41 protein-coding genes are annotated in these 45,026 nt (G+C 61.0%); 18 read left to right on the top strand and 23 right to left on the bottom strand.

All coding sequences use genetic code 11. The features are described from left to right. Positions 1–153, top strand: a 153-nt coding sequence (locus GY791_17985) for an IS630 family transposase (protein MCP4330320.1), incomplete at its 5' end; no start/stop codon positions are given. Between the two features lie 135 nt (positions 154–288). Here the strand turns inward: GY791_17985 and GY791_17980 are convergent. From GY791_17980 to uraH, 9 genes are all read right to left on the bottom strand, one after another. Continuing rightward, positions 289–1,377 (bottom strand): BMP family ABC transporter substrate-binding protein, encoded by a 1,089-nt coding sequence (locus tag GY791_17980; protein ID MCP4330319.1) that lies wholly within the window; start codon positions 1,375–1,377, stop codon positions 289–291. A 70-nt stretch (positions 1,378–1,447) separates the two neighbouring features. Further along, positions 1,448–2,377: an ABC transporter permease gene (locus GY791_17975; GenBank protein MCP4330318.1), complete on the bottom strand. Its 930-nt coding sequence runs from the start codon at positions 2,375–2,377 to the stop codon at positions 1,448–1,450. 3 nt (positions 2,378–2,380) lie between these two features. Further along, positions 2,381–3,412, bottom strand: a complete 1,032-nt coding sequence (locus tag GY791_17970) for an ABC transporter permease (protein ID MCP4330317.1) — start codon at positions 3,410–3,412, stop codon at positions 2,381–2,383. Between the two features lie 31 nt (positions 3,413–3,443). Further along, the gene (locus GY791_17965; protein ID MCP4330316.1) at positions 3,444–5,009 is read right to left on the bottom strand and encodes an ABC transporter ATP-binding protein; all 1,566 of its coding nucleotides are present in this window, start codon (positions 5,007–5,009) and stop codon (positions 3,444–3,446) included. Between the two features lie 31 nt (positions 5,010–5,040). Then, positions 5,041–5,493 (bottom strand): nucleoside deaminase, encoded by a 453-nt coding sequence (locus tag GY791_17960; GenBank protein ID MCP4330315.1) that lies wholly within the window; start codon positions 5,491–5,493, stop codon positions 5,041–5,043. A gap of 14 nt (positions 5,494–5,507) precedes the next feature. After that, complete coding sequence (gene xdhC, locus GY791_17955) at positions 5,508–6,581, bottom strand: xanthine dehydrogenase accessory protein XdhC (GenBank protein MCP4330314.1); 1,074 nt, start codon at positions 6,579–6,581, stop codon at positions 5,508–5,510. Next, positions 6,578–8,926 (bottom strand): xanthine dehydrogenase molybdopterin binding subunit, encoded by a 2,349-nt coding sequence (xdhB, locus tag GY791_17950; GenBank protein ID MCP4330313.1) that lies wholly within the window; start codon positions 8,924–8,926, stop codon positions 6,578–6,580. The genes xdhC and xdhB overlap by 4 nt, the downstream gene beginning before the upstream one ends. A 3-nt stretch (positions 8,927–8,929) precedes the next feature. After that, entirely contained in the window at positions 8,930–10,414 is a 1,485-nt protein-coding gene (gene xdhA, locus GY791_17945; GenBank protein MCP4330312.1) for a xanthine dehydrogenase small subunit, read from the bottom strand. Positions 10,415–10,420: 6 nt separating this feature from the next. After that, positions 10,421–10,774 (bottom strand): hydroxyisourate hydrolase, encoded by a 354-nt coding sequence (gene uraH / locus GY791_17940; protein ID MCP4330311.1) that lies wholly within the window; start codon positions 10,772–10,774, stop codon positions 10,421–10,423. A gap of 188 nt (positions 10,775–10,962) precedes the next feature. Here uraH and GY791_17935 point away from each other — a divergent pair, with 188 nt between their 5' ends. From GY791_17935 to GY791_17920, 4 genes are read left to right on the top strand one after another with little or no spacing between them, the layout of a single operon-like run. Beyond that, positions 10,963–11,688, top strand: a complete 726-nt coding sequence (locus tag GY791_17935; GenBank protein ID MCP4330310.1) for a GntR family transcriptional regulator — start codon at positions 10,963–10,965, stop codon at positions 11,686–11,688. 17 nt (positions 11,689–11,705) lie between these two features. Beyond that, on the top strand, positions 11,706–12,905 hold the full coding sequence (locus GY791_17930; protein ID MCP4330309.1) for a urate hydroxylase PuuD: 1,200 nt from the start codon (positions 11,706–11,708) through the stop codon (positions 12,903–12,905). Positions 12,906–12,911: 6 nt separating this feature from the next. After that, positions 12,912–13,829, top strand: coding sequence for an allantoinase PuuE (gene puuE / locus GY791_17925; GenBank protein ID MCP4330308.1), 918 nt, complete (start codon positions 12,912–12,914; stop codon positions 13,827–13,829). A 4-nt stretch (positions 13,830–13,833) separates the two neighbouring features. Next, positions 13,834–15,075 carry a M20/M25/M40 family metallo-hydrolase gene (locus GY791_17920; protein ID MCP4330307.1) on the top strand — a complete coding sequence of 414 codons (1,242 nt, stop codon included), beginning with the start codon at positions 13,834–13,836 and terminating at the stop codon, positions 15,073–15,075. A 48-nt stretch (positions 15,076–15,123) separates the two neighbouring features. On the opposite strand, the gene GY791_17915 is transcribed toward GY791_17920, so the two are convergent. Beyond that, on the bottom strand, positions 15,124–16,410 hold the full coding sequence (locus GY791_17915) for a DUF2029 domain-containing protein (protein ID MCP4330306.1): 1,287 nt from the start codon (positions 16,408–16,410) through the stop codon (positions 15,124–15,126). Positions 16,411–16,544: 134 nt separating this feature from the next. On the opposite strand from GY791_17915, the gene GY791_17910 reads away from it, so the two are divergent. Together GY791_17910 and GY791_17905 are read left to right on the top strand one after the other, a co-directional pair. Further along, a complete protein-coding gene (locus GY791_17910) occupies positions 16,545–18,143 on the top strand; it encodes an acyl--CoA ligase (protein MCP4330305.1) in 1,599 nt (532 codons plus the stop codon). Positions 18,144–18,251: 108 nt separating this feature from the next. Then, positions 18,252–18,629, top strand: coding sequence for a hypothetical protein (locus tag GY791_17905; protein MCP4330304.1), 378 nt, complete (start codon positions 18,252–18,254; stop codon positions 18,627–18,629). A gap of 28 nt (positions 18,630–18,657) precedes the next feature. Here GY791_17905 and GY791_17900 read toward each other — a convergent pair whose 3' ends face one another. The 8 genes from GY791_17900 to GY791_17865 all read right to left on the bottom strand — a co-directional run bounded on the left by GY791_17900 (position 18,658) and on the right by GY791_17865 (position 26,763). Continuing rightward, positions 18,658–18,855 carry a DUF2783 domain-containing protein gene (locus tag GY791_17900; protein ID MCP4330303.1) on the bottom strand — a complete coding sequence of 66 codons (198 nt, stop codon included), beginning with the start codon at positions 18,853–18,855 and terminating at the stop codon, positions 18,658–18,660. Further along, positions 18,845–20,530: an FAD-dependent oxidoreductase gene (locus GY791_17895; protein ID MCP4330302.1), complete on the bottom strand. Its 1,686-nt coding sequence runs from the start codon at positions 20,528–20,530 to the stop codon at positions 18,845–18,847. Before GY791_17895 ends, GY791_17900 begins: the two co-directional genes overlap by 11 nt. Before the next feature lie 12 nt (positions 20,531–20,542). Beyond that, positions 20,543–21,850, bottom strand: a complete 1,308-nt coding sequence (gene paaF / locus GY791_17890; protein ID MCP4330301.1) for a phenylacetate--CoA ligase — start codon at positions 21,848–21,850, stop codon at positions 20,543–20,545. A 22-nt stretch (positions 21,851–21,872) separates the two neighbouring features. Then, positions 21,873–23,078 (bottom strand): 3-oxoadipyl-CoA thiolase, encoded by a 1,206-nt coding sequence (gene pcaF, locus GY791_17885; GenBank protein ID MCP4330300.1) that lies wholly within the window; start codon positions 23,076–23,078, stop codon positions 21,873–21,875. Further along, on the bottom strand, positions 23,075–23,527 hold the full coding sequence (paaI, locus tag GY791_17880; GenBank protein MCP4330299.1) for a hydroxyphenylacetyl-CoA thioesterase PaaI: 453 nt from the start codon (positions 23,525–23,527) through the stop codon (positions 23,075–23,077). The genes pcaF and paaI overlap by 4 nt, the downstream gene beginning before the upstream one ends. After that, positions 23,514–25,004 carry a 3-hydroxyacyl-CoA dehydrogenase gene (locus GY791_17875; protein MCP4330298.1) on the bottom strand — a complete coding sequence of 497 codons (1,491 nt, stop codon included), beginning with the start codon at positions 25,002–25,004 and terminating at the stop codon, positions 23,514–23,516. The genes paaI and GY791_17875 overlap by 14 nt, the downstream gene beginning before the upstream one ends. A gap of 50 nt (positions 25,005–25,054) precedes the next feature. Then, the gene (locus tag GY791_17870) at positions 25,055–25,846 is read right to left on the bottom strand and encodes a 2-(1,2-epoxy-1,2-dihydrophenyl)acetyl-CoA isomerase (protein ID MCP4330297.1); all 792 of its coding nucleotides are present in this window, start codon (positions 25,844–25,846) and stop codon (positions 25,055–25,057) included. A gap of 140 nt (positions 25,847–25,986) precedes the next feature. After that, on the bottom strand, positions 25,987–26,763 hold the full coding sequence (locus GY791_17865; GenBank protein MCP4330296.1) for a phenylacetic acid catabolic: 777 nt from the start codon (positions 26,761–26,763) through the stop codon (positions 25,987–25,989). Positions 26,764–26,923: 160 nt separating this feature from the next. Here GY791_17865 and GY791_17860 point away from each other — a divergent pair, with 160 nt between their 5' ends. The 4 genes from GY791_17860 (at position 26,924) to GY791_17845 (ending at position 30,982) form a co-directional block, all read left to right on the top strand. Continuing rightward, the gene (locus GY791_17860; protein ID MCP4330295.1) at positions 26,924–27,373 is read left to right on the top strand and encodes a flavodoxin/nitric oxide synthase; all 450 of its coding nucleotides are present in this window, start codon (positions 26,924–26,926) and stop codon (positions 27,371–27,373) included. A gap of 81 nt (positions 27,374–27,454) precedes the next feature. Beyond that, positions 27,455–29,125: a phenylacetic acid degradation protein PaaN gene (gene paaN / locus GY791_17855; GenBank protein ID MCP4330294.1), complete on the top strand. Its 1,671-nt coding sequence runs from the start codon at positions 27,455–27,457 to the stop codon at positions 29,123–29,125. A 105-nt stretch (positions 29,126–29,230) separates the two neighbouring features. After that, the gene (locus GY791_17850; GenBank protein MCP4330293.1) at positions 29,231–30,253 is read left to right on the top strand and encodes a cation transporter; all 1,023 of its coding nucleotides are present in this window, start codon (positions 29,231–29,233) and stop codon (positions 30,251–30,253) included. 492 nt (positions 30,254–30,745) lie between these two features. Beyond that, positions 30,746–30,982, top strand: coding sequence for a sulfurtransferase TusA family protein (locus tag GY791_17845; GenBank protein MCP4330292.1), 237 nt, complete (start codon positions 30,746–30,748; stop codon positions 30,980–30,982). 41 nt (positions 30,983–31,023) lie between these two features. On the opposite strand, the gene GY791_17840 is transcribed toward GY791_17845, so the two are convergent. The 4 genes from GY791_17840 to GY791_17825 all read right to left on the bottom strand — a co-directional run bounded on the left by GY791_17840 (position 31,024) and on the right by GY791_17825 (position 37,588). Beyond that, entirely contained in the window at positions 31,024–32,151 is a 1,128-nt protein-coding gene (locus GY791_17840) for an FAD-binding oxidoreductase (protein ID MCP4330291.1), read from the bottom strand. Between the two features lie 5 nt (positions 32,152–32,156). After that, positions 32,157–35,336 (bottom strand): efflux RND transporter permease subunit, encoded by a 3,180-nt coding sequence (locus tag GY791_17835; protein MCP4330290.1) that lies wholly within the window; start codon positions 35,334–35,336, stop codon positions 32,157–32,159. Then, a complete protein-coding gene (locus tag GY791_17830) occupies positions 35,336–36,448 on the bottom strand; it encodes an efflux RND transporter periplasmic adaptor subunit (protein ID MCP4330289.1) in 1,113 nt (370 codons plus the stop codon). The genes GY791_17835 and GY791_17830 overlap by 1 nt, the downstream gene beginning before the upstream one ends. 102 nt (positions 36,449–36,550) lie before the next feature. Beyond that, positions 36,551–37,588 carry a hypothetical protein gene (locus GY791_17825; GenBank protein MCP4330288.1) on the bottom strand — a complete coding sequence of 346 codons (1,038 nt, stop codon included), beginning with the start codon at positions 37,586–37,588 and terminating at the stop codon, positions 36,551–36,553. 196 nt (positions 37,589–37,784) lie between these two features. On the opposite strand from GY791_17825, the gene GY791_17820 reads away from it, so the two are divergent. The 7 genes from GY791_17820 (at position 37,785) to GY791_17790 (ending at position 44,445) form a co-directional block, all read left to right on the top strand. Next, the gene (locus tag GY791_17820; protein ID MCP4330287.1) at positions 37,785–38,711 is read left to right on the top strand and encodes a histone deacetylase family protein; all 927 of its coding nucleotides are present in this window, start codon (positions 37,785–37,787) and stop codon (positions 38,709–38,711) included. A gap of 24 nt (positions 38,712–38,735) precedes the next feature. Beyond that, positions 38,736–38,987: an exodeoxyribonuclease VII small subunit gene (locus GY791_17815; GenBank protein ID MCP4330286.1), complete on the top strand. Its 252-nt coding sequence runs from the start codon at positions 38,736–38,738 to the stop codon at positions 38,985–38,987. After that, positions 38,984–39,883, top strand: coding sequence for a polyprenyl synthetase family protein (locus GY791_17810; protein MCP4330285.1), 900 nt, complete (start codon positions 38,984–38,986; stop codon positions 39,881–39,883). Before GY791_17815 ends, GY791_17810 begins: the two co-directional genes overlap by 4 nt. 16 nt (positions 39,884–39,899) lie before the next feature. Beyond that, positions 39,900–41,816, top strand: a complete 1,917-nt coding sequence (gene dxs / locus GY791_17805) for a 1-deoxy-D-xylulose-5-phosphate synthase (GenBank protein MCP4330284.1) — start codon at positions 39,900–39,902, stop codon at positions 41,814–41,816. Positions 41,817–41,960: 144 nt separating this feature from the next. Then, positions 41,961–42,704 carry a TlyA family RNA methyltransferase gene (locus GY791_17800; protein ID MCP4330283.1) on the top strand — a complete coding sequence of 248 codons (744 nt, stop codon included), beginning with the start codon at positions 41,961–41,963 and terminating at the stop codon, positions 42,702–42,704. Further along, the gene (locus GY791_17795; GenBank protein ID MCP4330282.1) at positions 42,697–43,980 is read left to right on the top strand and encodes a class I SAM-dependent RNA methyltransferase; all 1,284 of its coding nucleotides are present in this window, start codon (positions 42,697–42,699) and stop codon (positions 43,978–43,980) included. Before GY791_17800 ends, GY791_17795 begins: the two co-directional genes overlap by 8 nt. Before the next feature lie 36 nt (positions 43,981–44,016). Further along, positions 44,017–44,445 carry a DUF2846 domain-containing protein gene (locus GY791_17790; GenBank protein MCP4330281.1) on the top strand — a complete coding sequence of 143 codons (429 nt, stop codon included), beginning with the start codon at positions 44,017–44,019 and terminating at the stop codon, positions 44,443–44,445. A 456-nt stretch (positions 44,446–44,901) separates the two neighbouring features. On the opposite strand, the gene GY791_17785 is transcribed toward GY791_17790, so the two are convergent. Continuing rightward, positions 44,902–45,026, bottom strand: a 125-nt coding sequence (locus tag GY791_17785) for an IS630 family transposase (protein MCP4330280.1), incomplete at its 5' end; no start/stop codon positions are given.

Here is a 45,026-nt window from a genome sequence, read left to right as displayed (position 1 = left end):
TGGCAGTTCATGCGCGACAACTGGCTGTCCAACCGCGTCTTCAACTCATACGACGACATCGTCGACCACTGCTGTGACGCCTGGAACAAGCTCATCGATCAGCCCTGGAAAATCATGTCGATCGGACACAGGCAATGGGCATATAGGTCATGATCAACGGGATTTGGTATAAATCGCTTTCGAATTTCGCGGCACCGGTCCGATGGGGCCAAACCGAAATTCCCGGCGCAAGAAAAACCCCCGCGGGCGGGCCCGCGGGGGTTGATTGCTACGATATAGGTGACGCGATTAGTTCGGCAACTCGCCGACGACGCCTTCGACGTACCAATCGAAGCCGAGCATGTCGCCGTCGCTCATCACTTCGCCTTCGGCGATGCGGACCGTGCCCGCCTGGTCCTTGACCGGACCGGCGAAGGGATGGAGTTCGCCGCTGGCGATCGCCGCCTCGCGTTCGGCGACGACTTTCTTGGTCTCGTCGGAGACCCCCGGTCCGAAGGGCGCGAGCTTGATCATGCCTTCCTTGATGCCGCCCCAGGTATCGGTCGATTCCCAGGTCCCGTCCATGACCGCGTTCGCCTCGCTGATGTAGAAATCGCCCCAATGGTGGGTGGTCGCGGTGAGGTGGGCGTTGGGGCCGTATTTGGACATGTCCGAATGGTAACCGATGGCGTGAACGCCACGGTCTTCCGCGGCCTGAACCGGCGCCGTCGAATCGGTATGCTGGGTAACGATGTCGGCGCCCTGGGCGATCAGGGTTTCGGCCGCCTCGCGTTCCTTGCCGGGGTCGTACCACGAGGACACCCAGACCACGTTGACGTCGGCGTCGGGATTGACGCTGCGCAGACCGCGGGTGAACGCGTTGATGCCGCGCACGACCTCCGGAATCGGGAAGGCCGCGATATAGCCGATCTTGTTCGACTTGGTCGTCAGCCCAGCGAGGACGCCGGTCAGGTAGCGGCCCTCATAGAACCGCGCCAGATAGGTGCTGACATTCTTGCCCCGCTTGTAGCCGGTGGCGTGATCGAACGCGACCTTGGGGAACATCCTGGCGACTTTGACCGTCGGGTTCATGTAGCCGAACGAGGTGGTGAATATGAGCTCGTGCCCATCGGCGGCGAAATCTCGAATGACGCGCTCGGCATCGGCGCCTTCGGGAACGCTTTCGACGAATGTGGTCGTTATCTTGTCGCCGAGCTCGGCCTCGAGCTGCTTGCGGCCGAGGTCATGCTGATAGGTCCACCCGGCGTCACCGACGGGGCTGACATAGACGAAGCCGATCTTCAGCGGCTCCTCGGCGGCATAAGCGCCGGACGCCGTCAGCGCCGTGGCCGCCATGGCGGCAAGGGCAATGCGCTTAAATCCTGAGACAATGGTCATATTCGGTCCTTCCCTGTTACTGTCGTTGTCTTGTTCGTTTCCATTGTAAGTCCGTTTGCGTTGATCTCGGTTACGCCGTCGGATGGAACGGCCGCCCGAGGGACGCCGGCGCGTTGAGGCGAATCTTGGTCGCGTCGCGCGAGATTATGACCAGAACGAGGACCGTCGCAAGATAGGGCAGCATCGCCATCAGATGCGACGAAATGGCATAGCCCAGGGCCTGGACGTGGAGCCCGGAGATGGTGATGAATCCGAAGAGATAGGCGCCGGCGAGAACCCTTCCCGGGCGCCAAGTGGCGAATACGACGAGGGCGAGCGCGATCCAGCCGCGCCCGGCGGTCATATTTTCCGCCCATTGAGGCGTATAGACGAGGGACAGGTAGGCGCCGGCGATTCCGGACATGGCGCCGCCGAACATCACCGCGAGGTAGCGGATCTTGAGCACCGAATAGCCGATCGCGTGGGCCGCGTCATGGGATTCGCCGACCGCCCGCAGGATGAGGCCGGCGCGCGTGCGATAGAGGAACCAGGAGACCACGACGAACAACAGAATCGATCCATAGATCATGATGTCGTGATTGAACAACAGCGGGCCAAGGACTGGAATTTCACTGAGTACGGGGATCGCGATCGGGTCGAGGCCATCGATCGGGGTGCCGATATAGGCCAGCCCGACGAATGCGCTGAGGCCGATGCCGAAGATGGTCAGCGCGAGCCCGGTGGCGACCTGGTTGGTCATCAGCGACAACGTCAAGACGCCGAAGATCAGCGAGATCGCGACACCGGCGACCATCGCCGCCAGAATTCCGATATAGGGATTGCCGGTCAGCACGGTGAAGATGAACCCGGTCACGGCGCCGATCAGCATCATGCCTTCGATGCCGAGATTGAGGACGCCCGATTTCTCGGTCACCAATTCACCGATCGCGGCGAAGACCAGCGGTGTGCCGGCGCGGATCGTGGCGATCAAGATGGCTAGCAACGTGTCGAATCCGTCCATGACCTAGGCCTCCTTGGTCGCGCGGCCAATGCGGATCCGGTAGCGGATCAGTACGTCGGAACCGAGCACGAAGAACAAAAGCATACCCTGGAACACACCGGTCACGGCGAGCGGCAGGTTGAGGTCCATCTGCAGCGATTCGCCGCCGAGATACATCAACGACATCAACAGGCTGGCGAGCAGCACGCCGAACGGGTGAAGGCGGCCGAGGAAGGCGACGATGATCGCCGCGAAGCCATAGCCTGGAGAAACGATCGGCTGCAATTGTCCGATTGTTCCGGCGACCTCCGAGATGCCGGCGATCCCGGCGAGCGCGCCGCTGATCAGGAAGCTCAGCATGACGACGCGTTTCTTGCTATAGCCGGCATAGGCGGCGGCCGCGGGGGCTTGGCCGACGACGCCGACCTGGAAACCGGTAAACGTCCGGCTCATGAAAATCCAGACCACGACGACCGCGATCAAGGCGAGGACGACGCCGCCATGGAAGCGGGTGTTCTCGACCAGTACCGGCATCAGGCCGAAATCGCTGAACAGCCGGGTTTCGGGGAAGTTGTAGCCGTCGGGATCCATCCATGGCCCGTGAACGAGGTAGCCCAGGAACTGGATCGAGACGTAGGTCAGCATCAGGCTGGTCAGAATCTCGTTGGCGTTGAACCGGTTCTTCAGGAAGGCGGGGATCGCACCCCAAGCCATGCCGCCGAGGCCACCGGCGATGACCATCAATGGCAGCAGCCACGGTCCCTCGTCGCCGTAGAAGGCCAGCGCGACACCACCGCCGCAGATCGCGCCGATCGTGAGCTGGCCCTCGGCGCCGATGTTCCACACATTGCCACGGAAGCCGATCGACAAGCCGATGGCGCAGAGCAAGAGCGGCGTCGCCTTGATCGCCCATTCACCGACCCCGAAGAGATCGGTCAGCGGTTCGATGAAGAAGGTGTAGAGCGCCAGTCCGGGATCGGTTCCCAACGCGCTGAACAGGATGATGCCGGCGACGACGGTGAGCGCCGCGGCGATCACCGGCGAAAGGTACTGCATCCATTTCGAGGATTGGGGGCGGGGCTCGAGTCTAAGCAGCACGGGTCGAGCCCTCCGTTTCGTCGGCGGCAAATTGTCCGCTCATCCACAGTCCGACCTCTTCGACATTGGTATCCATGGTTCGTTTCGCCGGCGATAATCGTCCCTCGGCGATGACTGCGATGCGATCGCAGATCTCGAACAATTCGTCGAGATCCTCGGACACGACGAGCACCGACGTGCCTTCCATGGCGAGGTCGACGACCGCCTGGTGGATGGTCGTCGCGGCACCGACATCGACGCCCCAGGTCGGATGCGCCAGCACCAAAAGGTCGGGCTTGAACATGACCTCGCGGCCGATAATGAACTTCTGCAGATTGCCGCCGGAGAGGCTCTTCGCCTCTGCTTCGATTCCGGCCGAGCGGACGTCGAAGCGCTGCCGCACCTCGGTGGCATAGGTGTCGACCTTCTCGAATCGCACGAACCCGCTATGGACGAGGCCATGCAGGTACCCGGTCAAGAGCGCGTTATCCGCCAGTGACATCTCCGGCACAGCGCCGCGGCCGAGGCGTTCCTCGGGAACGAAGGCGAGGCCGAGGCGGCGCCGTCCGGTCGGTCCCATCTGGGCGACGTCATTGCCGTTGAGCCGAATCATGTCGCCGCGCGGGGAGATCACTTCGCCATTGATGGCGGCGAAAAGCTCCTTCTGGCCGTTGCCGGCGACGCCGGCTATACCAAAGATCTCGCCCTTGCGGACATCGATCTGGATGTTCTTGAGGTCGGTGCCATGCGGATCCGGAGATTCCAGGGACAGGCCGTTGAGGTTGAGGCAGATTTCTTCACTGTGAACCGGTTCCGTCCGGTGACAAACCGGCAGCTCGCTGCCGATCATCATCTCCGCCAGGCTTTTCGGCGTCTCGTTCCGCGGCGTGCAATGGGCCGTGACCTTGCCGCCGCGTAGCACCGTTGCGCCGTCGCAGAGCGCCTGGATCTCATCGAGCTTGTGGCTGATATACAGAATGCTGCAGCCCTCGGAGGCCAGCCGGCGCAAGGTTTCGAATAGCTTCTCCACTTCCTGCGGCGTCAGCACCGATGTCGGCTCGTCCATGATCAGGAGCTTGGGGTGCTGGACCAGACAGCGGATGATCTCGACCCGCTGGCGTTCGCCGACCGAGAGGGCATGAATGTGGCGATGCGGGTTTATCGGCAGCCCATAGCGCTCGGAGATTTCTTGAATCTCGCTGGTGAGTTTCTTGAGGTCATGGTCCGAGTCGAGGCCGAGCGAGATATTCTCCGCGACAGTCAGCGTTTCGAACAAATTGAAGTGCTGGAAGACCATGCCGATGCCCAGCGCGCGCGCTTCGCTCGGGCTGTGGATGTCGACGTGCCGACCCTGCCATTTGATTTCACCGCGGTCCGCCTTGACGACGCCGTAGATGATCTTGACCAGGGTGCTCTTGCCGGCGCCGTTCTCGCCGAGCAAGGCGTGGACTTCACCGGGCATGATGACGAGATCGATGTCGTCGTTGGCAAGCGTTCTCGGATATTGCTTGGTTATGCCCGTTAGCTGCAGCTGCGGGATCTCGTTTCCCGCGGGTGGCGCTGTCGTATCGCTCATGTCCAGCCTTTCTTCCCGGTCCGAGTCCGCATCAATACTGGACCTTGTCGGGTTTCTTCTCCCACACATCGAAGGCGACGATGGCCTCTTCCTCGAGCAAGCGCACGGTCGGCAGGCTGCGGTCGTCGATCGCCAACGCGACCTCCGTGTAGAGAAACTCGTCGTCGAATCCGATCCGGGCCGCGTCCTGGCGTGCGTTGCCGTAATACATGCTGCGCAGACGCGCCCAATAAATCGCGCTCAGGCACATCGGGCAGGGCTCGCAGCTGGTGTAGATATCGCAATCGGTCAGCGCGAATGTGCCAAGCTTGCTGCAAGCCTCCCGGATGGCCGAGACCTCCGCATGCGCCGTCGGATCGTTCTCCGATGTGACCTTGTTCCATCCGTAAGCGATGATCTCGCCGTCGCGGACGATGACGGCGCCAAATGGGCCGCCCTTGTTTTCCTCCATCATCCGGTGCGACAGCGCAATCGCCTCGCGCATGAAATCATGATGGCTCATGCCGAGGCCTCCTTGACAGCGTCGGCCTCGGAGGCTTGTCCGCACAATTGTAGAATCTCGGCCGCCACCGCAATGGCGATTTCGGCGGGATGTTTGCCGTCGATACCGGCGATGCCGATCGGGCAGGTCAGCCGCTGGACGGTTTCCGGCGGCATTCCCCGGTGCGCCAGTCGCTTGATGAACTGGGCGCGTTTCGTTTTCGACCCGATCAGGCCGCAGAAACGAAAATCACCCCGCCTCAAAACCTTCTCGACAATTTCGTAGTCGAGCGCGTGGCTGTGGGTCATCACCAGGACAATGGCGCCGGGCGGCAAGGACTCGACTTCATCGACCGGCGTTTCGGAAAGGCGAACATCGACGTTGGCCGGGACGTCATGGGGGAACTGTTCCGCGCGGCCGTCGATCCATGTGATCCGAAAGTCGGGGAGGGGGCCAAGGGCGTGAACGATCCCCTTGCCGACGTGTCCGGCGCCAAAAAGCATCACTTCAGTGCCGGCACGCCGGACGATGTCGATGAACACGGGTATCGTGCCGCCGTTATCGCCGATTTCCAGGTCAATCAGACGAGAAGTGTGATTATCGCTATCGGTATCCGCGACGAGGCCCAACGCGCGCCGATCCAAGAGATCGTCGCCGAGCGAACCAGTCTCCCCGCGGGATGTCAGGACCAGCTTGCGGCCGGTATCGGCGCGGGTCACGATCACCGGCGACCGGCGATCATTCAGTTCCGCCGCCACCGGCGTCAACCAGGCTTCCACCTGACGCAGCGACAAGCGCTCGAACAGGATGGTCGCATTGCCGCCGCAACACTGACCCAAGCTGGGCCCGAGTGCGAAATCGTGAAGCAGCGTCTCCGGGCGGTCGTTGTCGCCGAGCAGTTCGCGGGCCAGCTCCAGCGCGCGATATTCGAGATGTCCGCCGCCGATCGTCCCAAGCGGACCGCGGCCGCCGACAATCATTTTCGCGCCGGCTTCGCGCGGCGTCGACCCCTTTGCCCGCGCGACCGTGACCAGAACGACCGGTTCGTTCCGTTCGGCGGCGTCGCCCAAGTCGGAGACCCAACCGGTCATTCCGCGGCCTCCGCGGCAGGGCGGGACAAGCGATGGCGCAATTCGTCGACAGATCGAAGGACCTCTTCCGGTGTTGCCGGGGCGTTGAGGGCCGGGCTCAATTGGTGCTCGCCGACCGCGGAGACCGCATCCTTGATCGCATGGAACACCGATATCCCGAGCATGAACGGCGGTTCGCCGACGGCCTTGGACCAGTGGATGACCTTTTCCTTGTTTCGTCCGCTTTCGAGAAGGCGCACATGAAACTCGGCGGGGATGTCGCTGGCCACGGGAATCTTATAGGTCGACGGTGCGTGCGTCGCCAATCCGCCGTCTGGATTCCAATGAAGTTCTTCCATGGTGAGCCATCCCATGCCCTGCACGAACGCGCCTTCGACCTGCCCGATATCGATCGCCGGGTTCAAGGATCGTCCGCAGTCGTGCAAGATATCTGCGCGCAGGAGTTTGTACTCACCGGTCAGCGTGTCGATCAAAACCTCGGAAACGGCCGCGCCATAGGCGAAATAGTAAAACGGCCTGCCGCGCGCCTTTTCCCGGTCGTAGTGGATTTTGGGTGTGGTGTAGAACCCGGTCGCGGAGAGCGACACCCGGCCCAGGTAAGCCAGTTGAATAAGCTCGTTGAAGGGGATCCGCCGACGGCCGATCTCGACGTGATTGTCGTGAAACCGAATCTTGCTGCGGTCGACCTTGAAGTGTTCGGCGGCAAAGGCGATTAGCCGGCGCTTGATCTTGTTGGCCGCGACAAAGGCGGCGGCCCCATTCATGTCGGTGCCGGAGGATGCCGCGGTGGCCGAGGTATTCGGCACCTTGCTTGTGTTGGTGGCGGTGATCTTGATCCGGTCCAGATCAATTTGGAATTCCTCGGCGACGACCTGGGCGACCTTGACGAAAAGACCCTGTCCCATCTCGGTTCCACCGTGGTTGAGGTGGACACTGCCGTCCGTGTAGACGTGGATCAACGCGCCGGCTTGGTTGAGGAATGTCGTGGTGAAGGATATGCCGAACTTGATCGGCGTGAGGGCGATGCCCTTCTTCAACACGGCGCTGGTCGCATTGAACGCCGCGACCTCCTGGCGTCGATTGAAATAGTCGGAAGATTTTTCGAGGTCCGGAACCAGCTTGTGGAGGACGAAGTCCTCGACCGTCATGTGATAGTGGGTGACGTTACGTTCCGATTCGCCATAGAAATTGTGCTTGCGGACCTTCAAGGGGTCCTTGCCGAGGTGCCGTGCCACTTCGTCGATGATGTGCTCCATCGCCAGCATGCCCTGGGCACCGCCGAATCCTCGAAATGCCGTATTCGATACGGTGTGGGTCTTGCAGCGATGCGATGTGACCGTGATATTCGGCAGGTAGTACGCATTGGCGCAGTGGAACATGGCTCGGTCATTGATCGCGCCCGACAACTCCGCCGACATGCCGCAGCGCGAGGCGAGTTCGATCTCGATGCCATTGATCGCGCCGACATCGTCGAAGCCAACCTCAAAATCGACGATGAAGTCATGGCGCTTTCCGGTGATGATCATGTCGTCGTCGCGGTCGAGGCGGACCTTCGCCGGCCGGCCGGTCTTTCGTGCGAACAAGGCGGCGAGCGCGGCGAATTGGGCGCCTTGCGTTTCCTTGCCGCCGAACCCGCCGCCCATGCGGCGGACCTCGACGGTGATCGCATTGCTGTCGCAGCCGAGGACGTGTGAAACGCCTTGCTGGATCTCGGAGGGATGCTGCGTCGAGCAATATATGACGAGGTCGCCGTCCTCGCCCGGCACCGCCAGGCTGATCTGTCCCTCGAGGTAGAAGTGATCCTGCCCGCCCATCTTGAAGCGGCCGTCGATCTTGTGGCGCGCCTTGTCGAGCGCTTTGCGCGAATTTCCCCGCCGCATGACGTGCGGCGGCAGAACGTAGAAGTCGGCGGCCAGGGCCTCTTCGACAGTCAGGATCGGGTCCAGGACTTCGTAGTCGATCTTGCCCAAGCGCGCGGCGCGGCGCGCCTGCTCCATGGTTTCCGCGGCCACCGCGAATATCGCCTGGCCTTTGAACTCGACAAGCTCGTTCACCAGGACCGGATCGCCGTCGAAGACTGGGCCGACGTCGTTTTTGCCGGGAATATCGGCGGCGGTCAGCACGGCGACGACGCCGGGCGCTTTTCTGACGCGGCCGAGATCGATCGCGCGGATTTTGGCGTGGGGGTGGTCGCTCATACCGATGGCGACGTTCAACATGAGCGGCGGCTCGGGGATATCATCGATATAAATCGCCTCGCCGCTCACATGTTTGTGGGCGCTGTCATGAGCCACCGATTGATGAACTCTGGTGAGCAGGCGCGTCTTTTTCGATTTTTTTGCCATGGTCTATGTCCCATATGCCACGACGCGGGTCTCGGCGGCACCGTCCGTGGTCTCGAGATAGAATTTGTAGAGCAGGTTCTTCGCGACCGTGAGGCGGTAATCGCGGGAAGCGCGCATGTCGGTCAAGGGCTCATAATCCGATTCCATGGCGGCCATCCCGCCAGAGACCGTCGACAGCGACCAGACGCGGCCCTTTATTGCCGCTTCGGCCGCCGTTGCTCGTTTCGGGGTCGCCGCCATGCCGCCGAAACAAATGCGGATGTCCCGCACCCGGCCGCCCTCGAGACGGACGGCAAACGCGCCGCAGGCAGCGGAAATGTCCTGGTCGAAACGCTTCGAGATCTTGTAGGCGCGAAACACGGTGTCCGGCCGCGACCGCGGCAACACGATCTTCTCGATGAATTCGCCGCGCCGCAATTGGGTCTTTCGGTAGCCGACGAAAAACGCCCCGAGATCCAGCGTGCGTCGCTTGGCGCCCTTGCGGAGAATGACCTTGGCGTCGAGGGCGATCAGCAACGGGCTAGAATCGCCGATCGGAGAGGCATTGCCGATATTGCCGACCATGGTTCCTGCGTTCCGAACCTGTACCGAGCCAAGGCGGCGCAGGACTTCGCCGAAGTCATCGTACTCGCGACTGATGGCGTCGAGGGCGTCGCTATAGGTCGCGGCGGCCCCGATTTCGATCGAATCGCCGCCAACCTCCACCGAGGCCAGATCGCGGGCACCGCCGGTGTAAATCAATGTATCGAGATCCTTATGATCCTTGGTCGCGATCAGCCCGACGTCGGTACCGCCGGCGAGCAGGCAAGCATCGGGATTTCGGGCGAATATTTCGGCCACGCCGTCAGAGGAAATCGGCGCGAAGTATCGGCGATTACCGGATTTTAGCAATAGCGTATCGGACCGCTGCAAGGATTTGAGCAGCTTTACGGTCCGCTTTTCCGCCGCCGAGAAATGATCCTTCTTGCCATAGCCATGCATGTTCGCGGCGGCCTCGACGATCGGCCGGTATCCCGTGCATCGGCAGAGATTTCCGGCGAGGCAATCATTGATCTGCTGACGCGTCGGCGACGGATTGTGCTTGTAGAGGGCAAACATCGACATGACGAAGCCCGGGGTGCAGAAGCCGCATTGCGAACCGTGCAAGTCGACCAGGGCCTGCTGTACCGGGTGAAGGCTTCCATCCGTCTGTCGCAACCCTTCGACTGTAATAAGTTGCTTGCCATCGACCACCGGTAGAAAGAGGATGCAAGCGTTGACCGTCCGATAACGAATGCGTCCGTTATCGACCTCGCCGAGCACGACGGAGCATGCGCCGCAATCGCCTTCGGCGCAGCCTTCCTTGGTGCCGGTTTCTTGTTCTTGCAACCTTAGATAATTGAGCACCGTCGTATTCGGATCGATGTCGTCGACCTCGCGCAGTTCATCGTTCAGCATGAATCGAATGGTGGCGTGGTCTTCTGCATGCGGTTTTGTCTTAGGGGGCATTTGCGATCAGCTCCCGCGATAGGTCGTGTAGCTCCACGGCGAAACGAGTATCGGCACATGATAGTGCGATTCGGTATCCGACACGCCAAATCTCACGACCACGGCGTCGAGGAATGGCGGATCGGGCAGCTCGATGTCGGAATTTCGAAAATAGGCGGCTGTCTGGAAGACCAGTTCGTAGACGCCGGCGGCGAACCCTTCGCCTTCAAGAAGCGGCCCGTTGCACCGTCCATCGCCATTGGTCTCGGTCGCGGCTATGTGGACGCGCTCGCCGTCCTCCATTCTATAGAGATCGATTGCGATCCCGGCGCCGGGTACGCCGCGGGCCGCATCCAGCACGTGCGTCGTCAGACGGCCCATATTCGTCTCCTCCTGCCTGTTCTATCCGAGCGGATCGGTGCCGCCCAGCTTATGTTCTTGCTGGCTGCTGCCAAATGTTAACAAAAAGCAATTTAGCATCGTTGTCCATTAAATTGTATCCATTTTTATAAAAGAAGTGTATTCAATAATCATGGGGGCAAGGGTCTGGAATGGAAAAAGGAGACAAAATGGCTTCTGAGATTGCCGCGATTCGCAAGCAAAACACTGATCCGCGTTCGGTTACGGGCGATGAAGCGGTCTACCGAGCGGTCTATGATGCCATTCTGGCACACAAGCTTCCGCCGGGAACAAAACTCGCCGAAGATTCCTTGGGCGAAGTCTTTGGCGTCAGCCGAACGGTAATTCGCAAGGCACTTTTCCGGCTCAGTCGCGACAATATCGTGGAGATACGACCCAATCGTGGCGCCGTCGTGGCGAGCCCGTCGGTGGAACAGGCCCGAGAGGTCTTCCAGACCCGCCGCATATTGGAGAAAGCGGTGATCGAGAATCTATTGGGAAGGATATCCAGCGAGCAGATCGACGCGCTTCGGAATCTTGTCGATGAGGAGGAGGCCGCGTTCTCGGACGGCGATCGCGGCCACTGGATTCGTCTTTCCGGCGACTTTCATATTCGACTTGCGGAGCATGCGGGAAACGGCGTCATCGTCGACTTCTTGCGGGAATTGGTGTCGCGGACTTCGCTGGTTATCGCGATTTATGAGACGCCTGGGAACTCAGCGTGCTCGTTTGACGAGCATCGGGCGATCATCGGCGCCATCGCCAGCGGCGATAGTGGACAGGCGATCGATCTCATGAACCGCCATCTTCAGGTGTGCGAACAGAAATTGAAACTCGAGGCGGGCGGCGGCTCGCTCAATCTGAACGAAATATTTGCCGAAGCCGCCAACAATTAAGGACAAGGAGCAGGGACGTGGAAGCCATATTCAGCGATTGGCTCAATCTGATTCTGCGCTGGGCGCATATCGTCACCGGAATCGCGTGGATTGGATCGTCGTTCTTTTTCAATTGGCTCGACAGCCATATCGAGCCGCCCAAGGATGGTGACGATAAGATCGAGGGCAACCTGTGGATGGTCCATAGCGGCGGCTTTTACAACATGATCAAAATCCAGTTGGCGCCGGCCGACATTCCCAAGACACTGCACTGGGTCAAGTGGGAAGCCGGGTTTACCTGGATCACCGGATTCTTCTTGCTGGTTCTGATCTACTATGTCGGTGCCAGCGTCTATACGATGCCGTCGGAGCCCTCCGGCCTCGGTGTCGGCGGCACGATCGTGCTCGGTCTGGCCACGCTGATCGTTGCCTGGTTCGTCTACGACACGCTGTGGAATTCCGGCTTCGCCATGAATTCACCGAAGGTCGCCGCGCTCATTTCGTTTTTGCTGATGTTGTTGATCGCCTGGGGGCTAACCCATTTCATGAGCGACCGCGCGGCCTATCTCCATGTCGGCGCGATGATGGGCACGCTGATGGCGGCCAACGTATGGATGCGCATCATTCCATCGCAGCGCGAATTGGTCGACGCGACCAAGGCCGGGCGCCAGCCCGATAAAGCCGCCGCCGAGCGGGCCAAGAACCGATCCGTCCACAACAATTACATGACGCTGCCGGTGCTGTTCCTCATGATCAGCGGCCACTATGCGGGGACCTACGGGAACGACCTCAATTGGCTCATCCTCGGGCTTTTGGTTTTGGTTGGCGCGTCGATCCGGCACTTTTTCAATCTGCGCAACAAGGGCAAGGAGAAGCAGGGTCTCTTGTTCGTGGCCGCCGGTGCCGCGGGTATGTTGTTGCTGCTCGGAATATGGCTTGGCCAGGCGGCCATCCGTTCGGACGCGGGGGGCGATAAGGTGGCGTTCGTCGACGTTCGCACGATCATCGACGTGCGTTGCGGTATCTGCCATTCCGCGGAGCCGAGCGGCGAATATGTCGACGTGGCGCCAAAAGGCGTGATGTACGACACGCCGGAACAAATCCAGGCGCGCGCCGCTGAAATCGATGCCCAGTCTCTGCAATCGGACGTCATGCCGCCGGGCAATCTTACCGAAATGACCGACGCCGAACGCGAAATCCTGCGCCGATGGATCGCGCAGGGCGCCGAAATCGATTAGCTGACCATGCAGAAGAGGCAACGCTACCCGCGCGACATGGTGGGCTACGGCCCACGTCCGCCCCATGCGAACTGGCCCAAGGGTGCGCGCGTCGCAGTTCAGATCGTGCTGAACTACGAGGAGGGCGGCGAGAACAATATCCTTCATGGCGATCCCGCATCGGAAGCTTTTCTGTCCGAGATCGTCGGTGCGGAGCCGCTGTATGGCGCGCGCAACATGAACATGGAATCGATCTATGAATACGGCTCGCGCGCCGGGTTCTGGCGCCTGATGCGCCTGTTCGAAGACCGCGGAATTCGCGTCACCGTGTTCGCCGTCGCCATGGCCTTGGCCCGTAATCCCGATGCCGCCGCCGCGATGGTCGAGGGGCGTCACGAAATCGCCAGCCATGGCTGGCGCTGGATCGACTATCAGTATGTCGACGAGGAAACGGAACGCGACCATCTGAAGCTGGCGGTAAAGACCATTCGTGACCTTTCAGGCAAGCGCCCCGTGGGCTGGTACACCGGTCGCATGAGTCCCAATACGCGCCGTCTCGTCGTCGAGGAGGGCGGATTCCTATACGATGCCGACGCCTACAACGATGACCTGCCGTATTGGGTCTCGGTGTCCGGCAGGGACCACCTCATCGTTCCGTATACGTTGGACGCCAATGACATGCGATTCGCGACCGCGCAGGGATTCAATGCCGGCGACCAGTTCTTCTCCTATCTCAAGGATTCGTTCGACGTCCTGTACGCGGAGGGCGAGGCGACGCCGAAGATGATGTCGGTGGGGCTGCATTGCCGCCTCGTCGGCAGACCCGGTCGCGCCGCATCATTGGCTCGATTTCTCGACTACGTGCAGGACCATGACAAGGTCTGGATCTGTCGGCGGGCGGATATCGCACGCCATTGGATAAAACATCATCCGGCAAGGCGATAGCACCATGACAAAATCGTTTCATCAGGAAGTTCACGACCGGATCCAGCAACTTCGTGACGAGCAGGTCGCCTTTCTCGCCGAGATGGTGAGCGTGCCGTCCGACAATCCGCCGGGCAATTGCTACGAACATGCCGAACGCGCGGCCGCGGCGCTGCAGGCGATGGGCTTTGAGGTCGAGCGTCATGTCGTTCCCGGCGACTTGGTCAGGGCGAACGGGATGGTCTCGGCTATCAATCTGATCGTGCGCCGCCGTTTCGGCGATGGGCCGGTGGTCGCACTCAATGCCCACGGGGACGTGGTTCCGCCGGGAGACGGATGGACCAGGGATCCCTACGGCGCTGAAATTCATGATGGGCATATGTATGGCCGCGGCGTGGCGGTATCGAAATCGGACTTTGCCACCTATACCTTCGCGTTGCGCGCGATCGAGGCGGTCGGTGCCAAGCTCGGCGGAACGGTGGAACTCCATTTCACCTATGACGAGGAGGCCGGCGGCGTCATCGGTCCCAAATGGCTGATCGATCAGGGCCTGACCAAGCCCGACTATGCCATCGCGGCCGGGTTCGCCTACGGCATCGTCACCGCCCATAACGGCGCCTTGCACCTGGAAGTCCAGGTCCGCGGCCGACAGGCGCATGCCGCGATGCCCCATACCGGCGTCGATGCATTGGAGGCGGCATCGGGGGTTCTGAACGCGCTCTATGCCCACCGCCGTGGCTTTGCCGATGTCCATTCGGCCATCGAAGGGATTGACTCTCCGTCGCTCGTCGTCGGCCTCATTTCCGGCGGCATAAACACCAACGTCGTGCCCGATCGCGTGACCTTCCGCATCGACCGCCGCCTCATCCCGGAGGAAAGCGGTGTCGGCGCGGAGGCGGAATTATCCGAAGTCATCAATGCCGCCGCGAAGGCCTACCCGGGCATTACCGTCGACATTCGACGGATTTTGCTGGCCGAGCCGTTCGCGCCAGTTCCCGGGTCGGAACGCCTCGTCGAACTGCTGGTGGCGCATGGCAGCGAAATCATGGGTGAGCCGATAAAGCCGCATGGCGTCCCCCTCTACACCGACGCCAGGCACTATTCCGCGGCCGGCATTCCGACCGTCATCTATGGCGCCGGCCCACATAACATCCTGGAAGCCAATGCCCATGGCGCCGACGAGCACCTGTCGCTCGACGATCTCGGCAAGGCCACCGAAGTCGTGGCCAGAACATTGATCGATCTCCTCGGAAATCAGGCTGGCTGAAGGCGGCCAAATCGGGCCGAAGGGGCGGGCCGGCGGCCATCCACCGTCTCAGGATCGGAACGGCCGCCGTCCTGGGGTTCGCATGGACGTCGTGGCCGGGTCCGTCGGCCTCGTGGTTTCGCCTCCTCGGCCGCTCGCCGTGGTCAGTGCATAGACTGCCAGGCCGATCAGGACGATGGGACCGATCTGGAAACCGAAACTCGCCGAGCCCATCCAAATCAGTAAGGGTGCCACCCACAACAGGATCAGGAGCAACAGCTCGCCATCCTTCGGTCCATGTTGCCAGACGCGCCAACCCAGAATGGCGATCGGAACGGCGAGGACCGCGAGGTCGTAATCGAACCCATAGGGCGTGGCGAGGGGGATGCAAACGGCGAGAACGAGCATCCGCGGGAAGGCATCGCCCGTGCGCCGCCACACGATGAAGCAGGCGGCGAACGCCGTGAGCGTACTGGCAAGCTGGCAGAGGCGCGCCGCCATGAGGGAATCGGTTGCGTTGTAGACCGCAACGAATGCCGTCGGCATGCGCTCCCAAGGGATGCGGTGATCGACGATCAGGTTCAGGCTGCTCTGCACCGCCTCTACGAACAAGAACCACGGCGCGAATCCGAACAAGACCGCGCTAATGAACGCGGCCGCCGTGACCGTGCCGATAAATGCCGACAGCGCTCGGTATTCGCGCGCCGCGAGCAGGCAGATGGGAACCAGTAGGGCAATATGGGGCTTGAAAATCATCAGCCCCAACAGAACACCCGACATATAGGGGCGCCGGCCGAGCAGGGAAATGCCACCGGCGATCAAGGCCACGGTCAATAGCCCGTTTTGGCCGGCGAGAAAGGATTGGGCCAGGCCCGGAAACAGGAGCGCGACGGCGGGCGTCACCGGATGAGGCGCGAGCCGCCATAGGGTATAGAGGCAGGCGCCCGACAAGACGATCAGCCATGCCCACAGGGCCGCCGTATAGGGCAGCCACGCCAAGGGGGCGACATAGATCAGGTAGGGCGGCGGGTAGGCGAATGGCACCGCCACGATATCGGCGCGAATGACCGCGCGCTGTATCGTGTACAGGGCGTCCATGTCGTAGACAGCACCCGCCGCACCTTTCCACACCGCCACCGCGGCACTGTAGAAGGCAAGGAAATCGACACCGGCCGGCCCGCCGTCTTCGTTGAGCAGGCCCGGTCCCTCGACCAGCAAATTGTAGTCGATTCCCCGCACCAGATAGATGGCGCCGGGCACCAGCAGCACGATCGCCAAGAGGACGATTGCCCGCTGTCGCGTGCTTGGGTCGGACAAGAACGCGGATGCCGGATTTGCCGCTCTGGCCTGATTCACTGATGGGCTCCGGAACGCTTGAAGTCGTGCCCATACTGAGGAAATACGGTTAATACTTCCTTTCCGATGGGGCCTGGGCCACCCTTGACCGGCGGCGGCGATAGATACGGGGTTGCGGTATGCGGCGGCATCGAATGGAGACGTATGAAAAGGCGTTTGCCGACTTCGAATGGGAACTGCCGGCGACGTTCAATTTCGGCGCCGATGTGGTCGACGCACGGGCGGCAAGAAACGATAAGACGGCGCTGATCTGGTGTGACGCGACGGGGGACCGGCGCCGCTTCACATTCTCCGAAATCGCCAGTCTGAGCAACCGATTTGCCGCACTATTGGCGGACCAGGGAATCGAAAAAGGCGATCGCGTCGTCATCATGCTGCCGCGGATTCCCATGTGGCACATCGCGCTCGTCGGATGCCTCAAGCTCGGCGCCGTACCGATTCCCTGCGTCGAGATGCTGACAGCCAAGGATCTCGCTTACCGCATCGATCACTCCGGCGCCCGCGGCGTCATCACAACCGCCGCCAACACGGCCAAATTCGAGGGCATGTCCGTCTCTGTGCAAATGGCGGTCGGCCAGGCATCGGGTTGGGTGGAGATCGAGGACGCGCTGTCGACGACAAGCGATCGTCTGACTCCGACGGAGGTCGGCATCGATGATCCGGCGATCATGTTCTACACCTCCGGATCAGCGGGTGAGCCGAAGGGCGTTCTCCACGCCTCGCGCGCGCTTTTCGCGTGGCGTGTTTCGGCTTGGTACTGGAACGATCTCTACGAAGACGACACGATGTGGTGTACGGCGGATACCGGTTGGTCGAAGGCAGGAACCAGCATCCTCTTTGGCCCGTGGAGCTGTGGCGCGACCGTCTTTTTTTACAACGGCCCGTTCGACGACAGAGGCCGGTTCGAACTGATCGAGAAATATGGCGTCACCGTTTTCTGTGCCGCCGCCACCGAATTGCGCCGGCTCATTCAAACGGATACCACCGGCATCGATCTGTCGTCCCTGCGCCTGACGATATCCGCCGGCGAATCGGTGAACCCGGAAATCGTGACGCGGTGGCGGGAAGTGGCCGGCACACCGCTCCTCGACGGCTATGGCCAGACGGAAACACTTATGACCGTCGTCAACTACAATACCATGCCGGTGAAATCCGGCTCAATGGGTCGCCCGTTGCCGGGAACCCGGATCCTCATCGTCGATGAACAGGATCAGCCGGTTTCGACGGAAGCACCGGGGCAGCTGGCGGTCGGGCTGCCCAGCCCGCAATTCATGCTCGGCTATTGGCGCGACCCGGAACTGACCCAACAGGCGATCGTCGAAATCGGCGGCGATAGATTTTTCCTGACCGGCGACACGGTGTCGATGGACAAGGATGGGTACCTTTATTACCACGGGCGATCGGACGACGTGATCAACTCCGCCGGCTACCGGATCGGGCCGCTGGAAGTCGAGAATGCGTTGATGGAACATCGTGCCGTTCAGGAATGCGCGGCGGTCGCCAGCCCGCATCCGGAGCGCGGGGAGGTGGTCAAGGCCTTCATCGTCGTGGCCGTCGGCCATACCCCATCGGATGCTCTGATCGAGGAACTTCAGGACCACACCAAACGCGTGACGGCGCCGTACAAGTATCCGCGGCGAATTGAATTCGTCGATGATTTGCCAAAGACGGCGACCGGCAAGATCAAGCGCCGCCGGTTGCGTGACCTCGAATTCGGTCGCGGCCCGCATTAGTCGCGTCGTCAATCGTGGAATATCCGGCGCGCCTTAATGCGCGAACCCATTTGGTGTATAATGGAAAACTGACAGCAAGAACTTCCAAATACGCTGAGGGAGGTTCCCATGCCTTTTGATCAAACAAATCCAGATGCTTACGCCATTCCCGACACTTATCGGGAACGTATGCTTGCCTTATGCCGGGTCCTCGAATCGATCGACGACAATGCCTTCGACTTGCGCGACTGGGCACGCAATGGCTCGTGCAATTCGGTCGCCTGCGCCGTCGGCTGGGCAATTCGCGACGATTGGTTCAAGGGTCAGGGATTGACCCGGCACAATCGTTCTCCGGCCTATGCAGGCCTGACCGGTTGGAAGGCGGTACGCGCTTTTTTCGGCCTATCGCGGGAAGAAGCCTTCCACCTGTTCCATGTCGGCAAGTATGACGATGCGTCGAGGGTGGCGGTGTTAAATCGGATCAGGACGTTCGCCGCGGCGCATTGACCACGCTCCTTGATCGATCGAGTGGCGCCTAAAGTTCGCCCCTGGCCATTTCCAGCGCCTGTTCGATTACCGCCTTATCGCCGATGTGATTGGCAAGAATCAATATGAGACGCGCGCCAACCAACCGGCTTTGCGCGGGGTCGAGGCCATCGTGGAGATGGATCAACGCCTCGTAAATCCCATCGGGATCCTCGAAGCCCAATTCCGTCCGAATTTCAGTCGACATTCTTTCGCTCCGGGTCGTTCACGCGCGCGACCGCTTTATCGAGGGCATGAAATACGGTGTCCTCATCCAGTGAACGCCACCGCCCGGCCACATACTGATCGGGTCGAATGAGGTAAAATGTCCCCGGACGCAGGTCGTAGCGCTCTGCGACCCGGCCTTTGGTATCCGATATCGACGTCATGGCATCGACGCTGCAATCGGCGACGATCAAGGGCCTGACCGGGATATCCCCTCGGTTGAGCCGGTTCAGGGCTTCCAATTCCGCGGGTTCCAATTCGCTCTTCGAGCGCGGGGCGTAAAGGCCCGCGAACCCGCCGCCGAGATAATCGACCAACCAACCCGCGGCGCCGCCGACCGCTATCGGCGCGTCGACGCAGGCCGTGCCCGGGCACAGGTTTTCTGAAAACTCATCGCGATCGGCGGTGTTGAGCGGCGAGCGCGCATGGACCGTGGGAGTCGAAAGCCGGCCCGCATTTACGAAGCGCTGGGCGAACGGGTAATCCTTGGCGAGGGTCAGGGCGGCATCGCGGAAAGCGGTCTGAACTTCGCCCTTTGCCGACATGAAATCGGTCGTGCTCGACGTAATCGTCAGGTTCTCGATGGCGGCATAGACCCGCTCGTCGTCGAAGCTTTCGAGCAAATTGGCCGGGGCCTTTCCGGAAAGGACGAGTGCCAATTTCCACACCAGATTGTCGGCGTCCTGAATGCCACTGTTTCCGCCCCGCGCCCCGAACGGGGAGACTTGGTGCGCGCAATCGCCGATGAACATGACATCGCCGTGGACGAACCGGTCGAGGCGCCGCGCCTGAAAGCGATAGACGCTGACCCATTCAAGATCGAATTCGGTCTCGTCGCCGAGCATCGCTTTGAGACGCGGAACGACGTTCTCCGGCTTCGCCTCGGCTTCCGCGTCGACGTCGGGGCCAAGCTGAAAATCGATCCGCCAGACGTTATCCGCCTGCTTGTGAAGAAGGGTAGACGGGCCGGGGTGGAACGGTGGGCGGAACCAAAACCATCGCTCGGTGGGAAAACCGGCCTTCATTTTCACGTCGGCAATGAGAAACCGGTCCTCGAACACGCGACCGACGAAATCCAGCCCGAGGGCTTTGCGAACCGTACTGCGGGCGCCGTCGGCGGCGATGACGTAGCGCGCATGCGCCCGGTAGGGGCCGTCCGGCGTTTCCACATCAAGCAAGACGCCGTCATCCGATTGGCGGACATCGACGACACGGTTGTTCCAACGTAAATCGATGAGCTCGCTCGAAAGCGCCTTTTCGATCAACTCCTGCTCTACATAATACTGCTGCAGATTGATGAAGGCCGGAAACTGATGGTCCGGCTCGGGCAAGAGGTCGAAGCTGTAGATCTCTTCGTCGCGATCGAAGACCCGGCCGCGCTGCCAGGTGACGCCCTTTTGCATCAGTGGCGCCGCGCAGTCGAGGCGGGAAAAAATTTCGAGGGTCCGTTTCGACCAACAGATCGCCCGGCTGCCGGTGCTGACCGTGTTGTCGTCGTCGAGGACGACAACCGGCACGTCATGGGCCGCCAGATCGAGCGCCGCCGTCAATCCGACCGGCCCGGCCCCTACGATCACGACTTGGATATCGTCGGTTTGTCCGGTCGCGGCCGCCTCGGGGATGACGGCGTCGTAGACGGGATATTCGAACTGCGACATCCCGAATATCCACTAGGTCTTCGGGCGCAGGTCGATAATCCGCTTGGCCTTGCCCACGGAGCGCTCGACACCGCCTTCGGGCAGCATCTTGACTTCGGCGCTGACACCGATGCGATTCTTCACCAGGTGACGGAGGTTTTCGCTCGCCTCAGCGACCGCCGATTCGGAGGCGTTCGCACGTCCCTCGACGATAATCTTCAAGCTGTCCAACGGACCATCGCGGCGCACTTCCAATACATAGTGCGGCGACAAGCGCTCATCCTGGAGGATCAGTTCTTCGATCTGTGTTGGGAACAGATTGACGCCGCGTATGATCAGCATGTCATCCGATCGCCCGGTCACTTTCTCGAATCGGCGCATCGACCGGGCCGTGCCCGGGAGCAGTCGGGTGAGGTCGCGCGTCCGATACCGGATCATCGGTAGAGCTTCTTTGGTCAAGGTCGTGAATACCAATTCACCGATTTCGCCGTCCGGCACCGGTTCGCCGGTGCTCGGGTCGACGATCTCCGGATAGAAGTGGTCCTCCCAGATTGTCGGGCCGTCTTTCGTCTCGAGGCACTCACACGCCACACCGGGACCCAATATTTCCGAAAGACCGTAAACATCGAGTGCGTCCATATCGAAGCGCGTTTCGATTTCCTGGCGCATCGAATTAGTCCACGGCTCGGCGCCGTGTATGCCGATGCGAAGGGACGAGTTCCGCGCGTCGAGGCCCTGGCGGTCGAACTCGTCTGCTAGTGCCAGAGCATAGGATGGCGTTACCATGATCGTGGTTGGTTTGAAGTCCTCGATCAACTGCACTTGCCGCTCCGTCATGCCGCCCGAGACCGGAATAACGGTACAGCCGAGCCGCTCGGCCCCGTAATGCGCGCCGAGACCGCCGGTGAACAGGCCATAGCCGTAGGCGACATGGACGATATCCCCCGGCCGAGTGCCACATGCCCGCATGGAGCGGGCAATCAGGTCGGCCCAGGTGCTGATATCCTTGGCCGTGTAACCGACGACCGTCGGCTTGCCGGTTGTTCCGCTCGACGCGTGAATCCGCGCGACCTGTTCGCGTGGGACGGCGAACATACCAAACGGATAGGCCTCGCGGAGCGCCTCCTTGGTGGTGAATGGAAACCGCGCCAGATCGGATAGATCCTTGAGGTCGTTCGGACCTATTCCGGCATCGTCGAACGCCTTCTTGTAGTGGGGGACATTGCGATAGGCATGGCCCAACGTCCACTTCAGGCGTTTGAGTTGCAGCGCACCGATCTCGTCGCGGCTGGCGATTTCTATCGGGTCCAGATCGTTCTTGCTCGGGGGCGTATTTCGCATGTCGGTACCCAGCTTTCCGGCGTCATACCCGCTCTAGTATCATGGCGATTCCCTGGCCGACGCCGATGCACATTGTGGCGAGCGCATATTTGCCGCCGGTTTCCTGTAGTTCCTGCGCCGCCGTCGTCACCAGGCGCGCGCCGCTCATACCGAGCGGATGGCCGAGGGCGATCGCGCCGCCGTTTGGGTTGACGTGATCGGCGTCGTCCGGAACTCCCAGCTGCCGCAAGACGGCGAGGGCCTGCGATGCGAAGGCCTCGTTCAATTCGATGACATCGATATCGGCGATCTTCAGGCCGAGGCGGTCGAGCAACTTCGCCGACGCCGGGGCGGGCCCGATACCCATGATGCGAGGCGCCACACCGGCCGTGGCCATGCCGGCAATGCGGGCGCGAGGGGTCAGGCCGTGCGCCGCGACCGCTTCTTCCGACGCGATAAGGACCGCGCAGGCGCCGTCATTGATTCCCGACGCGTTGCCGGCGGTCACCGAGCCACCGTCGCGAAACGGTGTCGGCAATCGGGCGAGGTCTTCGAGCGTCGTCTGGGGTCGCGGATGCTCGTCCGCCGCCACAATCTTCGGATCGCCCTTCCGTTGAGGGATCGTCACCGGCTCGATTTCTTTGGCAAGACGGCCGCTCGATTGGGCCACCCCAGCGCGTTGCTGGCTGCGCAGGGCGAAAGCGTCCTGATCTTCTCGGCTGACTTGGAACTCCTCGGCGACGTTCTCGGCGGTCTCGGGCATCGAATCGACGCCGAACTCCTTCTTCATCAATTCGTTGACGAACCGCCATCCGATTGTCGTGTCGTAGATCTCAGCGGAGCGAGAAAACGCGTTTTCGGCTTTGCCCATTACGAATGGCGCGCGCGACATGCTTTCGACGCCGCCGGCAAGGATCAGGTCGGCCTCACCGGATTTGATAGCGCGGGCGGCAATTCCGCAGGCATCCATGCCCGAACCGCAGAGACGATTGACCGTCGCGCCGGGGACCACTTCCGGCAAGCCCGCCAGGAGCAGGGCCATGCGCGCGACATTCCGATTGTCCTCGCCGGCCTGGTTGGCGCAACCCATGACGGCGTCGTCGAGGCACGACCAGTCGAGGTCGCCGCGGTCTCGCATCAGTGCCTTGATAGCGACCGCCAACAGGTCATCGGGACGCAGCGATGACAAATCGCCGGCATAACGCCCGATGGGGGTACGGACAGCGTCGCAGACGAAGGCTTCATTCATGTTTTCACCGTCAGGTCTGGAACGACCTCTCCCTTCAACGCCACCGAGTTGCCGCGAAACACCGCAATATTTTCCCCGTCCTCGCGCGCAACGGTGGTGTCGGTGACCCCCGTGCGGCCGCGCCGGTTATGTTGCTGTGCAATCGCAACCAGGATATCTCCGGTCTTGGCCGGTGTCAGGAATGTTATCGAACAATGCTGCGCGACGGCGACATGATTCGAACTGTTGCAGGCGACGGCAAACGCCGTATCGGCCAACGTAAATATGAGCCGGCCATGGCAGATGTCGTGCGAATTGACCATATCAGGACGAACCGTCATGCGAAAGCGCGCGTAACCCGATGCAACCTCTTCGAGCGCTATGCCGAGCATCGCGGCCGCCTTGTCGCCCACCATCATCGCGGCGCCGACCGTCTGCGCCACCTCGTGTTCCACGTCAGCCGTCGTCATGAAATCCCTTCCTAGACCAGGTCTTACGCCGAATCATCGGCGATACCCTGTAACGATCTTCGCCATAAACCGTGGCAAGGTTCGATAAAAGCCCGCATATCCATTCGATGCCGACGCGGTCGGCCCAATCGAGCGGCCCGCGCGGGTAGTTGAGCCCCTTCACCATCGCCAAGTCTATGGCCGCGGGGTTGGCGACACCCTGGTAGGCCGCTTCCGCTGCCTCGTTGGCCAGCATCGCGACGGTGCGCGCAACGATCATGCCCGGAATATCGTCGATCACCGATACGTCCTTGTCCAGTGCCTGGAATAGACCGGCCGCCGCCGCGACGGCGCCGGGATCGGTTTGGTCCGCGGCCGCCACCGCGATGCGATCGGCGCGCGCATAGTCGAATGCCAAATCGAAGAGGACCAATTTATGGCCCTCATCCAATTCCGCCGCGAGCTCCGTCGCCGGCCTGCCGTCGGTCAATCTCAGTACGGTGTCGTCGAGGACGAGTGCGCCGGCCGAATCGACTTCGTTGCTGTCGGTTCGGGCATGAGGGATTCCCGCCCTCTCGAGTTCCGTCACCAGTGATTCCGCGGGTCCCAGATGACCTTCGACAAGGACTTGATTTGGCGCCGGCGCCGGCGCCGCGGTGACAGCGCTGGGGGCCGGCGCATCGGCGCCGTAGGCATGCCAGCCGGCACCGGATTTGCGCCCGTACCGCCCTGCGGCAACGAGCTCCTCCTGGGCCAGGGAAGGCGTGTAACGAGGGTCGCAATGAAAGGCCTGCCACACCGATCGAGTGACCGCCGCGTTGATGTCATTGCCGATGAGATCCATGAGTTCGAACGGTCCCATGCGAAATCCTCCGGAGCCGCGCATGACCGAATCTATGGTCGCCGGATCGGTGCCGCCTTCGGCATAGACGCGCAGTCCTTCGGCATAGAACGGCCGCGCGACGCGATTGACGATGAATCCGGGCGTCGATTTCGCGTGGACCGGAATCTTTGCCCAATCCTCGGCCGTTGCGTACGCCGTATCGGCAATGTCCCGTCCCGTCGCTAGCCCGCTTACGATCTCGACCAGCGCCATCACCGGCGCAGGATTGAAAAAGTGCATGCCGACCAAGCGATGCGGACGGTGCAGGTCGGCGCCGATGGCGGTAATCGACAACGAAGAGGTGTTGGTGGCCAGGATGGCATCATCCGCGCAAAGCCCCTCGATCTGGCCGAACAAGTCGCGCTTGGCGGCCAAATCCTCAACGATCGCTTCGATGATCAAAGAACTCGATCGGCACGACGCCAGGTCCTCGACCGCGCTGATTCGCGCCAGCATGACGGCACTGGTTTGTTCGTCGATTCGTCCCTTTTCGACCAGTCGATTGAGGGACCGGGCAATTCCCTCCTTGCCCTTCTGTGCCGCGCCTGGAACGGCGTCATATAGGCAGACCTTGTGTCCCGCCGTCGCGGCGACCTGGGCGATGCCACTGCCCATCGTGCCTGCACCGATAACGGCGACCGACGTCTGTTTGGGGAGACCGCCCACTATTTGCCCTGGAAGTTGGGCGCCCGCTTCTCCAGGAACGCCGCCACGCCTTCCTGATAGTCGGCGGTATGGCCGGCGATGCGTTGAAAGTCACGTTCGAGATCGAGTTGAGTGTTCAGGTCGTTGTCGAAAGATGCGTTGATGGCGCGCTTGATCAAGGCCAAGCCCTTGGTTGGCTGCGAAGCCAAATGCACCGCCAAACTCATTGCTTCGGTCATGAGATCCTGATCTTCCGTCCACTTCCAGATCAGGCCGATTTCCACGGCCCGCTCGGCGGAAAGCATTTCCCCCAACATCGCCAACCCCATCGCCCGCGCCCGCCCAACCAGCCGGGGCAGGATATACGAGCCTCCGGAATCGGGAACCAAGCCGATCTTGCAAAAGGCCTGAATGAAATTCGCCGATTTCGCCGCCAGCACGATATCCGCGGCCAGCGCAAGATTTGCCCCGGCGCCGGCCGCGACGCCGTTGACCGCCGCGACGACCGGCATCTCGAGACCGCGGAGCGTCCGGATCAAGGGGTTGTACATTGTGTCCAGGGTTTCGCCGAGATCGCGCGGCTCGCCACCCGGCGCGACGGCGCGATCGGAGAGGTCCTGTCCGGCACAAAATGCCCGACCCGCGCCGGTCAACAACAGGGCACGTATGGCACCATCCGAGTCGACCATTTCCAACGCCGCACTCAATTCTCCGTGCATTTCGGTGGTGAACGAATTCAGCCTGTCCGGCCGGTTCAGCGTTATGACCGCGACCCCTTCGTTCGTCTCGTAGGCGATGGTGTTGAAGCTCATGACTAACGGGTCCCTCGAATTGCGCCGCTATTTCAACCAAAGTGCTTTGAGTTTTGACACGTCGTGATACATTTATGCATTGGAATGGTGTAAAAATTGTTCCATGACCGATACGCCCGTACAATGCCCAGGGTCGCGCGTCATTGTACAGCCGCCGGCACTTCGAGCCCAAGTTTAACAAGACGCGGCGCCACGTCATCTTTCCACGCGTCCAGCATTTCCGAATTGGAATGCCGCCGCAGCCCGAAATCGCGGTAGAGCTCGAAGCGGTCCGAATCGGTGCGGCCGAAAGTGTGCGCCACGCGCCGATACCAATAGTCGACCGAACCCTGTGCCGGCGTCGTGTTGGCGTCTCGATCGATGGCCTGCACGAGACCGATCTCGCCCAGACTCGCATGTTCCGCCTCTCGGCCTACGATCTCGGCCATGGCATCGGCCAACGGCTTGTAGCTGCAATCGAGGAGTTCGGCCAACTGGATGGAACTGGCGCTTCCCATCAACATGTTCATGGCAATCGCGTCAATCCATCCCTCAAGCGGGTAGTGAAAGACGTTCAGCCGTTTGTCGCCGCCCGACCGGCGCATACCAAGGTCCACGGCACGGTTGATGCGGGCGTTCCAGGCGTGGGATTTGACGTAGAGCTCGGGATTGACGCCAAACGGCCGGAGCAATTCCAGAACGATCTCCGCATGGGCGAATTTCTCCGCCACGATCCGGGCCGCCGTCACGCGTTCTCTCATCCCTGGCGCGTGATTTATTTGTTCGGCGAAACCCGCGGCGCCGGCGAGTTCCGAATCGACCAATACGACCATGAGCCGCATGATCTCGGCCCGGTAGCCCGGACTCACATCTTCGGGCGCCGCGATTACCGCGCCGTCGGCAATCCGCTTAACAAGTGCAGCGTCGCGCTCGTGCATGGGTCGTTCCTCTTCTTTTCAAAGCGGATTTACGTCTTTCGTCTAAAAGAGATACAAAAATAGACAAACTTCGATAAATTTGGTATCAAAAAATTCTGGTGCCGGATTTGGCCTCAATCGGCGACTCGGCGTCTCGCAAGATATGCAAATTTTGGGCGCCATGGCGGATATCCTGATCATTGTCGGTACCGAGTCGGGCAACAGCCAGATGGTAGCCGATTTGCTCGAGGAAGAGTTGCCCGCGATCGGCCATACGGTTGAGATACTCGATAGTGCCGATTGCGCCGATGCGGGCTTTGGCGACCGCGAGTATGTCCTGATATGTTGCTCGACCCACGGCGACGGCGAGCTGCCGGATAACATCATACCGCTGGCGGAGAGCCTGGAAAAGCAGGCGCCGGATCTGGGCCATATCCGCTATGGGGTCATCGCGCTTGGCGATCAAACCTATCACGACACATTTTGCCAAGGCGGCCGGACCATGGATTCCCTGTTCGCGAAGCTTGGCGCCAGCCGCGTCGGCGATCGCTTGGAAATCGATGCGTGCGTGCAACCCTTGCCCGACGAGGACGCGCTCGACTGGGCGAAGGAATGGGTGACGCTGTTATAGGCGCTGCGGATTCGTCCAAATTCGAACAAACGCGGCCGTCGATTCGCGCTCGATTTATGACATTTCTGTGGGAGTAGGTGAATGCCTGACGATCTGTTCTTGAAACACGAGAAGACACTCGACGCCGCCGTCACGGCGATTCATGCGCGCGACTATTGGTCGGCCTACCCGGAATCGCCGAGCCCTCGCGTCTATGGCGAGGATGCCGCGGCCGCCGGAGAGGCGGCGTTCGAGGCCCGACTGGGGCGGCGTTTCGAAATCGACCAGCCGGGCATCGCCGAATGGGTCGGCGACGAGCTCTCTCCCTATGGGCCGTCTCTCGGCGTTACCTATCCGCAGTGCGACCCGGATGTCCTGCTTCCGGTGATGCAGTCGGCGATGGTGTCGTGGCGGAAGGCGGGCATCGATGCACGGGTTGGTATCTGTTTGGAGATGCTCGATCGCATCAACAAGCGCAGCTTCGAAATTGCCAATGCCATCATGCATACCACCGGCCAAGGTTTCGTCATGTCGTTTCAGGCCGGCGGTCCCCACGCACAGGATCGGGGGCTGGAGGCGATAGCCTATGCCTACGAGGAGATGAAGGGAATTCCAGAGACGGCGCGGTGGGAAAAGCCGCAAGGCAAGCACGATCCGATTCGCTTGCAAAAGACGTATCGGATCATGCCGCGGGGCGTGGCGCTAACCGTCGGCGTTTCGACATTTCCGACCTGGAATGGCTACCCGGGCATCTTTGCCAGTCTGGCCACCGGAAACGCCGTCCTGATCAAGCCGCACCCGACAACCATCCTGCCCCTTGCGATCACCGCGGAAATCTGCCGCGACGTGCTTTCGGAACAGGGCTTGGATCCGAATTTGGTCGCTCTTTCCTGCGATACCGGCGAGCAGCCATCGACCAAGCAATGGGCGCTCCGGCGGGAGATCAAGATCATCGATTATACCGGCGGGACGGGGTTCGGAACCTGGCTGGAACAGAATGCGCATCAGGCGGTCGTGTTCACGGAAAAAGCCGGGGTGAACACCGTCGTCATCGACGGAACCGACAATTTCAAGGGCATGTGCGGAAATCTGGCGTTTTCGCTGAGCCTCTATTCGGGTCAAATGTGCACCTCTCCGCAGGACATATTCGTGCCACGCGAAGGCATAGAAACCGATGAGGGGCCGAAATCGTTCGATGAGGTGGCAGCGGGAATTTCGAATGCGGTCGATGGATTACTGTCAGATCCAGGCCGAGCCGCCGAAGTCTTGGGCGCGATACAGAATCCGGTCACGGCCGACCGCATCGACGAAGCACGGAAAATCGGCAAAATCGTCCGCGACTCGGCACCCTTGGCGCACGCAAAATATCCCGATGCGCGGATACGGTCGCCGCTCGTGCTCAAGGTCGATGGCGATGAAAGGGACACATTTTCGCGCGAGCTGTTTGGGCCCATCGCGTTCATAGTCGCGACCGACAATACGGATCAAAGCATCGCGATCGCATCGGACCTGACGCGCTCCATGGGGGCAATTACGGCGGCGCTCTATTCGACCCGCGCCGCGGTTATCGAAAAAGCCGAAGAGGCGATGGCGGAGGCGGGTGTAGCCTTATCGAGCAATCTCATCGGCAACATATTCGTCAATCAATCCTCAGCCTTCAGCGACTTCCACGCGACCGGCGCCAATCCGGCCGCCAACGCGGCGCTTACCGACGCCGCCTTCGTTGCATCCCGCTTTCGGGTGGTTCAAAGTCGAATCCCAGTCGCGGCTTAAAGTACGCCGGGACGAATTGGCGTTGATCGCGGACGCGCTGCAATCGGCTTGGGCGCGCATCCAATCGATGGCCATGACGTGGCGGAACGGGCGCGTCGCGACCGGATGCGGCGTTGTGCGCGGAGGCCGACTTGGGCGATACGAACCGGGAACCGGGGAGCTGTTGAAGTGGCGCATGGGGCGTCGAAAAAAGTGGTCTACGCGGCGCTAATCGGTAATGCGCTGATTGCCGTGACCAAATTTGTTGCCGCCGCGATCACCGGCAGTTCGGCGATGCTGAGCGAGGGTATTCATTCCCTGGTCGACACCGGCAATCAGGTCCTGATGCTTCACGGCCTGCGCCGCTCGCAATTTCCAGCCGATGCGATGCATCCGTTCGGGTATGGGCGCGAGCTCTATTTTTGGGCGTTCGTGGTTGCCATCCTGCTGTTCGCCATCGGTGCCGGGGTGTCGCTCTACGAAGGCGTGTTGAAAACCCTCGAGCCGCACCCCGTAGAGGATGTCTTCATCAACTATATTGTCCTGGCCGTTGCGGCGGCATTCGAAGCGGGCGCCTGGTGGATCGCCTTCAAGGAATTTCGTCGCCGCAAGGGTGGCCGGACCTATTGGCAGGCGATCCGCGACAGCAAGGACCCGGCCCTGATTACGGTGCTGTTCGAGGACAGTGCGGCGATGCTTGGCTTGGTCGTCGCGGCAATTGGAATCGGCTTTGCCGACATCACCGGCAATCCGATTTTCGATGGATTGGCCTCGATCGCGATCGGAATAATACTCGGTCTTACGGCAATGATGCTGTCCTACGAAACCAAAGGTCTCCTGATCGGTGAAAGCGCGGACAGGAGCATCCGCGAGGGTCTCGAAACGATCTTGGACGGTCAGCGGGGCATTCAGTCAATCAACGAAGTGCTGACGATGCATATGGGCCCGGAGGACATCCTGCTCAATCTCAGCATCGATTTTTCCGACAAACTCACGTCCGCCGAGGTCGAGGCGATCATCTCCGAATTGGAGCGGCGCATAAAATTGGCTCATCCCGAAATTCGGCGAATATTTATCGAAGCCCAGAGCCGGGCGGGGCACCGCGCGGCACAGGCCGAACCCGAATCAGAGCAGGAGCGGGGTCAGTAGGGCGGATACGAGCCATGGCCGCGTTCGCGCATACAGGTTTCATAGTATGGCTTGGCGCCGGTTTGCGTATATGTCGTTCGACCGCTGCGTACAGCGGGCAGGCTCCGTACGCGCTCAAAGGCGGTTTGTCGGCATTGGGTGGCGTCCTCGGAGACCGTGGCGGCCGCGTCGGCCTGGCTCGGAGCGGAGGCGGGCGTGCCGGCGCAGCCCACCAGAAGGCTCGATAGACATATCGTTGCCGAAAGTACGATTTGACGCGGCCATATTTTCATCATTGGTATTGTACTCCCGCCTCGTCGGTAGATCACGGCATTACCGCGAATTCGGCCCGCCAGTCATGGCGATCGGGTAAACGTTGGGTCGGGTGGCCCCGTTCCGAACGATACCATTGCCACACCGATTCGAGGGATCGATAATAGTGGTCGTTGCCTCACCGCCCAACCGCCAACATTCGACATTCCGATCCTCGGTCGCCCGATCAAAGACTTGTACATGAGCCAAGAACCGACCAAGACACTGGATGCCAAAGGTCTGCTTTGCCCGCTGCCGGTGCTGAAAGCGCGCCGAGCCATGAAGGAACTTGCGCCGGGAGATGTCCTTAGGGTGCTTGCCACGGATCCGGGAGCGGTTCAGGACTTCGCCGAGTTTTGCAAGACGACCGGCGATTCGTTGCTGCAATCGAGCGCCGACGGGGAGGTCTACGAATTCCTCATTCGCAAGGCCGGATAGGCGGCCGCCCTTGTCCTGGGCGCGGGATGCCTGGGACAGGCCTAGATCGGGTCGAATGAGCGCGATGGCGACAAATCGTTCGGTCCGACGCCGCATTCCGCAAGGTGCCGAGGAAGGTCGCGTTTCATGACGCTGGTGGCGAGTACTTGGGCCATCGCCGGTGCGGTCATGATGCCGTAGCCGCCCTGGCCGGCGAGCCAGAAGAATCCCGGCGCGTCCGCCGATTCTCCGGCGACCGGCGTCTTGTCCGGGAAAAACGACCGCAACCCTGCCCATTTGTGCGTGATGCGCTTGACCGACATCGTCGTTGCCGTTTCAAAGCGGTCGACCGCGATCGCGACATCCAAGTCCTCGGGTTGGGCGTCGGTCGGCTCGCTCGGCGTTTCATCGGCCGGAGATACCAAGAGACGTCCCGCATCCGGTTTGAAGTAAAAGCATTCGTCGATGTCCACGACCATCGCCCAAGAGGAAACGTCTGTGTTGTCCGGGCCGTCGATATTGATCGCGGTCCGACGCTTTGGCACCAGTCCCAGTGGCGTCAAGCCGGCGAGCGCGGCAATCCGGTCGGCCCATGCGCCGGCGGCATTGACCAGAATGGGTGCGGTTATGGATCCTTCGCCGGTGTCCACGCACCACGTGTCGCCAACAAAATTGATCGCGCGCGCTTCCGTTCCGGTCTTCAGTTCACTGCCGCGGGCTTTCAGGCCCCGCAGATATCCCTGTTGAATGGCATGGACATCGAGATCGAGAACGGTCGAATCGACCAACCCGGCGGCCACGTAGTCGGGGTCCAGAATTGGCGCCACCGTAACCGCTTCACTTGCGCTTAATCTGGTATCCGCGCCCCCGTGACGGTTCAGTTCGTCGTCGAGACTGCCGAGTTGGTCCTCGCGGGCGATGAACAGCATCGTAATCGGACGGCTCAGCGGGCCGGCGGCGAAATCCGGTGGCGGGCTCTCGAAAAACGATCGGCTCGCCGCGGCCAATCCGCGAATGATGGCGTTGCCGTAACCTTCGATGAGCGTTGCCGCCGACCTGCCGGTACTGTGGTAGCCGGGATGATCCTCCCGTTCCAACAGAACGACACGGCCATGTTGTGATAGCTCGTAGGCGGCGGACGATCCCGCGATCCCGCCGCCTATTACTATGAAATCCGAGGTTTCCGACATGTTCGTCACTCCGCCGCATAAGGCGCTGGGGCTTTGTGCCGGAGAATCTGCCGCTCGGCGATTGGTACCACCAGCGAGAGCAGCGGCGGAATGATGAGCAAAGTCAGCAGAGCGGAAAGGGCAAGACCGCCGATGACGACCGATCCGAGGCCGCGATAGAGCTCCGATCCCGCTCCGGGCACGACGACCAGCGGCAACATTCCGAATACGCTCGTCAATGTCGACATGAAGATCGGGCGAATCCGGTTTTGCGTGGCGGCGAGGATCGATTGCTTGCCGTCCATCCCGTCATGGCGGATGTGATGGAGGGTTTGATGCACCAACAGAATCGCATTATTCACGACGATGCCAATCAGAATCACGAAACCGAGCAAGGTCAGCATGTCCAAAGGCTGAAATTGAATGAAATTGACGATCGCCAACCCGCCGACGCCACCGGCGGTGGCCAAGGGCACGGAAAGCAAAATGATCATTGGGTAGATGAAGCTCTCGAACAAGACGGCCATGACTAGATACACGATCAAAACGGCGAGGACGAGATCGACCACCATATGGTCCCAGGTCTCTGTCAGCTTGTCGGCCGTCCCGGAAAGCGTGATCTTGACGCCCGGCGGCAAGCCTTGCTCGGAAATCGGCGCGATGACCTCGTCGCGCAACACATTCATCGCCGCCTCCAGCGGCATGTCAGGGGATGGCGCGACCTGCAGGGTGATCGTTCGGCCCCGCTCGAGATGGCGGATCTCGGTCGGTCCCGATGTCACCACCACGTCGGCCACCGAACTCACCGGTAAAATGAGGCCGCCACGGGTAACGACCGGGAGACTGCTGATACCCTGGGTTTCAGTAACCCGCTGGTGGGGGCCGGCAAGCATCAGGTCCAGGCGCTTGCCGTCTACGGTAATCTCCGCGACGCGAAGTCCGTCGTTGAAGGCATCGATGGTGCTGCCCAGTTCCGCGGCGCTGACGCCGATTTCGGAGAGACGGACCCGATCGGGATAGATACGGACCTCCGGAGCGCCCAGTTCGAGGCCGGGGATGGGGCGGAGCTGATGGCCTTGATCGAGCGGCAGCAAGCTCGAAATCATTTCGGTCGCGTTTAACGCCACACCGATTACCCGCTCCAGATCCGGCCCCGTGATGTTGAAATCGATGGTACGCCCGCCGCCAATCCCCCGGCCGAACAGCGACAATTGGCGGACAAACCCGAAGGTGCCGGGTTCCTTGAACATCTCTTGTTGGATGAGCGGAATCAGTTCATTGGCCCGCGCCGGATCGGCCGCACTGGCCCCCATGAATGTTTGACCGCGGAATGCAACGAAGAAGAAGTTGTCGACCCGAGGCAGCCCCTTTTCCTCGGCGACCGGAGAATCGGCCTCCCACAACGGCCGGATTTCGCCCTCGATGCCTTCGGCGATCTCCGTCATGGTATCCAGATTGTACCCGGGCGGCGGGAGCATCACACCGAACGTTAGGTTTCGATTGCCTTCCGGCAGGTAATCGAGTTTCGGTAGCAGCAGCCACGTCGAAATTGCGGCGATGCCGCAGATGGCCACGACGACGGCATAGGCAAGCGGCCGGCTGGCAACGACGGCCCGCGTTATACTCATGACGCCTTCGACAAAGCCATGGGCCAGGTCATCAAGAATTGGAATGCGTAGGCGGGTCGACGAGTCCGAGATATTGTCGCCCAACAGTCGATTGGCGAGCGCCGGGATCAGCGTAATGGCGACAACGAGCGACAACAGAACCGAGACCGAAATGGCCACCGCGATGTCACGGAACAGTTGGCCGACTTCCAACTTCATGACCAGAATCGGGATGAAGACCATCACCGTCGTCAGGGCCGAAACCAGAATGGCTCCCCAGACCTGCTTGGCCCCATGATAGGCGGCTTCCCTGCGGGATTTCCCTTCCTCCCGCAGGCGAAAGATGTTTTCGAGTACGACGATCGCGGCGTCGACCACCATGCCGACCGCGAAGGCGATCCCGGCCAAGGATATGACATTGATCGAGCGCCCGAGCGCGGCCATCGCGACGAACGAGCCAATGACGGAAACCGGGATCGCCAACGATATCGTCAATGTCGCGCCCCACGACCTCAGGAACAGCAACAACACGATGGCGGCCAATGTGCCGCCGATATAGATGTTGTTGGTGACAAGGTCGATCGCCGAATCGATATAGACAGTTTCGTCGTAGACCTGCTGGATCTTCAGTCCTGCTTGCGGCAGTGCAAATTCATTGAGCTCCGCGATCGCTTCGCGGATGCCGGCCATCGTCTCGATCACGTTCGCGCCGGTCTCGCGCACCGTATTGACGGCGATCGACGGGTTCCCCCGATGGCGGATATGGGCCACGGGGTCCTTGTAATCGAAGTCCACATTCGCGATATCTCCGACCGTGACTCTGGCCACCCGTCCCGTTGTTTCGTCGCGTTGGGCGCGAAGAACGACGGCAGCCACGTGATCGGGGGTCTCGAAGTCGCCTTCCTGGCGCACCGTATAATTGCGTTTCCCTTCGTCGATGTCTCCGGCCGATACCGACGCATTGGCGCGGCGCAATTCCGTAACGATGTCGGTAACCGTCAGCCCATAGCGCGACATCCTCTCCGGATCGACGGTCACCCGCATCTCGCGTTCGCTGCCGCCGAAGACGTTCACGCTCGAAACGCCGGGAACGCGCTCGAGACGGTCGCGCACCACGTCCTCGACGAAATCGCCGAAATCGAACATCGGCAGCTGGCTGGGTTCGGCGCGCTGGATGATAAACCAGGCGATTGGCGTATCCTCGCTGCCGGAGGTCTGAAGCGAAGGCTCGTCTGCCTCTTCGGGGTATTCCGAGACCTGGTCCAGGCGGTTCGCCACCAGAAGCAGCGCCCTGTCCATATTGGTGGAAATGCCGAACTCCAAGGTCACCGTCGCCCGGCCGTTCTGCGACCTCGACGACATTTCCTCGAGCCCCTCGATCCCGCGCAGGAACTCTTCTTGGCGGTTCGTGATCTCGCGTTCTATCTCGGCCGGCGCCGCGCCGGGCCACACCGTGCGAATGGTAATGACCGGCTTGCGGACGTCAGGCGTCAGTTGGATAGGGATCGTCTGCAGCGAGACGAAACCGAACATGACGACCATCAACACGGCCGCTATGACGGCGATGGGGCGGTCAAGCGCCAGGCGGATCAGGTCCATCAGGACTCTCGCTCGATGCGTACCTTCTGGCCCGGGCGCAGGCGCTCATTGCCGCGCACGACAACGAGGTCACCGGGTTCCAATCCCTGCAGCACTTCGAACCGGCCGCCGACAGCAACACCGAGCTGGACCGGACGAACATTCGCCGCGTCATCCTCGACGATGTAGACCAAAGAATTGCCCTGTTGGTTGACAATTGCGTCTTTGTGGACGGAGACGATCTGGCGCGGTTTACCGACCGGTAGGTAGACGGTGAGACTTTGATTGACGGCGAGCGCCCGGCTTACCTCGCCGATTTCGGGGGTGAAGCGCACCGGGCGCGTTCGCGTCAATGGGTTCTCGTTTGTGACAACGGCGCGGACGATGGCGGTGTGCTTGGTGCCGTCGTCAAGCGTTACCGCGACCGGAACGCCGGGATCGAGCCCGTCAATTCGGTCTGAGGGGACGTCGGCCTCGATTTCCAAGTTGGTGTCGTTCAGCATGTCGACAACCGGCTCGCCGATATCAAGCCACGCCCCGGCGGCGACATGACGGGCGGTGACGATGCCGGGATAGGGTGCACGGATCATCGCCCGGCCGAGATACATTTCCGACATCTGCAGCTGGGACTGGGCCTGGTTGAGGAGGGCGTGGGAGCGGGCGACCTGTCGCTGCGCCCCGACAACGGCTTCCTGCACATCGTCGAAGCGCGCGCGCGGAAATGCAGCCGACCCCGATTTCCGCAATTTCTCCAACCGGGCCAGTTCCTGCCGCGAGAGTTTCAGACTCGATTCGGATGCAGCCAAGGCGGCCCGAGCGGCATCGACCTGGGCTGCGCGGAGGTCGCGGTCGAGGACCAATTGCTCAGTGTCCAAGACGGCCAGCACATCGCCTTGACCAACCCGGTCGCCGACTTCGACCAGCACTTCCAATATCGGACCTTCGGCGCGGGCGGCGATGACCCCAGACTGTAGGGCGACGAGCCTGCCAATAATCGGCGCGGTTTGTGCAAGGGGCTCGGTCCGTACGGGATCGACCTTGATGACGGCCGCTTCCATCTCCTGCGCATGGGCAATCGGCGCCGCGGTGACGAGAAGCGCAACCAATACGCACAACAAAAGGGAGCGTTGCAACGCCATCAATCCAGGTCCAAAAATGAACAGCCTATACATAGGCCTTTCATGTGATTGGGAAAAGTCTCCAGCGGTCTGGTATCGATTGTTTCTAAAAGTCGCTCAATCGGCCTTGTTTTCCAGCTGAGCCCGAAGTTGCGCCGCATTGGCCTCCGGATATGTCATCGCAAATCGCTCTTCAAGGATGAGCTGCATATAAGCGACATCGGTCACGTGATAGGCCGGATTGATGTAAAGGCGGGGTACAAGTCGAGCCGTCAATCGATGGCGGTCGCGCTCCGCGGACCCGTGGTCCGGAAGAAACACCAAATTGAAGCTCCATAGACCGCGGGCGGCAAAGGCTCCCAGGACGGCCCGCAATCCAGTCGAAAATCCGTCGATTTCCGCATCAGTCAAATCCGAGATGCGGCAGCTATCGGGAAACACAGCGATGCAGTCGCCGAGAATTCCGGTCGGGACGAAGGGCACCAGCCAGGAGATGCCGTCTTGCTCGCCGATCCAACGATCCATGTTGTTTCTTTCGGTCTCGACAAGGGCTTCGGCATAGGGACGCCCGTGAAATTGTGCCCACGATTCAGCGGCCTCGAGGTGGCGACGCAGGCCATTACCCGGCGACGTCGTATGGATAACCTGCATGTGGGGGTGGACTTGAGATCCCCCCGAGGGCGGCATGTAGTTCCAGGTCACGATTCCGTATGAATCCCGTGCCGCCACCCGATCTTTTTCGATATGGCGAAAAAACTCGCGGGCGACGTGGAGTCCGTCCGCAACTATCCGAGCCGGTACGTTTTCCATGGGCAGGAAGTGGGCCTCGGACAGCACAGCGATCGCAGACACGTCGTCATAAGGAAATAGGTTCGGAAACAGGACCGCCTCGCCCCACTCCAAACGACCGCCGGGAAGGAAGTCATCTTGATAACGCGGCGTTATCGCTCGCACTTTTTCGGGACAAAACGGGCAGGATTCGGCGCTGGTTTCGATCATCTGGGAAAGATCGACGGGTGGCGCCAAATCGAAGGAAAAGTGGCAAATCCGCCCCGAATCGCCCGTCAGCGGGTCGGTTCGAACCTCGCTTTCGACCAGGGTTTCCGCAAAACCGTTGCGCGGATCAAGGAATCGCCCGGCCTTTGTCTCGCGCACAAATTCAATCATTTCCGTCCACCGCTAAATGGCCTTTGATCGGGTAATCGCTGTTTAGGCACTGATCCCGCCTATTGCAACGGGTTGACGGCGGCGGCGGCTATGGAATGGGCGATAACGACGTGGTACCAACGATACCTTGAGCGCGTTCACGGCCGACAAAGCATAGAAAGACCGGGGAAGGAGAGGGCAAGCAATGGGCACCCAGTTGTATACTCACGACGCCTGTGCGCGCCATGATACGGGCCCCCACCACGTCGAACAGATTGCCCGTCTCGAAGCCGTGCTCAGCGCCCTGAAAGGCGAGGCGTTCGCAGATCTCGAGATCGTCACGGCACCGCGTGCGACACCCCAGACGCTGATGCTCGCCCATCCCGAGCCCTTCGTTCAGCGGATCCTTGAGCTTGTCCCGTCGAGCGGATTCGCCCAGGCCGACCCCGATACGGTTGTCTCGCCGGAGTCGGGCGAAGCTGCTCTCCGGGCCGCCGGCGCCGTGTGCGCGGCGGTCGATGCGGTCATCGAGGGCCACGCGAAAAACGCGTTCTGCGCCGTGCGGCCGCCAGGACACCACGCCGAATCGAATCGGGCCATGGGCTTCTGCCTCTTCAACAATGTGGCCATCGGTGCCTTTCACTCGCGTACGAAACATGGCCTGAGCCGTGTGGCGGTGGTCGATTTCGACGTTCATCACGGCAATGGCACGCAGGCGCTATTTTGGAACGATCGTGATGCGTATTTCGGCTCCACCCATCAGATGCCCCTCTATCCGGGCACCGGGGCCATTTCGGAAACCGGGGTCGGCAACATCTTCAATGCGCCGTTGCGGCCGGATGACGGCTCGCAGGCCTTTCGGACGGCGATGAAGGAACGAGTCTTGCCCGCGCTCGACGCCTTCGAACCGGAGCTCATTCTGATTTCGGCGGGATTCGACGCCCATCGCGATGATCCGCTCGGCGGTCTGAATCTGGTTGAGGACGATTTTGCCTGGGTGACCCGCGAGTTGATGGACATCGCCGAAAAGCATTGCGCGGGACGGGTTGTTTCGGCGCTCGAAGGTGGCTACAACCTGTCGGCTCTCGGCGCCAGTGCGGCCGCCCATGTGGACGCCTTGATGGAAGCCTAGACATAGCGCGGACAGGTAACAGACATGCCCAGCAGCAAGGCACTTCCGGATATTGCCAAAATGAGTTTCGAACAGGCGCTGGCCGAACTCGAAACCATCGTTCGCGGGCTGGAAGAAGGGAAGAGTCAGCTGGACGAGGCGATTAAATCCTACGAACGCGGGGCCGCTCTCAAGAAACACTGCGAAACAAAGCTTCGCGAGGCGCAAGCGAAAATCGACAAGATCGTGGAGAGTGCGAACGGCGCGATATCCACTGAGCCCTACGAGTCGGAATGATGGCCGCGGATACGCGTTTTAGCATGGCGATGGCCGAGGCGTCGGAGTCGGTCGAGGATACCATTCGTCATTTGCTGCCCAATGGTGATGGGCCGGAGGCCCGCCTATTCGAGGCGATGCGTTATAGCTGCCTGAACGGCGGCAAGAGATTGCGCCCGTTTCTGGTCCTTTGTTCGTCGCGTCTTTTCGATGTCGATGAACGGTGCACGCTTCGCGCCGCCGTCGCGGTCGAGTTCATTCATTGCTACTCGCTCGTGCATGACGACTTGCCGGCCATGGACGATGATGATTTGCGCCGCGGCCGCCCGACGCTGCACATCGAGTTTGACGAGGCGTCGGCAATATTGGCGGGGGATGCCTTGCAGACCTTGGCGTTCGAGGTTCTTGCCCATCCCGAGACCCACGACGATCCTGCCGTCCGCTGCGAACTAATTACCGCCCTATCCAGGGCGACCGGGGCAGAGGGTATGGCCGGGGGGCAAATGTTCGATTTGGCGGCGGAGACCGAGACCTTCGATATCGGACAAATTACCCGGTTGCAGCAGATGAAAACCGGCCGGCTGATCGCGTTCGGCTGCGAGGCGGGGGGAATTCTGGGGCGCGCATCGACGGATGCGCGACATGCCCTTCACGCCTATGCCCATGACCTCGGCCTGGCCTTTCAAATCGCCGATGACCTCCTTGATGAAGAGGGAAGCGAGGAAGAGGTTGGCAAGAAGGTCGGAAAGGATGCGGCCGCCGGAAAGGCGACTTTTGTCTCGATTCTTGGCGCCGAAAGGGCACGGAAACAGGCCCATATGCTGATCGACCAGGCGATTGCGCATTTGGATATTTTTGGCGACACTGCGGAACTCATGCGAGATGTCGCGCGATTCGTTGTCGAGCGCAGGACCTAAGGGGAGGATTGGGACCATGCAGTCTAAGACGCCGTTGCTCGATGCCGTAAATGAGCCTTCCGATTGCCGTTCATTCTCCATGCCCCAATTGCGTCAGCTGGCCGATGAGCTGCGGAAAGAGACCATCGACGCGGTCTCGATCACCGGCGGTCATCTTGGCGCGGGACTCGGTGTCGTCGAACTGACCGTCGCTATTCACCACCTCTTTGACACGCCGGGCGACCGGTTGATCTGGGACGTCGGGCATCAATCCTATCCGCATAAGATTTTGACCGGCCGTCGCGATCGTATTCGGACTCTGCGACAAGGCGGCGGGTTGTCGGGTTTTACCAAGCGTTCGGAGAGCGAATACGATCCCTTCGGCGCGGCGCACAGTTCGACCTCGATTTCCTCGGGTTTGGGGATGGCTGTGGCCCGCGACCTCCAAGGCCGCCACAGCAACGTGGTCGCTGTCATTGGCGATGGCGCTTTGAGCGCGGGCATGGCGTACGAAGCGATGAACAACGCGGGTGCCCTAAAGAGTCGCCTGATCGTTATTCTGAACGATAACGATATGTCGATCGCCCCGCCGGTCGGTGCCATGAGCGCCTATCTGTCGCGCCTGATTTCGTCGAAGTCCTACCAATCGTTGCGCCACATCGGGAAGGAAGTGGCGAAGAAGTTTCCAAAGCGGTTGAAGACGGCGGCCCGGCGGGCCGAGGAATATGCCCGCGGCATGGTCACCGGCGGTACGCTGTTCGAGGAGTTGGGCTTTTATTATGTCGGTCCGATCGACGGCCACAATCTGGACCACTTGATTCCGGTTCTCCGCAATGTCCGCGATGCGGAGGATGGCCCGGTTTTGGTTCATGTCGTGACACAGAAGGGCAAGGGCTATGAGCCAGCCGAGCGATCGGCGGACAAATACCACGGTGTCAGCAAGTTCGATGTCGTTACCGGCGAGCAAAAGAAATCGGCGGCGAATGCACCGAGCTACACCAAGGTCTTTGCGAATGCACTGATCCAGGAAGCTGAAAAGGACGACCGCATCGTGGCCATCAATGGCGCGATGCCGTCAGGGACCGGGCTCGACCTGTTTGCCAAGGCCTATCCGGACCGTTGTTTCGATGTCGGGATTGCCGAGCAGCACGCGGTGACTTTCGCGGCCGGGCTCGCGACCGAAGGAATGCGCCCCTTCGTCGCCATCTACTCCACGTTTCTGCAACGCGCATACGACCAGATTGTCCACGATGTTGCCATTCAGCGCTTGCCGGTCCGCTTCGCGATCGACCGCGCCGGTTATGTCGGCGCCGACGGGCAAACCCATTGCGGCGCGTTTGATATCGCCTATCTCGGAACCTTGCCGGAGTTCGTTCTGATGGCCGCTGGCGACGAGGCAGAGTTGGTGCACATGGTGGCGACGGCCGCCTCGATCGATGACCGGCCCAGTGCCTTTCGTTATCCGCGCGGCGAGGGCGTGGGCGTCGATATGCCCGATGTTGGTGTGCCGTTTGAGATCGGCAAGGGCCGCGTCCTGAGGGAAGGCGCGACGGTCGCGATCCTCTCGTTTGGCGCCAGACTCAAGGACGCGCTGTTGGCGGCCGAAGATTTGGCGGCCCGCGGTCTGTCGACGACGGTGGCCGATGCGCGATTCGCCAAACCGCTCGATTGTGATCTTGTCGAAAGATTGGCGCGCGAGCACGAAGTTTTGATTACCATCGAGGAAGGTTCGATCGGTGGTTTCGGCACCCAAGTGCTACACCATCTTGCCCAATTGGGCGCCTTGGATAGAGGGCTGAAGATCCGGCCTATGATTATGCCGGATGCCTTCCTCGACCACGATTCGCCGGCCAAACAGGTCGCGTTGGCGGGTCTCGACGCGAAGGCAATCGTCGCCACCGCCTTGTGCGCGTTGGGTCAGGAACCTGCCTTCGTAGAGGGCGTTCGAGCCTAAGGTGCGTCCCCACCTCGCGACCGATCGCGGGCGCCACTCCGCGCTGGGACAGGATGCGATAAAGTAGGTTTGAGCCAGCTGTAAGATTGGTCCGGTCCGCCGCTCGCCGATCGATGCCAGCCGGTGCAATGGGTTGATGACGACATGGTCAAGAAGGCGCGCGCAGATCAGTTGCTGGTGCAGCGTGGCCTCGCCGACAGCGGAACCAAGGCCAATGCCCTTATACTGGCGGGCGTCGTGTTCAGCGCCGATCGGCGCATCGACAAACCGGGCCGTGCCATTCCAATAGACGCACCCCTCGAAATACGCGGCAAGGACCATCCCTGGGTCTCGCGCGGCGGCATCAAGCTCGCCCATGCATTGCAACATTTCGCTATCGATCCGAGCGGGAGCACCGCTATCGATATCGGCGCGTCGACCGGTGGGTTTACCGATGTCCTCCTGGCGGGCCAGGCTCGGCGCGTTTACGCGGTCGACGTTGGTAGCGGCCAGCTCGATTGGCGTCTCCGCAATGATCCTCGTGTCGTCGTGCTCGAGCGCGTCAACGCCCGGCATTTGACGAACGATGAAATCCCCGAGGCCGTCGATCTCATCGTGTGCGATACAAGCTTCATCGGCCTGCGAACGGTGCTGCCGGCGACCTTGGCGCTTGCCGCGCCTGGCGCTCGGCTTGTGGCGCTGATTAAGCCCCAGTTCGAGGCCGGTCGAGAACGCGTCGGTAAGGGGGGCGTTGTTCGTGATCCGGCCGTGCATCTTGACGTTTGCCGCAAGATTGAAACTTGGCTGAGCGACCAGAATGAATGGGAAGTTCTCGGTGTCACGGCGAGTCCAATCGAGGGGCCAAAGGGAAACAAGGAATTCCTGATCGCGGCGCGGCGCCATGACTGAGAGCTCGGTCGAACTCATGATCGAATCGGTGGGCGCGAAAGGCGATGGAATTGCGCAGTGGCAAGGCCGATCGGTCTACGTCCCCTACACGGCGATCGGCGACCGGGTTGCCGCCAGGGTCGACGGTGATCGGGCCACGATCGTTGAAATCCTGGAGCCGGGTATGGGAAGGCAACCCCCGCGGTGCCGCCATTTTGGCCTGTGCGGCGGTTGCGCCCTGCAACACCTGGATCGCGAGGCTTATCACCGTTGGATCGAGAGCCGGATTGGCAGCGCCCTGGCTCGGCATGGCATCGAACACCCCGTGCTCGCGCCCGTGGTCGAGGTCTCACCCGGTTCTCGCCGTCGCGTGGATCTGGAAGCAGTTCGAGCGGGGCCCGGGGTGCAATTGGGTTTCAGCCGGCGCCATTCGAACCATGTCGTGGATGTCCTCGAGTGCGCGGTGGTGGAGCCAGGCATCCTGGCCATGTTGGATCCGCTGCGTATCGTACTGAGCAAGATCATGAGCCCCCGCCAGCGCGCGGCGATACTGGTCACCCATACTGACAGCGGCAACGACTTGCTTATTTCTGCCGGATGGCCGCTCGATCTGGCCGCGACCGAGACCTTGGCCGGGTTCGCTCACGATTTTGATTTCGCTCGTATTGCCTGGCGCTTTGATGATCGCATCGAGACCGTCATTTCCCTTCGGCCGCCACGCATCACCGCTGGGCGATATACTGTCGCCATTCCGCCGGGTGCATTCTTGCAGCCAACCGTCGAAGGCGAGGAAAAGCTCGTCTCACTGATCGCCGCTTCACTCAGCGATGCCCAACGTATCGCGGATCTTTATGCGGGTTGTGGAACTTTCTCCGTTCCGCTGGTCCGACAAGGTTCCGTTACATCCTTCGAAATCGATGAGAATGCGGTGGCGGCGATTGCGAAAGTTGCCGACGCGCACGAGTTGGGGGAGCGCTTGACCGCGCGATGCCGAGATCTCCACCGCAATCCGTTAACCGCTATCGAACTCGAGAGTTTCGATGCCGTCATTTTCGACCCGCCGCGTGCTGGGGCCCGCGCCCAGGCAAAGGAAATCGCCGAGTCTTCGGTGTCGACTGTCGTCGCAGTATCGTGCAATCCGGAGACATTCGCTCGCGATGCGCGGCTGTTGCTCCATGGTGGTTATCGCCTATTGATGGTGACGCCGGTTGATCAATTCCATTGGTCTGCTCATATCGAGTTGGTGGCGTCGTTTGAAAAATCGCGAAATGGTGCGCGGACCAAGGCTTCGGCCTGAATCGCAGAAATCTTGACGCAAAGAAGGAGAACGTGCATGCGACGGCTGATATTTGCCATGTTCGGCATAATCGGGGTTCTCGCCTTGGGTGCCTGTGTGCAGAGCCCGACGGCGTCCCAATCCGTACTGTCTTTGCCGCCGCCCCAGCCCGGTCTCGGCCGGGTCTTCTTTTATCGACCCGGTGATATCGTCGGCGCATGGAACCAGCCGATTGTGTTGATGAATGGGCGCCAGGCCGGCCAGGCGAAACCGGCACGTTATTTCTACATCGATGCGCCGCCTGGCAATTATGTCGTTCAAACCGTCAGCGATCCCAATCGCCGCGTCTCGTTCGCGTTGCGTCCCGGGACCAAGGTTTACGTTCGCCTCAACAACCAATTTGCCGGCATCGCTCAGGTTTATCCAGAACTGGTCAGCGAGTTCGAGGGCCTGAGCGGAATGCAACCGCTTTCCTATGGGGGCTAGAGGCTGGCCGTTCGGTCCTGTCCGACGGACGGCGTGTGGGACAACAAAGCTGGGCGCGTGCCGCAAGCCATTGCGGGGAGACGGTAAAGATGAACCAGGCTTTGGTATACCGCGTAGTTTCATCCGAATGACCATCATGAGCGTTCGATTAGCGACGATTTGTCTGTTTCTGCTCCTCACCTTCCCGGCTACGGCCGGTGACGCACGACTCATCGCGGGACCCGACGGTGCTTTGCTCCAAGCGGAGCCTGATAGCGCGGCAACCGTCCTCGGTCGGATCGATGCGAACCAGCCCGTCGAGGTGCTGGTCCGCGAAAATGATTGGGTGAAGGTCTTCGGGTGGGTGCGCGTCGCGGACGGTGTCCTGACCCGGACCGCCGGATGGACGGATAGAGACTCGCTAGTCACCCGTGGATCTGTCGGGACCGTCACACAACTCATACCAAATCCCGTTGATCATGACCTATGTGCCCATTGCCTGTGTCCGATCGACATGATTTTCCAGGGCTGATCGATGAGCTTGTTCCAGGCGTCACAGCAGTGGTCGACGATGTCGTCGTATGAGTTGAAGACGCGGTTGG

This window comes from Alphaproteobacteria bacterium, assembly GCA_024244705.1.
Taxonomy (GTDB): Bacteria; Pseudomonadota; Alphaproteobacteria; order JAAEOK01; family JAAEOK01; genus JAAEOK01.
This window is presented reverse-complemented; position numbering and strand designations above follow the sequence as displayed.

Bases quoted from the DNA above. Each gene is read 5' to 3' on its own strand.
- GY791_17980 (MCP4330319.1), bottom strand. From the start codon at position 1,377: ATGACCATTGTCTCAGGATTTAAGCGCATTGCCCTTGCCGCCATGGCG.
- GY791_17975 (MCP4330318.1), bottom strand. From the start codon at position 2,377: ATGGACGGATTCGACACGTTGCTAGCCATCTTGATCGCCACGATCCGC.
- GY791_17970 (MCP4330317.1), bottom strand. From the start codon at position 3,412: ATGCAGTACCTTTCGCCGGTGATCGCCGCGGCGCTCACCGTCGTCGCC.
- GY791_17965 (MCP4330316.1), bottom strand. From the start codon at position 5,009: ATGAGCGATACGACAGCGCCACCCGCGGGAAACGAGATCCCGCAGCTG.
- GY791_17960 (MCP4330315.1), bottom strand. From the start codon at position 5,493: ATGCGCGAGGCGATTGCGCTGTCGCACCGGATGATGGAGGAAAACAAG.
- xdhC (MCP4330314.1), bottom strand. From the start codon at position 6,581: ATGACCGGTTGGGTCTCCGACTTGGGCGACGCCGCCGAACGGAACGAA.
- xdhB (MCP4330313.1), bottom strand. From the start codon at position 8,926: ATGGCAAAAAAATCGAAAAAGACGCGCCTGCTCACCAGAGTTCATCAA.
- xdhA (MCP4330312.1), bottom strand. From the start codon at position 10,414: ATGCCCCCTAAGACAAAACCGCATGCAGAAGACCACGCCACCATTCGA.
- uraH (MCP4330311.1), bottom strand. From the start codon at position 10,774: ATGGGCCGTCTGACGACGCACGTGCTGGATGCGGCCCGCGGCGTACCC.
- GY791_17935 (MCP4330310.1), top strand. From the start codon at position 10,963: ATGGCTTCTGAGATTGCCGCGATTCGCAAGCAAAACACTGATCCGCGT.
- puuE (MCP4330308.1), top strand. From the start codon at position 12,912: ATGCAGAAGAGGCAACGCTACCCGCGCGACATGGTGGGCTACGGCCCA.
- GY791_17920 (MCP4330307.1), top strand. From the start codon at position 13,834: ATGACAAAATCGTTTCATCAGGAAGTTCACGACCGGATCCAGCAACTT.
- GY791_17910 (MCP4330305.1), top strand. From the start codon at position 16,545: ATGGAGACGTATGAAAAGGCGTTTGCCGACTTCGAATGGGAACTGCCG.
- GY791_17905 (MCP4330304.1), top strand. From the start codon at position 18,252: ATGCCTTTTGATCAAACAAATCCAGATGCTTACGCCATTCCCGACACT.
- GY791_17900 (MCP4330303.1), bottom strand. From the start codon at position 18,855: ATGTCGACTGAAATTCGGACGGAATTGGGCTTCGAGGATCCCGATGGG.
- GY791_17895 (MCP4330302.1), bottom strand. From the start codon at position 20,530: ATGTCGCAGTTCGAATATCCCGTCTACGACGCCGTCATCCCCGAGGCG.
- paaF (MCP4330301.1), bottom strand. From the start codon at position 21,850: ATGCGAAATACGCCCCCGAGCAAGAACGATCTGGACCCGATAGAAATC.
- pcaF (MCP4330300.1), bottom strand. From the start codon at position 23,078: ATGAATGAAGCCTTCGTCTGCGACGCTGTCCGTACCCCCATCGGGCGT.
- paaI (MCP4330299.1), bottom strand. From the start codon at position 23,527: ATGACGACGGCTGACGTGGAACACGAGGTGGCGCAGACGGTCGGCGCC.
- GY791_17875 (MCP4330298.1), bottom strand. From the start codon at position 25,004: ATGGGCAGTGGCATCGCCCAGGTCGCCGCGACGGCGGGACACAAGGTC.
- GY791_17870 (MCP4330297.1), bottom strand. From the start codon at position 25,846: ATGAGCTTCAACACCATCGCCTACGAGACGAACGAAGGGGTCGCGGTC.
- GY791_17865 (MCP4330296.1), bottom strand. From the start codon at position 26,763: ATGCACGAGCGCGACGCTGCACTTGTTAAGCGGATTGCCGACGGCGCG.
- GY791_17860 (MCP4330295.1), top strand. From the start codon at position 26,924: ATGGCGGATATCCTGATCATTGTCGGTACCGAGTCGGGCAACAGCCAG.
- paaN (MCP4330294.1), top strand. From the start codon at position 27,455: ATGCCTGACGATCTGTTCTTGAAACACGAGAAGACACTCGACGCCGCC.
- GY791_17850 (MCP4330293.1), top strand. From the start codon at position 29,231: ATGCGGCGTTGTGCGCGGAGGCCGACTTGGGCGATACGAACCGGGAAC.
- GY791_17845 (MCP4330292.1), top strand. From the start codon at position 30,746: ATGAGCCAAGAACCGACCAAGACACTGGATGCCAAAGGTCTGCTTTGC.
- GY791_17840 (MCP4330291.1), bottom strand. From the start codon at position 32,151: ATGTCGGAAACCTCGGATTTCATAGTAATAGGCGGCGGGATCGCGGGA.
- GY791_17835 (MCP4330290.1), bottom strand. From the start codon at position 35,336: ATGGACCTGATCCGCCTGGCGCTTGACCGCCCCATCGCCGTCATAGCG.
- GY791_17820 (MCP4330287.1), top strand. From the start codon at position 37,785: ATGGGCACCCAGTTGTATACTCACGACGCCTGTGCGCGCCATGATACG.
- GY791_17815 (MCP4330286.1), top strand. From the start codon at position 38,736: ATGCCCAGCAGCAAGGCACTTCCGGATATTGCCAAAATGAGTTTCGAA.
- GY791_17810 (MCP4330285.1), top strand. From the start codon at position 38,984: ATGATGGCCGCGGATACGCGTTTTAGCATGGCGATGGCCGAGGCGTCG.
- dxs (MCP4330284.1), top strand. From the start codon at position 39,900: ATGCAGTCTAAGACGCCGTTGCTCGATGCCGTAAATGAGCCTTCCGAT.
- GY791_17800 (MCP4330283.1), top strand. From the start codon at position 41,961: ATGGTCAAGAAGGCGCGCGCAGATCAGTTGCTGGTGCAGCGTGGCCTC.
- GY791_17795 (MCP4330282.1), top strand. From the start codon at position 42,697: ATGACTGAGAGCTCGGTCGAACTCATGATCGAATCGGTGGGCGCGAAA.
- GY791_17790 (MCP4330281.1), top strand. From the start codon at position 44,017: ATGCGACGGCTGATATTTGCCATGTTCGGCATAATCGGGGTTCTCGCC.